Genomic DNA, 57671 nt, shown 5'->3' with positions numbered 1-57671 from the left:
CCGGCATCCGTGTCGGCGCCGAGCCCACGGTCGCCTCCCACAGCGTCCCGGACACCCCGACCGCCGCCACCCTCCTGGCCCTGCTCGCCACCGAGCGCCGCTCCTGGGTCTTCGGCGAACGCCCCACGCCCATCGAGCGCATGTCGATGCTGTCCAACCAGGCCTCCGTGGCCCTGGTCGGCCCGGACGCGCGCCTGCTCTGGTTCTGTCACCCGGAGCCCGACTCGGGCGCCCTGTTCGCCGAGGTGCTCGGAGGCCGCCAGGCCGGGGTCTTCTCGATCGCCCCCGCGCACGGCGGGCTGCCCCTCGGCCAGCGCTACCTGCCCGGAACGATGACCGTGCGCACCCGCTGGTCGCGCCTGGAGGTCACCGACTACCTCACCCACGACACCGAGCCCGGACGCACCGACCTGGTGCGGGTGATCGGCGGCGTCACCCCCGCCACCATCGAGTTCGCCCCCCGCCCCGACTTCGGCCGTGCTCCGATCCGCATCACCGTCGAGCCCGAGGGCCTGCGCGTCCAGGGCGCCGACTTCCCGATGGTGCTGCGCTCCCCCGGCGTGGAGTGGCACATCGACCACGACGGCACCGACGACATCGCCCGGGCCACCGTCCACCCCAGGTCCGAGCGCCCCGTGATCCTGGAGATGCGCTGCGGCACCGACTCCCTGGCCGCAGAGGAGCGGACCGAGTCCGAGCGCCGTGAGCTCGCCGCGCACCACTGGTCGGACTGGCTGGAGACGCTGGAGCTCCCCGCCACCGAGCGCGCCCTGGCCGAGCGTTCCGCGCTGACGCTGCGGGGTCTGTGCACCCCGACCGGCGGGGTCATGGCCGCGGCCACCACCTCGCTGCCCGAGGAGATCGGCGGCGTCCGCAACTGGGACTACCGCTACTGCTGGCTGCGCGACGGTGCCCTGACCGTCCAGTCCCTGGTCACCCTGGGCTCCACCGTCGAGGCCGAGGCCTTCCTGGAATGGGTCCACCGTGTCGTGGACTCCCTGCCCGGCCCGGAGCTCCTGCGTCCGCTGTACTCCCTGCGCGGCACCGACCTGGGCCCCGAGGAGGTCATCGAGTCGCTGTCCGGCTACGCGGGCTCCCGCCCGGTCCGGATCGGCAACCTCGCCGACCGCCAGGTCCAGCTCGACGTGTTCGGCCCCGTGGTCGAACTCATCGCCCACCTGTCCCGGGAGCGCGGCACGCTGGCCGACCGCGACTGGGAGCTGGTCCGCTCCATGGCCGAGGCGGTCGCCCGTCGTTGGCACGAGCCCGACCACGGGATCTGGGAGGAGCGCGACGAACCCCGTCAGCGCGTCTACTCCAAGGTCATGTGCTGGGTCACCCTCGACCGGGCGCTCACCCTTGCGGAGACCTACGGTCGTCGGGCGGAGGCGTCCTGGGCGGGTCTGCGCGCGGAGATCGCCGAGGAGGTGCTGGACAAGGGCTGGAACGAGACCGTGCAGGCCTACACCACCGCCTACGACGGCACCGACCTGGACGCCGCCTCTCTGCACATCGGCCTGTCCGGAATGATCGACCCGACCGACGAGCGCTTCCAGTCCACGGTCACCGCCGTGGAGGCGGAGCTGCGCAGCGGACCGACCGTGTACCGCTACCACCGCGACGACGGTCTGCCCGGCGGCGAGGGCGGGTTCCACCTGTGCACCACCTGGCTGATCGAGGCGTACCTGCTCACGGGCCGCCGCGCGGAGGCCGAGGAGCTGTTCAAGCACCTGGTCGACGCCGCGGGTCCGACCGGTCTCATCCCCGAGGAGTTCGATCCGGTCACCGAGCGGGCGCTGGGCAACCACCCGCAGGCCTACTCGCACCTGGGCCTGATCCGCTGCGCCCGCCTGCTGGACACGCACCTCTGAGCGCCACCCCGCTCGACCGGTAGCGTCGGCACCGACCACGGGGCGTCCCGCACGGGACGCCCCGTCTCCCTTCCCCCAGGAGAAGTCATGTCGACCCCGCGCGCCCGAAGGACCTCCGCTCCGAACAAGGTCCTGGTCACCTTCCTGCTCCTCGCCCTGTCCGTCATCGGCTTCCAGGCGTTCGTGGGGCCGTCGGTCCTCCCGATCGTCCCGGCCGATAGGCCGCACGAGTTCGCCAACGGGCTCGGGGTGAGGCTGCTGAGCATCGCGCACACCCACGAGGACGGAGAGCACCTGGTGACCTGGAGCGTCGAACTCCATAACCCCGGCGACACCGACCTCGTCCTGGACCCGACGACCGCCTGTCGGCACGTCATGCCGCCCGAAGACGTCGGGACGCCCGGATCTCCCATGGAGCACACCGAGAGCGTCGTCGTCCCGGCCGGACAGGTCACTTACTGGTCGGACTCGTGCCCCTCCCCCGACTCGGGCCGCTGGTGGGCGTACACGGTGCGTTTCGACGATCCGACCGAAGAGCACCGCTACCCGCCGCTCACCCTGCTCGGCCGCGCCCACTGAACCCGGACCGGAGATCCGGGGCGTCACCACGGTGGAATGTCCCTGGTGACGAGTAGGGTTCCGGAACCCATCGGACACCTGAGAGGCCCCCGGATGGTCGCCGTCCTCGATCGCCGCGCGCTCAACCGCGCCACCCTGGCACGCCAGTTCCTGCTCGAAAGGGTGGACCGGCCGGTCACCGACCTGGTCTCCCACCTGGCCGGGCTTCAGGCGCAGACCACCCACAGCTGGTACGTCGCCTTCCAGAACCGGCTGATCCGACCGGATCCGGAGGAGGTGGGCCGTCTGCTCACCGACGGCGCGCTCGTGCGCATGTCGCTGATGCGTTCGACCCTGCACCTGGTCACCCCGGAGGACGCCCGCGCGCTGCGCTCCGTCACCCGGGAGGTCATGGCCCGGGATCTGCGGAACAGCCGGCATGGCAGGGCCACCGTCGGGGTGGACCACGCCGCGGTGGTGGCGCGAGGCCGGGAACTGCTGGAGGAACGGCCGCTCACCGCGCGGGAACTGGGAGAACGGCTCGGCGAGGACTGGCCGGACGTTCCCGGTGAGCACCTGGCCTACGTGGTGCGCTGTCTGCTCCCGGTCGTGCAGACACCGCCGCGCGGGGTCTGGGGCGCCTCGGGGCGTCCCCTGCTGGCCCCGGCCGACCGGTGGACCGGGCTCGACATGGAGGTCGAACCCGACCGGGAGGGCCTGGTCCTGCGCCACCTGGCCGCCTTCGGACCGGCGAGCGTGCGCGACGTACAGGCATGGTCCGGGCTGACCCGGTTGAAGGCGGTGGTGGAGGGGATGCGGGACCGGCTCGTGTCCTTCCACGACGAGCGGGGCGTGGAGATGTTCGACCTGCCCGAGGCGCCGCGTCCTGGGTCCGACGTCCCCGCCCCGCCGCGGTTCCTCTACGACTTCGACAATCTGCTGCGCGCCCACGCCGACCGGAGCCGGGTGATCTCCGACGAGGGGCTGCGACGCATCGCCGTACGCAACGGCATGCCCCCGGCCACCGTGCTCGTGGACGGATCCGTGGCCGCCACCTGGAGGGTGCTCCGGGGCACCGCCCCGGTGGTGGAGGTGGCCCCCTTCGCTCCCCTCCCCTCCGGCGAGGCCGAGCGGGTCGCCGAGGAGGGACTCGCGCTCCTCGCCTTCCTCCGGCCGGACCGTGACGACGGCCGGATCGAGTTCGTCACCCCCGACTGACCCGGCGCTTCACCCGTTTTCTACATATGTATCCGGATCACGGGGCCTACACGGGTATGTGACAGGATTCGAGGGTGACTGAAGAGTTCCGCGCCGCGTTCCAACGCGTGCTCGACACCGCCGCCGGCCAGACACCCGACTTCCCCGAGGCCGTGCGCGAAGCCTTCCGGCTGTCCTCCCACGTGCCCACCGAGGAGTTGGAGACGGCCCTGGAGGCGCTGGCCCCGGTGCTGGGCGACTGCGAGCCCTACCCGGGTGTGGCGGCCGACCTCTCGGTCCTCGCCGGAGCACTGGTCGAGTCGGGCGCCCCCGCCGGCCAGGTCGGTCTCGAAGTACTGCGTCAGGTCGGAAGCTACGGACAGGCCGCCGTGGCGTTCCTGCACGCGTGGGAGAAGACCGGCGGAGGCCCCCTTCCCGCCCCCTCCGAGGTGAGCGAGACCGAGGAGAAGAGGGTCGAGGAGGTCCTCGGTGAGAACGCCCCGTTGGCCACCATGGGCTGGTGGACCGTCCAGCGCTACGGCCTGGCCGCCAAGGCCATGCTGTGCGACGCGGGGGTGCGCTCCGCCGTCCGTGCGGACGCCGGGGCGATGAAGGGGCTCGGTCAGATCGTCCAGGCGCTCTCGACGCGACTGAGCGAGTTCGGCGAGATCTCCGAACTGCTGCGGATGGCCGAGGTCAGCCGGGTCCTGGTCCTGGACCGCGCCTCCCGACGAGGGTTCCGGGTGCGCTTCGACGGGGTCGGCGACAACTTCCAGCTCCACACCCTGCTCGCCGACGCCCTGATCGGCAAGGAGGGGATGCGACTCCCGGGATCCCGCCCCGACCCCCGCTGGGTGGCGGCCTCTCTGGACGCCCCGGTCGACCCGCTGGCCGACGTGGTGCGCGGCGAGTGGGACCTGGTCGGCGGGGACGGCACCTGGGTCGGCAACGAGGCCTGCCCCGGCGACATCCCCGAGGTGAACGGCGAGCGGGTCCTGGTCCTGGAGCCCCAGTCGCTGCTGCACTCGTGGCGTGCCGGACGGCGCCACCCGCACATCACCGGAGAGTTCACCGTCCTGTCCGAACTGACCCCGGACGAGGCGGCCTCCTGGTGGACCCGTCTCCATCCGGCCGGGGCGGTCCGTCACCCGCAGGCCCCGCCGATCGAGAACGACGACGCAGGCACGGACCCGGCCCCCCGCCACTTCGGGGAGGCCGCGCACTTCGCCGAGGTGGACCCCGGCCCCTCGTCGGTGCCCTTCCCGGCACTGTCCCCGGAGGCGGATCCCTCCGGCCCCGACGCGGCCGCGCTCGTGGAGCCCGGACCGTCCTCCGCCCTCCCCTTCGACCCCGACCCCGAGCCCTTGGACGAGGACGAGGACGAGGAGTTCCCCGGAGCCGCCCCTTGGGCCGGAGCGCCGGTGACCCGGATCGACGAGGAGGACCTCTTCCCGGTCCCCGACGCGGGCCCCTTCCGCGACCCCGATCCGCTCGGCGGACCGATCGAACCGCCCTCCGACCTCTTCGACGACCGCCCCGAGGCGACGTCCGATCTCTTCTCCCCCGCCCCGGTGGAGAACGAGAACCCGCCGCCCTCGACGTTCTCGGACGAGGGAACGCCCGAGAACGTCGAGACCGAGGGGCCGGCCCCCGGCTCCCGCCTGCTGCCGCCTCTTCCGCCCGGGGTCTCGGACAGCTTCACCTGGGCTCCGCACTGGAAGTGGCCCGCCCCGCCGCGGCGTCCCTGACCCGAACCGCGCCCCACACCACCCGTGAAGAGCGCATATGACAGTTGTCATGCCGATCCCACGCTTCTCTCACACGGAGTCGGTGACCGATGCGACTGTCGTGAGAAGCGCTCCGGCGAGAATCTGGGTACATGATGACGACGACGCCCGCTCCCCGTTCCGACTCCGATAGGTCCGGCGACGACCGGCCCACCCGTGAACAGGCCCTCAAGGCCGCCGAGCAGGCCTGGATGGAGCACGAGCAGGAGCTCGGCCGCGAGGCGCTCCGCTCCCTCAAGCCGTGGAAGGGCAAGGCCCAGCGGCAGGACAAGGTCCTGTTGACGGTGGCGCTCCTGCTCCCCGCGCTGCTCCTCCTCACCCTGCCGCTGCGCCCGTTGTTCATCGCCGACCACCCGCTGGCGCTGGCCCTGATCACCGGAAGCCACGCGGCCGTGGGCGCCGCCTCGGCCTTCATCGGCGTCGGGCAGGGCGGCGCCCTGTGGGTGGTGATCCTGGCGGGTGTCATCGGCAAGATCAAGATCGATTGGATCTTCTGGTGGCTGGGCCGACGTTGGGGGCGCGGCATCGTCAACTTCCTGATCCAGGGGGAGCGCGGGCGCCGTTTCGCCGACCGTCTGGAGACCATGAACCCCTGGGTCATGCGGGCCCTCGTACCGTTGAGCTACCTGCCGGGCGTCCCCGCGGGCATCACCCACGTGATCGCCGGAGCCAACGGGATGCGCCTGCACGTCTACATGCTGCTGAACGCGCTCGGCGCGGCCTTCGTCACCTCCATCGTCGCCCTCGTCGGCCACTCCTCCGGTCAGACCGGCGTGGACGTCGTGCTGCTGATCGACAAGTACGCGCTGTGGATCATGCTCGCGCTCATCTTCGGCATGGCGCTGTACCCGACGTTCACCGCGAGCCGCGATCAGAAGGCCCGTAAGACGGCCGCGCTGGAGAAGGCCGCCACCGAGTACGACGCCGAAACCGCCCGCCTGGAGGCCGAGGGCCGCTCCACGGAGTCCACCATCGCTCCGACCACCCCCACCGACGAAGAGAACCCTCGGTGACCCGGCCGCGACCACGGGTAGCCCACAGGTGGGGCGTACGCGGATAGGCTGGCAGACGGCAATCCGTCACCTTGGGCAACGCCGGCTGCACCTGGTGCGTCACCAACACTCTCAAGGAGATCCCGTCATGGGACAGCAACACTTCGACCTGGTGGTCCTCGGAGCCGGACCCGGCGGCTACGTCGCGGCCATCCGAGGCGCCCAGCTCGGCCTCAAGACCGCGGTCATCGAGGAGAAGTACTGGGGCGGTGTCTGCCTCAACGTCGGCTGCATCCCGTCCAAGGCGCTCCTGCGCAACGCCGAGCTCGCGCACCTGTTCCACAACGACGCCGACACGTTCGGCATCAAGGTGGAGGGCAAGGTCGAGTTCGACTACGGCAAGGCGTTCAGCCGTAGTCGCGAGGTCGCGGACGGCCGGGTCAAGGGCGTTCACTTCCTGATGAAGAAGAACAAGATCGCCGAGCTCGAAGGGCGCGGCACCTTCCTCGACGACCGCACCATCGAGGTACGGGGAGCGGACGGGGAGACCACCACGGTCACCTTCGACAACGTCATCATCGCGGCCGGCTCCTCCACCAAGCTCATCCCGGGCACCTCGCTGTCCGAGCGGGTCGTCACCTACGAGGAGCAGATCCTCGAGGAGAAGCTGCCCGAGAGCATCATCATCGCGGGCGCGGGCGCCATCGGCGTCGAGTTCGCCTACGTGATGAGCAACTACGGGGTCGACGTCACCATCGTGGAGTTCCTCGACCGCGTGGTGCCCATGGAGGACGAGGAGGTCTCCAAGGAGATCGCCCGCGCCTACAAGAAGCTCGGCGTGAAGGTCATGACCTCCACCCGGGTGGAGAAGGTCGAGGACACCGGCTCGGGGGTCGAGGTCTCCGTCACCGGCACCGACGGCGCGCAGCAGGTCCTGAAGGCCGACAAGCTCCTCCAGGCGATCGGGTTCTCCCCCAACGTCGAGGGCTACGGCCTGGAGCGGACCGGTGTGGAGCTCACCGAACGCGGCGCCATCGCCATCGACTCCCGGGGCCGCACCAACGTCCCGCACATCTTCGCGATCGGCGACGTCACCGCCAAGCTCATGCTGGCGCACACCGCCGAGGCCATGGGCATCGTCGCCTCCGAGACCATCGGCGGCGCCGAGACCCAGGAGATCGACTACCGGTTCATCCCGAGGGCGACCTACTGCCAGCCGCAGATCGCCTCCTTCGGCTACACCGAGAACGAGGCCAAGGAGGCGGGCTACGACGTGCAGGTCGCCAAGTTCCCCTTCGTGGCCAACGGCAAGGCGCACGGCCTGGGCGACAGCCGCGGTTTCGTCAAGATCGTCTCGGACGGCAGGTACGGCGAGTTCCTCGGCGCCCACATGGTGGGGCCGGACGTCACCGAGCTGCTGCCCGAGCTGACCCTGGCCCAGCAGTGGGACCTGACCGTGCACGAGGTGGCGCGCAACATCCACGCCCACCCGACGCTCAGCGAAGCGGTCAAGGAGGCCGTGCACGGCCTGGCCGGTCACATGATCAACTTCTGATCCGACGTCGTTCGTCGAGGCCGGTCCCGGGTCGTCCCGGGGCCGGCCCCTTCGTATCGGGCGGGCGATCCTCGGGGCCTCCGGGGGCGGAGAGGTCCGGGCTCCCCGAGGACGCGGGACTTGCTAAGTTTCCCTGTGTCCCCCGCCGTCTCCCCTCACACGAGCACGGCGCACCCCGAACCGAAAGCCACCCATGCGCCTCATCCCGTCCACACCCCTGTCGTGCCTGGGCACGGCCGTCGCCGCGGTCGTCATCGGCGGTGTCGTACTCGTCGGCTGCGACGTGGTCGACCTCGACCTGGACCTGAGTCTGTCCAGTGGGGACGGCGCGGACGCCCCGGACGAGGAGGCGAGCGCCTCCCCGAGCCCCGAAGCGGAGGACGAGGAGGAGCAGGACACCTCGTCCTACGGGCTCCCCGAATCCTGTGAGGCGGCCTCCGCCGCCCAGATCGTCGGAGACCTGGCCCCCGGCCCGGTCCTCAGCGAGGAGAGCGGACCCATCGACGGGTTCGAGGACGCCGAGCAGCTCTCCTGCACCTTCAGCGAGGGCGGCACCGAGCCGGGCACCCCTTCCTTCACCATCGTCTTCACCTCCGGCGCGGACCCGAGCGCCTCCCCGGACCTGGTCCAGGTGCCCGGCGCCGAGGCCGAGATGAACTGGGAGGTGGACGTCGACGTGGACGTCGACACCTACCACACGGAGGAGTCCGACGACCTCGGCGGCGACCTGGAGTACGTGGGCACCGTGGACGGTTCCAGCCGCCACCTGTACCTGGAACTGCCGGGCGACTTCTACGTCACCGCCATCGCCTACTTCGACGACGTCGAGCGGGGCGACCTGGAGCGTGTCGTCTTCCAGGCGGCCGGGCAGATCCGTAACTGACGAAGGGGGCCGGAGTGGACCGGGAGGGGCCCGTACGCGGGGTCGGCGGACTGAGTCGGGCCGAGCTGGAGGCCGGGCGCGACCTCCTGCTGCCCGACGTCCTCTCGGAAGGGCTCCCGGTGGTGTTCTGCGGGCTCAACCCCGGGCTGACCAGCGCGGTCCGGGGGCACCACTTCGCCTCACCCGGCAACCGGTTCTGGCCGGCCCTGGCGCGCTCGGGGTTCACCCCGGGCCGTTACTCCCCCGACCGGGACGGCACTCTTCCGGAGCTGGGGATGGGCTTCACCAACCTCGTGGCCCGGGCCACCCGGGGTGCGGACGAGCTGGAGCCCGAGGAGTTCGTCCGCGGTGCCGAGGAGCTGCGCCGCAAGGTCCTCGAACTGCGTCCGGGGTGGCTGGCCTTCCTGGGGATCACCGGGTACAGGGCGGGGTTCGGTGACCGGCGCGCGAAGGTCGGTCCTCAGGAGACCACGATCGGCGGGACCCGGCTGTGGGTGCTGCCCAACCCGAGCGGACGCAACGCGCACTGGACGCCCGAGGGGCTGGCGGAGGAGTTCGGTCGGCTGCGTGCCGCGGCGGGCCTGCCCGACCGATCCCTCCCCACAGGACGCTCCTAGCCGACCGCCGGGGCGCCGCCCCACAACCCCGTGTCCAGGGCCCGTAGACAGCGCGCGACACGCGCCGCGGGCCCTTCCCCGCCCCGCTCCGGAGCGTCCGAGGCGGCCCAGTCCTCGATCGACAGCCGTACCGCGTCGGTGACGGCCGCCGCGGCCAGTCTCAGCACGATGTCGTCCTCCTCCCGCCCGGTCAGCCGCGCGAGCACGGGCACCAGGAGCACCTCCGATTCCCGGTTGACCCGGTGCCAGACCGCGCGCAGGGAGACGTCGTCCCGTGCCACGCGGACCAGCCCTCGCGCCCTCTCCAGTTCCTCCGTCTCCTCGGCGCTCTCGGGGGTGAGCTCCGCGAGGATCGAGCGTTCCACCGCCTCGGCCGGGTTCCCCCCTGGCTCGAAGGAGCCCAACCGTTCACGCCACCGATCGGCCCCGGTGACCAGCAGAGGGGCGACCGCCTCCTGTTTCGTGCGGAAGTAGCGGTAGAAGGTGCGCGGAGAGACCCCGGAGGCGCGGGCGATGTCCTCCGCCGTGGTGCCGTCGACACCTTGTTCGGTGAACAGCTCCGCGGCCGTACGGGCGATCTCCAGTTGGGTCATGGCCTTGCGTCGCTCGGTGAGCGAGGGCCGGCCCCGTTCTCGTGGGTTCTCGGTGTTCATCACCGCCATGGTAGGCCCACCACCGCCAGGGTGACCTTTCATGCATTTGTGGCACATTGTGCCATCAAGGCATAGTATGCAGTCGTCGCACGTGCGGCCGGACAGAGGGCCCGACCGCCGGAAGAGTGGAGGAAGCCATGAACCGCTTCGAAGGACGACGCGCCCTGGTCACCGGCGCCGGCTCGGGTATCGGCCAGGCCACGGTGCTGCGCCTGCTCGACGAGGGCGGCACCGTCGTCGCCGCCGACGTGAGCGAGACCGGACTGAAGGACACGCTCGCCCGCGCCGGCACCGCCGCCGACCGACTGACCACCCTCGTCATGGACATCGCCGACGAGGACTCCGTCCGCTCCGGGGTGCGCTCCGCCGTCGACACGCTCGGCGGAATGGACGCTCTGGTCAACGCGGCCGGCGTCCTGCGCTCGTCGCACACCGAGAAGACCTCGCTCGAGGACTTCGAACGGATCCTGCGGATCAACCTGGTCGGCACCTTCCTGGTGACCCGCGAGTCCCTACCGGCGCTGCGCGGCGGCCGAGGCCCCGCCGTGGTCAACTTCAGCTCCACCTCCGCCGCCTTCGCCCACCCGTACATGGCGGCCTACGCCGCCAGCAAGGGCGGGATCCAGTCCATGACGCACGCCCTGGCGAGCGAGTACGCCGGGGACGGGATCCGCTTCAACTCCGTCCAGCCCGGCTCCGTCTCCAGCGGCATGACCGACGGCAGCGGGGCCAGCGGACTGAGCCGGGGCCCCGGACTGCCCGAGGACGCCGACATGCGCCTGTTCGCGAAGCTCTCCCCCGCCCTCGGCGACGGCGGTTTCGCCGGGGCCGACCGGGTGGCCTCGATCGTGGCCATGCTCGCCTCCGACGACGCCGCCTTCGTGACCGGGACCGAACTGCGCGTCGACGGCGGCACCCACTTCTGACCGCCCCGGATACACGAGAAGGGGGCCGCCGACACGATGTCGACGGCCCCCCTTTCTCCGTGTGTTCCTAGTACTCGACCGGGATCTCCTCGAACTCGCCGAACGGTCCGGCGCGCAGCGTCAGCTCCTCGACGTCCACCGGGGGCGCCGGGAAGACGGCGACCAGCTCGTGGGTGTTGCCGGGCTGGATCGTGTGCACCTCCTCGGCGAAGCTGCTGTAGCGGTTCTCGCCGAAGTCCATCTGGGCCACGTAACGGACCAGGCCGCTCTCCGGCTCGAACAGCTGGAAGCCGCCCAGGGTGCCCTTGTTGAACTGCTCGGGACCGCCCGCCACCGTCTCGCTGCCGCCCAGCTCGGGGGCGAGCGGCTCATCGGTGGTGTTGGTCATCGCCACGGTGCCGATGACGTAGGCGCCGTCCCGACGGAGCGGGTAGATCTCCAGCCGGATGCCGTCCTTCTCGCCGTCGGCGACCACGGAACCCGGGTCGTCGCTGTAAGGAGCGGGCCAGGTGACGTTGCGCTGGGCCACGCCCAGACCGTCGTCGTCGTACTCCTCGTCCTCGGTGGCCTCGACCGTCGGGTTGAAGACGTAGGAGAACTCCACCCGACGGTTACGGGCGCGGGCCTCCTCGTCGTCGGGGCCGCCCTCGCGGGCGATGGGCTCGCGCTTGCCGCGCCCCTCGACCTCCAGCTTGTAGTCGGTGCCGAGCTCCTCCGCGAGCAGGTCGCGCACGCTCTCGGCGCGCTCCACCGACAGGTTGTCGTTGTAGGAGTCGTTTCCGATGCCGTCGGTGTGACCGACCACGGTGATCGTGGGGTCGTCGGGGTCGACGTTGCGGGCCAGCGTGGTGGCGGCGCGCCGGACCACGTCCGCGGCGTCGGCGGTCAGATCCGAGCGGTCGAACTCGAACATCACGTCGGAGTGCAGGGAGATGATCTCCCGATCCCCGTCACGGGTGGTCGAGGCGATCTCGGAGTCGACGAAGCTCTGCACCCAACCCTCGTCGGCGACCGCGTCCTCGTCGGGCCGACGGTTGGCGAAGGTGAGGTTCTCGCCTCGCGGGGGCGGGTCGTCGAGCGTGAGGTGCTTCGGCCCGTTGGGGTCCTCCGGGTCCTCGCGCTCGTTCTCCACGTCCTGGACCGGGATGCCGGTCATGGCGCCCAGACCGCTGCCGACGAAGGTCACTTGGGACACCTCGTCGGGCAGGCGGGGGAAGTAGCGGGTGTACTCGTTGGTGACCCCGTCGTGCACGGGGTACAGGCCGTCCTCGTTGGGGCTCTCCGAGCCGTACTTGAGGCCCTCGTCGTCGAGGAACTGCCGGTACACGCGGCCGGTCAGGGGGTCGACCAGCGTGTGCGCCATGCTCAGGTTCCGGTTGGGTCCGGAGAAGTCGTCCGGGTAGGAGACCTCGTAGTGCATGACCGTGTAGTCGTCGGTGCGCTCCAGGCCGGTGATGGCGAAACGCATCTCGGCGTCCTGGCCGGTGTCCTGGAAGATGCGTCCCTCACGAACGTAGGGGAACTCCTCCTTGACCTCGGGCGGGCCGGACGCTTCTCCGAAGGTCTCGGACCACCAGTCGGACACGACGGTGCAGCCGCTGAGCAGGAGGCTGCCCGAGACCATGAGCGCGACCACGGTGAGGGGCGTCTTGCGCGCCATGTGGGGGAACTCCGATCATTGAGAGGACGTACCGGAAACATCCTCTTGTACTCGCGGGGTCGAACCGACCATAGTGCCCTGTCACGGGCTTCGGGCACCGGCCTGGCCAGCGACGACCCCTATGGGAGATTCTTCGCCGATACCGCCCGGAAACGGTACCCGTCGTCCCTCTCCGCCCCGTGAAGGGGGGCGCGTCGAAGCCCCGTCCTCCCACGTCGGGCACGTAACGTCATGGGTCGACGACGGAAGGACGTGCGACGGTGAGGGGCCTCGGATGCGTCGGACCACCCTGGCGGGCTGCGGTGTCGTGATCGCCCTCGCTCTGACCGCGTGCTCCGGTGGGACCGAGGCGCCGGACGAGCTCGGGGAGGCCTCGAAGGGCCCCGTCGAGTCCACCGCCTTCGGACCGGACTGCGCCGACCTCCCGAGCGAGGGCCCCGGCAGTCTCGCCTCGATGGCCGAACAGCCCTTCCTCACCGCCGTCGCCGAGAACCCGGGACTGAGCCGCCTCGCCTCCGCCCTGGAACGGAGCGGGTTGGAGCGGGAGTTGGCCGAGATCGACGACATGACGGTGTTCGCACCCGTCGACGACGCCTTCGACATCTACCCCGAGGAACAGGTACGGGAGCTCTTCGACGATGCCGACCTGCTGGCCTACCTGATCGGCCACCACGTGACCCTGGGCGAGTACGGCAGCCGCGATCTGGTCGAGGGTTCCCTCCCCACCTTCGGCGGAGACCGGATCAGCACCGCGGAGAAGGACGGGGAGTACACGATCGAGGGCTACTCCCCGGTGGTCTGCGCGGACGTCCGCACCACCGACGCCACCGTGCACATGGTGGGGATGCTCCTCATCCCCACCTGACCCGACGTAACACGGTCTCGGAACGGCGCCCGCCGAGCACGCTCGAAGAATTCTCGAAAAAGATCGTCCCTTCACCCATCCGGTCCGCGTCCGGCACCGAACCCCCCATGTGACCAACGAGACGAGCGGGGGGCGGGCCCCGCGACACGAAGGGCGACGACGGACCGCCGTCGGGGCGGGCGTCGGCCTGCTCGTCGTCGGAGCCTCGCTCGGCTTCGGCGAACTGGCCGCGGGGCTCTTCCGTGTGACGTCCCCGGTGGTCACGGTCGGCGACGCGCTCGTCGACAACAGCCCCCCTCTCCTCATGGAGTGGGCGATCTCGCTCTTCGGAACCGCCGACAAGGCGGTACTGATCGCCGGAATCCTGTCCGTCCTCGTCCTGGTCGGGGCGGTCCTGGGCATCATGGCGTCGATCCGTCCCGCGGTCGGATACGTGGGGCCGGGGCTGTTCACGGCGGCCGGCCTGGCCGCCGTCGCCCTCCGCCGCTCCGACGACCCCGGGGCGGCCGCGGCCGTCGTCGCCGGAGCGGTGGCGGGGGCCGCGGCGCTCACGCTCCTGCTGCGAGCCGAGCGCCGCCGCTTCGGACCAGAGGGAGGAAGGGAGACCGGGACACCGGCGGACACGGGGGGCGACCCGCTTCCCGCACCCGCTCCGGAGGAGTACCGAGGGCCCGGGAGACGCGGTCTCGTCATCACGGCCGCGGGGGTCCTGGCCGTCTCCGGTTCCGCCGGTGTCCTCGGGCGCCTGTCGGCCTTGGCGGGGGCCGATACCGCCTCCCGTCCCGGGGCGGCCCTGCCGATCCCGGCCCGACCGTTGTCCGACCTGCCTCCCGGCACCGACCTCGGCGTCCCGGGGCTGACCCCCTTCACCACCCCCGAACGGGACTTCTACCGGATCGACACCGCGCTCACCATCCCCAGGGTGGACTCCTCCCGATGGAGACTGCGCGTGCACGGCATGGTCGACCGCCCCTTCGAGATCGACATGGACGAACTCATGACGCGCGACGTGATCGAGGCGGACATCACGTTGGCATGTGTGTCCAACCAGGTCGGCGGGGACCTCATCGGCAACACCCGCTGGCTCGGTTTCCCCCTGGCCGACCTTCTACGCGAGGCCGGTGTCCGATCAGACGCCGACCAGATCCTCAGTACCTCCACCGACGGCTGGACCTGTGGCACTCCCACGGAAGCGGTCATGGACGGTCGCGACGCCCTTCTCGCCGTGGGCATGGGTGGCGCGCCGCTCCCCCACGTCCACGGATATCCCGCCCGGATGGTGGTGCCCGGCCTGTACGGATTCGTCGGCGCGACCAAATGGGTCACCGACATCAAGCTCACCCGCTTCGCCGACGAACGGTCCTACTGGGCACGGCGCGGCTGGGGCGTACAGGCCCCGATCAAGACCATGTCCCGCGTCGACGTACCGGCCCCGCTGGGCCGGGTCGAGGCCGGAGACGTCGTCCTGGCCGGGGTCGCCTGGGCCCAGCACCGCGGGATCGACGCGGTGGAGGTCCGAGTGGACGACGGCGACTGGTGGGAGGCCGAACTCGCCGAGGTGCCCGGCATCGACACCTGGGTCCAATGGATCGCCGAGACCACGGTCGGCCCAGGGGTCCATTCGGTCGAGGTCAGGGCCACCGACTCCACCGGCTACACCCAGACCGCCGAGCGTGTCGACCCGATCCCCGACGGGGCGACGGGCCGACACCGCATCCGCTTCACCGCCGACTGAACCCGACGTCGGCCTCACGAACCCGAGAACACGAACACCCACCGAGGAGAGAACGATGATCAGCAAGAACACGCTCACCGTCGCCGCCGCTGCCGCCGCGATCGCCTTCGGCCTGACCGCCTGCGGGGGGATGGACGGCTCCGCCACCGAGGAGGACACCGAGGCGGGCGGCACCGAGGAGACCACCGACGGAGGCATGGACGAAGGAACGCAGGTCGCGGGTGAGAACTTCGGACCGGGCTGCGCCGCCGTGCCCGAGGACGGCGACGGGAGCTTCGAGGGTATGGCCCAGGACCCGGTCGCCACCGCCGCGTCGAACAACCCGCTCCTGTCCACCCTCGTCACCACCGTGGGAGAGGCCGATCTGGTCGACACCCTCAACACGGCCGAGGACATCACCGTCTTCGCTCCCACCGACGACGCCTTCGCCAAGATCCCCGAGGAGGACCTGAACGCCCTGCTGGACGACAAGGAGCGGCTCACCGAGGTGCTGACCTACCACGTGGTGGAGGGCGAGCAGGCCCCCGAGGCGCTTGAGGACGGCACGTTCACCTCCCTCCAGGGTGAGAACGTCACCACCGAGGGCGCGGGCGAGGAGTTCACGGTCGACGGAGACTCGAAGGTGGTCTGCGGCAACGTCCAGACCTCCAACGCGACCGTCTACATCGTCGACACGGTGCTGATGCCCTCCTGATAGGAGGATGGACCGAACCGGCCCCGGACGGTCCACGCGATGACGCGTGGACCGTCCGGCCCTCCGACCGATCACGACCACGGGCCGGGGCCGAACGTCGCTCCCGTATCCCGCCCGAACCAAGAGCCTCATCCCCGAGACGAGAAGGATCCGGATGGACAGGGCAGTGACCGCGCCGCAGGACGCGGCCCATCCCGCCCCACTCGGGCTGGAGGAGTTGCTGCGCCTCGTGGCGCGCGGCGACGAACAGGCCTTCGGTCGGGTCTACGATCTGATCTCCCCTTCCGTGTACGGCGTGGTGCGCCGGATCCTGCGCGACCCGGCCCAGTCGGAAGAGGTCGTCCAGGAGGTCCTGGTCGAGGTCTGGCGCACCGCCTGCCGTTACGACGAACGGCGTGGCGGTCCGCGTGCCTGGGTGATGACCCTCGCCCATCGCAGGGCGGTGGATCGCGTGCGATCGGAACAGGCCGGTAGGGACCGTGAGGCCCGCGCCGCGGCCACCGACACGAAACGCCCCTACGACGAGGTGGCCGAGGAGGCCACGGGGCGGCTCGAACGGGAACGCGTGCGCCGATGTCTGGAGACCCTGACCGAACTCCAGGAGCAGTCGGTACGTCTGGCCTTCTACGGCGGATACTCCTACCGTGAGGTGGCCGGCCTGCTCTCCGCTCCCTTGGGGACCGTCAAGACGCGCATGCGCGACGGGCTCATCCGGCTGAGGGACTGTCTGGGGGTGGAATGGTGAGAAGGACGCTGAACCAGGACCCGCACACCTTGACGGGTGCCTACGCGTTGAACGCCCTCACTCCGAGTGAGAGCCTGCGCTTCGAGGACCATCTGGCCCACTGCGAGTCCTGTTTTCAGGAGGTGCGCGGCTTCTTCGAGACCTCGGCGCTGTTGGCGTCGGCCACCGCTCGGACCCCGCCCCCCGGGCTGAGGGAGCGGGTACTGGCGGAGGTGGCCGAGACCCGACAGCTGGCCCCCGCCCCCGAACGCCTCCCCGAACCGCGACGACGTGGTCGTTCCCTGTTCCCGACGCTCGCCCTGGCCGCCTGCCTGCTCCTGATCCTCGTCCTGGGCGCGGTCGTCATCGACCAGAGCCGTCAGGTGGACGAACTCCGGGCCGAGGAGCAGCGGATCGCCGCCGTACTCGCCTCTCCGGACTCGATCTCCACCAGGGCCGAACCCATGGAGGGGGTGAGCGTCACCGTCGTGAGTTCCGAGATCCAGGGCGCCCTGGTGTTCAGCGCACACGGCCTGGAGGCCCTCGATGAGGAGGACTACCAGCTCTGGCTGACCAGGGCCGATGGCGGCGTCGTCTCGGCGGGGGTGCTCTCCGTCGACGCCTCCGGATTCGTGTCGCCGGTGCTGGCGGCTCCGAGTGAGGAGGATGAGGGCATCGCGGTCACGATCGAGCCCGAGGGCGGTTCGGAACACCCCACCTCGGAGCCGGTGATGGCGATGCCGGTCGCCGGCTGACCTCTAGAGCCCTCCCCGAACCCGCGGCCCCCGTCCTCCCCGGTGGGGGCCGCGTCCCGCACGTGAGTGTCAGGCGACGACGAGTTCCTCCGGCGGGGGCAGTGAGCGCATGGTGGGGCCGAGGGTGAACAGGGCCGCCAACGCCGATACCGAGGCCATCACCAGGAACACCGGCACCGGGCCCGCGTGGTCGAACACCACCCCGATCCCGACGATGCCGATCGGCTGGGACAGCAGGGACATGAACGTCACCGCCCCCAGGGCCCGCCCCTGGTAGCCGTCCGGGACGGCGGCCGCGACGTAGCCGAAGAAGACCGCGTTGACACCGGGCACCAACGCGAACACCACCGCCACGATGAGGCCGAGGGGGAGCGTTCCCGGGACGGCGACGAGCGCGAGCGCGCAGACCGGCGCCGACCAGGCGGTGATCAGGAAGATCCGGGTGGGGCTCAGCCGCCGCACCACCGGGCCGGCGAGCAGGGAGCCGACCAGCCCGCCCATCCCGGCCAGCGACACGGTCAGACCGACCACCAGGTGGGAGGCGCCGCGCTCGTCCGCGGTGGCGATGAGAGCGAGGAAGACCCCCGCCTGAGCGAAGGCGATGTTGAATCCGACGATCCATCCGATCATCGGGCGGAGTACGGGGTGCCGGGCGAGCAGGACGAAGCCGCTCACCGTCTCGCGCGGGCTCCACGGTTCCCGTTCGGGTTCCCTGGACGCCTGCATGGGTCTGCGGATACGGAGCAGGAGCGCGGCCGACAGCAGGTAGCAGACGGCCTCGGTGACGAACGGGAAGGCCCGCCCCAGGCCGAAGAGAGAACCGGCGATGGGCGCTCCGAGCGCCGTGGTGCTGAAGAAACGGATCTGGTTCTGTGCCGAGGCGTCGGCCATCTGGGAGGCGGGCACGAGCTGTTTGATCGCGGCCACCGCCACGGGGTTGGAGACGCCCATCAGAGCGGAGGAGGCGGCCGCGACTCCGATGACCAGAGGCACCCCGACGTCGTCGCCGCCGAGGAGGAGTCCCGCGAAGGAGACCAACAGTACGAGGCGTCCCAGGTCGCAGAAGAGAAGGATGGCGCGACGGTCGGCCCGGTCCGCGAGGGCCCCGCCGACCACCGCCGTGATCATGGTGGTGGCCACCTGGACGGCGCCGATCACCCCGGCCTGAGAGGCCGATCCGGCCAGGAGGAGGACGAGGAGCGGGTAGGCGACCTCACCGCTCTCCTTGCCCAGCCCCGCGAGGAAGCGGCTGGTCCACAGGGCCTGGAAGTCCTGGTTCCTGATGAGCGGGGTGGTCGCGCCCTCTCCGTCCTCCGGCTGTCCTGGGGACAGGTACGGCTGTGGCCGGTCCGTGGTCATGGCGTGCGGCTTCCCGTGATGTGGCCGTCGGGTACCGGAGAGGGGCTCGGACCCACTGATCGGTCTGCTCCACCCACATCGCCGGTGCCTCGAACGCTGTGGGACCGTCAGGGGCGGAGAACGGGGGCCACGGAGGAGGGGTCGGAGGGCGGGGTGTTCATGTCGTCATTATGCGCACATTGTGGACACTTGCCAGGTTCTCGGACTGTATGACTGACTTTTCCGGGCGAATGGCCACTATCGGCCGCTCAGGCGCACGGAACGACTCCGCGCGCACACGTACCGTCCCCGTCCACCCACCGACGCGTGACGTCACCGGCGATGTGACCCGAGGTCCTTCCCTCGATCCCTCGGATCGCGACGACGGCCGCCCCGAAAGGGCACGCCGACCGTGTTCGGGTGTTCCGACCCGGCGGGGCACCGCGTACCACCGGGTTCCGTATTCTTCGTGTGCCCCTCACGCGACCTTTCGAAGCACGACCCCCGTGTTCCCGAAGCCGAGCGGCACGAAAACCCTTCGCCCTAGCCGCGGAGGGGGAGCGGGTCCAGGGCCGTCCGGGGCTCCTGGGAGGCGCGCGGAGGACGTGCGCTCTCGGCGGCGGCCTCGATGGTCCACGGGGTGCGTTCGACGTAGGCGACGACCAGCGCCACCAGCAGCGATCCCCCGGCGACCAGGACGTAGGAGGCGGTCCACCCACCGGTGAGTTCGCCGAGCAGTCCGAACAGCAGCGGCCCGCCGAGGGCGATGCCGCTCCCCACCCCCTGCACGAAACCGGACAGGGCGGCGGCGCCTCGCGGTGTGGAGCTGCGGGCGTTGATCATGGTCATGGTGACCACGAACAGGCTGGTGCCCAGACCGAGGAAGAGCACCCACAACGGGGCGAACCCCGGCGCCAGGGCCACGCCCAGGTAACCGACGCCGTAGCCGGCCAGACCGAGGGCGACGATCGGGAAGGTGTTGCCCGCGCGCAGTGTGATCGTCGGCGCGACCAGCCCGAACATCAGGCTCGCGCCCACCATCAGGGAGACCAGGCTCCCGGCCGCGGCGGGACTGTGCCCGGCGTCGCTCAACAGGGTGGGCAACCAGGTGAAGAGCGTGAAGACGTTCCAGGTGACCATGCCGAAGAGCAACGCCATCCGCCAGGCCATGCCGATCCGGAGGATCGGTCGGGCCAGGGCCGGACCTCCCGTGGCGGTGGCCGTCCGGCTTCCGGTTCCTCCACGGCCGCGACCGACCCACTGGGCGATCCACAGGAGGGAGGCGATCAGGGCGATGCCCGCCCACGCTCCGAGAGCGATCCGCCAACCGGCGAGCTCGGCCAGCGGGATCGCGACCAGGGGCGGAAAGAGCGCTCCGAGGTGGATCGCGACCATCTGGACGGTGCTCAGGGCGGCGAGACGGTCGGGGAAGTACTGCGCGATCAGCGGCGGCAGCACGACGTTGCCCAGGGCGGCTCCGGTGAGCGCGACACCGGTGAGCGCGAGCAGGGTTCCGGTATCGGGCGCGAAGGCGCGCAGGACCTGGCCCACCCCGGTGAGCAGCATGCTCAGCGCCGCCGTGGCCTCGGGGCCCAGCAGGCGCATGATCGCCGGTGTGATCAGCCCGAAGATCGCGAAGGCGACCAGGGGCAGGGTGCCGAAGACACCGATGACGGTGGCGGCGAAGCCGAACTCGTCGCCCACCGTGGTCAACAGGGGCGACAGGGAGGTGACGACGAGGCGCAGGTTGAGCGCCGCGCAGACGATCGCGACCAGGGCCAGGACCCGGCCCCGGGGTTCAGGGCGCACCGACGGTCGGTCGGTGTCGGCCGCGACAGAGGAAGGTCTCATGGTGACGGACGTCCCTTTGTTGTGCGGTGGTGCGTCATCGCACCGTTGCTGGGCCGACCGGCGGGCGACGGTGCCTGCCAGGTGAGGTTCTCCCCCTGGCGAGCCAAATACGACCTTTTCCCTTAGATGTTATGCACACGCCGGACCAGAAAACAAAGCACCGTATTAAGTACGTGTAAACTCCCCATATGGCTGATCTTGATGAACTTGATGCGGCGATTCTGGCCGAACTCCAGTCGGACGCACGGAAGACCAACCGCGACGTGGCCGCGGCGGTGGGCGCCTCCCCCACCACGACGCTGGATCGGACCCGGGCATTGCGGGAGAAGGGTGTGATCCGCGGCGCACTGTTGGACGTGGACCTAGAGGAGATCGGCCGGCCGGTTCAGGCGCTCGTCACCGTCAGTGTCGAGAAGCCCTCACGCCACAACATCGAGTCCTTCCGCGACTGGGTCGGCTCCCTGCCCGAGACCCTGTCGGTCTTCGTCACCTCGGGCGACGAGGACTTCCTGGTCCACGTGGCCCTCCCCGACAACAACAGCCTGTACTCGTTCATGGTGGACCGTCTCACCGAACGACCCGAGGTCGCCGACGTGCGCGCGTCGATCGTCTACGAACATCTGCGCAACCACCGCGTCACCCCCACCAACACACGGAGGCGTTGACCCCGGTCGATGGGGCTCCGAGCGGCGGGGACTAGCCTTGCGGCGTCCTCGCTCCCGGCTCGAAAGGCCCCATGACCACACCGATCGTCGTCGCGGTCCTGATCGCGGCCCTGTTACACGCCTCCTGGAACGCGATCGCGCACTCCATCACCGACCGTCTCCTGGGGTTCGCCCTCATCGGAGCGGGCGGGATGCTCGCCACCCTGCCGTTCCTGTTCGTGGTCGGCCTGCCGCCGGTCGAGGCCTGGCCGATCCTGTTGGGCTCCCTCCTCACCCATCTGCTCTACCTCGGCCTGTTGATGCTGTCGTACCGGACCGGCGACTTCGGGCAGGTGTATCCGCTGGCCCGGGGGACGGCCCCATGGGTGGTCGCCCTCATCGGGGTGGTGTTCCTCGGTGAGACCCTGCCGCCTCGGGAGTTCATCGGGGTACTGGTGATCTCGGCGGGTCTGATGGTGCTGGTGTTCGCCGGCGGCATGCCGAAGCGGCACCACGTCCCCGCGCTCGCGGCGGCCTTCGCCACCGGCCTGGCCATCGCCTGCTACACCGTGGTGGACGCCTACGGCGTGCGACTGACCCAGAATCCGCTCGGCTACATCACCTGGGTGATGATGCTCCAAGGGCCGGTGTTCCTCCTGGTCGCGATCGCCACCCGACGGCGGAGGCTGGTGGCGCAGCTGCGCCCCATCTGGAAGGTCGGGTTGACGGGCGGCGCCGTCAGCGCCGGCGCCTACGGCCTGGTGCTGTGGGCCCAACTGTCGGGGGCCGTCGCCGGTATCGCCGCCCTGCGGGAGTCCAGCATCGTCTTCGCCGCCCTGATCGGCCTGGTGTTCTTCCGCGAACGCTTCGGTCCGGTGCGGATCCTGGCCGCGGCCGTGGTGGTCGCGGGGGTCCTCCTGCTCGCCCTGTGAACGGACAGGGTGAGTAGAAGTACTCAGAGGCGCGGGCCCGTCGTCGGTGGTCTCACCGGACATGAAGACGCACAGGCACCTCCCCTCCGCCCTCCTCGTGACGGTCGGCGCCGGCCTGCTCCTGACCGGCTGCACGTTCCCGCCCCTCTCCCCCGCTCAGATCGACGGCTCCCCCACGGCCGAGCCGGTCGAGTCCTCCCCCGAGGCCGAGGCGACCTCTTCCGCCACCACCCCCGAGGCGTCCGAAGCCGGAGAGGTGGTGTGGCTGGTACCGCACAGCACCGAGTGGACGACCACCTACGACGCCGATCAGGACCTGTACCGGTCCACGCTGGACGACACCGGCTGCGACATCATGCACAGCCGGACCACCGGGGTGGCACGGGCCGGCGAGGAGGGACACGAGCCGATCGACACCGTGGACCGGCTGCTGACGACCGTCGCCGAGCAGACCGGGGACACCCCGGTCGAGGAGCCCACCGAACCCCTCTCCCTCATGGCGGAATCGGGTGAGACCTTCGATTTCGAGACCAGGCTGGCCACGTTCGACAGCGACGGGGAGAACCGCACCGTCCGCGCGGCGGCGCAGTGGTTCGACGACACCGAGCTCCTGGTCAGCGCCTCATGCCCCTCCGACGAGTGGGAGGAGAACGGCTTTCTCATCACCATGTTCCTGGGCGTGACCTCCATCGACGGGGTCTGAGCCTCCGCCCGCGTCCTCCGGTGACACACCCTCGGATCCACCCGCCCCCGAACCCGGCTCGGGGGCGGCGTAGGGTGTGCCCTGTGACCGAAGTCTCATCACCGCACGAAGTGGGCGAAGCCGCCGAGGTCCGCCGTATCCAGCGCGAACTCGGACTCCCCGGCCTCGTCGACGTGCACACGCACTTCATGCCCGACAACGTCCTGCGCAAGGTCTGGGCCTACTTCGACGCCCTCGGCGAGGGCGTGTGGCCCATCACCTACCGGTTCGACCAGGACGAACGTCTCGCGGTCCTGCGCGACCTGGGGGTGCGACGCTTCACCGCGCTGTCCTACCCCCACCGTCCGGACATGGCCCGATGGCTCAACTCCTGGTCCGCCGGGTTCGCCGCCGACCACCCCGATTGTCTGCGCAGCGCCACCTTCTACCCCGAGCCCGACGCCGCGACCTACGTGGCCGAGGAGATCGCCTCCGGGGCCCGGATCTTCAAGGCGCACCTCCAGGTGGGCGCCTACGACCCCCGCGATCCACTGCTCTCCGACGTGTGGGGTGCCCTCGCCGACTCCGGCACCCCGGTGGTGGTCCACTGCGGTTCGGGCCCGCTGCCCGGCAGGTTCACCGGCCCGGGCCCCTTCTCCGAGGTTCTGCGCGACCATCCCCGCCTGACCGCGATCGTCGCCCACGCCGGGGCTCCGGAGTACTCCGCCTTCCTCGACCTGGTCGAGCGGTACGAGCAGGTACGCCTGGACACCACCATGGCGTTCACGCCCTACACCGAACGCTCGGCCCCCTTCCCCCGCGCCGAACTCCCCCGGCTGCGGGACCTCTCCCACCGGGTCCTGCTGGGGACGGACTTCCCGAACATCCCCTACGCCTACGTCGAGCAGATCCGTTCCCTGATCGCGCTCGATCTGGGGCCCGAACGGTTGCGCGGCGTCCTGCACGACAACGCCGCCGCCCTGTTCGGGATCTGAGACCGGCCCGCCGGCCCGAGAACCATCATCCGTCCACGTTCGCAACGACGTCGTCCAAGGAGAGAGGGCACCGTGGAGCTCACCCTGACCCCCCTGGAGTTCGCCCGCCGCACCCGCAGGCTGTACCCGCAGCGCGAGGCGGTGGTCGACCGGGATCTACGCCTGACCTACGAGCAGTTCTTCGACCGCTGTGACCGCTGGTCGTCCGTCCTCCAGGGCATGGGGGTCGTCAAGGGCGACCGGGTCGCCTACATCGCGCCCAACACCCACGCCCAGCTCGAATCGTTCTACGCGGTGCCCCAGCTGGGCGCGGTGCTCGTCCCCGTCAACTTCCGGCTGACCGGCGAGGACTTCGTCTACATCGTCGAGCACTCCGGCGCCAAGGTGCTGTGCGTGCACGCCGATCAGCTCGACGCCGTGGACTCGGTGAGGGACCGGATGCCGGGGGTGGAGCGCTTCATCGCGTTGGAGGGCGCCCGCGAGGGTTGGGAGGACTACGAGGCGCTGATCGCCGACGCCTCCCCCGGCTTCGAGCGCCCGGAGATCTCGGAGACCGACCTGCTCACCATCAACTACACCTCGGGGACCACGGCCCGCCCCAAGGGGGTGATGATCACCCACCGCAACGCGTACATGAACTCGGTGGGCACCCTGCTGCACCTGCGGATCGAGCTGGGACAGCGCTACCTGTGGACCCTGCCCATGTTCCACGCCAACGGGTGGACCTACACCTGGACGGTGACGGCGGCCGGAGGCACCCACGTGTGCCTGCCCGCCATGGACCCGGCACGCGTGTTCGAACTGATCAGGGAGGAGGAGGTGAGCTGGCTGTGCGCGGCCCCGACCGTGCTCATCATGCTCGCCAACACCCCCGAGAGGGTGCGCGGCGACGTGCCGTCCGGCGTGCACGTGGTCACCGCCGGCGCCTCTCCCGCCGCCGAGACCATCGAGCGTTTGGAGGGCGACTTCGGCTGGACCGTCACCCACGTGTACGGACTCACGGAGACCACGCCCTTCATCACCGTCTGCGAGCGACGGCCCGAACACGAAGGACTGTCCACGCGCGAACGCGGCGCCCTCAAGGCCAGGCAAGGGGTCGAGCTCATCACCTCGGGCGAGCTGCGCGTGGTCGACGACGAAGGCGTCGAGGTGCCCTGGGACGGAAGGACCGTCGGCCAGATCACCGTGCGCGGCAACGTCGTGATGAGCGGCTACTACAACGACCCCGAGGCCACGGAGAAGGCGATGGGCGACGGCTGGTTCCACACCGGTGACGCCGCGGTCACCCACCCGGACGGCTACGTGGAGATCCAGGACCGGATCAAGGACGTGATCATCTCGGGCGGGGAGAACATCTCCTCCGTCGAGGTGGAAGGGGTACTGCTGCGACACCCCGCGGTCCTGGAGGTCGCCATCGTGGGGGTGCCGCACGAACGCTGGGGCGAGACCCCGCGCGCCTCCGTGGTCCTGCGCGAGGGGGAGACCGCCACGGAGAAGGAGATCATCGCCTTCGCCCGCGACAACCTCGCCCACTTCAAGGCGCCCACCCAGGTGGAGTTCGTGGAGAGCCTGCCCAAGACCGCCACCGGAAAGATCCAGAAGTACGTGCTGCGCGGCGGCGCCTCCGCCGTCTCCCGCCAGTAGCGTCGTGGCGCCCGGCGTCGGACGCCGGGCGCCACGCCCTCACATCGGCGACGGGGTGAGCAGCACGAACCCGGCCCCGAACGGGTCGGAGCAGACCGCCAGACGTCCCACGCCCGGAGCGTCCTCCGGCCCCATGAGAACCTGGCCGCCCGCGTCCCGGAGCTCGGCGATCACCGCGTCGCAGTCCATGACGTGGAAGACCGGATGCCAGTCGCCCTTCCCGTCGGTCTGCGGCAGCTGGTCCGGCGTCATCTCCATGGCCCCGCCGAAGTACCGGTCCTCCCCCGTACCGGCCGGACGGATCATCGAGTACCGCTGGGAGCCCTCCAGCTCGATGTCGGTGAACTCCCAGCCGAAGAGGCCACCGTAGAAGTCCTTGGTCCCCTGGGCGGAGGGCGTCCACATCTCGGTCCACATGAGGGCGCCGGGCGCGTCCGTCAACTCCAGGCCGGAGAACGAACGGGGCTGCCAGAGCGAGAGATCTCCCCCCTGGGGATCGGTCAGGTAGGCGGTCCGGCCCAGTTCGAGCACGTCCATGGGCTGGACGTGGACGGTGGCGCCCAGAGCGGTGGCCTCGCGCAGGGTCTCGTCCAGATCCGTGGTGTACCTGTAGATGGACCAGACGATCGGCTGTTCCTCGTCCCTCGTGGGGCTGATCGCCCCCACCAGGGCCCCGTTCAGCCGGAAGTTCACGTACCCGCCGGCCTCCGGACCGGCCGACTCCGCCTCCCAACCGAACAGGCGCCGGTAGAACTCGGCCGTGATCTCGGGATCCGGGCTCGCCACGTCGATCCAACAGGGTGACCCGGGAAGATGGTCGGTGGTGATCATGCTCCGCCTCCAGTGAAGATTCCCCCACGAGTGTGCTTCGCGACGCCGACATTCCGGGGATCCGACCGGCAAAGTCTCGACAATCCCTCGCCCCGGATCAGCCGTGGCCGCCCTCCGGATCCAGGAGCACGAAGCCCGCCGCCGACGGGTCCGAGCACACCGCGGTCAGGCCCACCCCGGGCGCGTACTCCGGACCCATGTGCACCCGGCCTCCCGCGTCCAGGACCGCGCTCGCGGTGGCGTCGCAGTCGGCCACCTGGAAGATCGGATGCCAGTCGGCGGCGCCGTCGGTCCTGGGGAGCTGCTCCGGGGCGACCCCCATGAACCCGCCGAAATAGCGCTCCTCGCCCATGCCGATCGGCCGCAGGGTCGTGTACGCGCTGTCGCCGCCCGGTAGAGGGATGTCGTCGTAGCGCCAGCCGAACAGGCCCCGGTAGAACTCCTTGGCGCCTTGGACGTCGGGGGTCCACATCTCGACCCAGCACAGGGTGTTGGGCCGGTCGACCGCTTGCAGACTGGAGAACGTCCCCGGCTCCCAGAGGGCGAACCAGCCTCCCTGGGGATCCGTCAGGTGTGCCATACGTCCCAGCTCGCGCACGTCGGTGGGCTCCACCTCCAGGGTCGCGCCCAGGTCGCGGGCCCGGTGGACGCTCGTCTCCACGTCGTCGGTGTGGAAGTAGGGCGTCCAGGCCGGTGGTTCGTCGTCGACGATGCGCGGACCGATCCCGCCCACGGCCTCCCCCGTCGACCTCATGACCAGGTAGTCCCCGAAACGCTCCCCCATCGTCTGGGTGCGCCAGCCGAAGACCCTCCCGTAGAAGTCGGCCGAAACGATCGGGGCGTCGGACCCCAACTCGAGCCAGCGGGGCGAGCCGACGACGAAGTCGGTGGTGATCATGTGCTTCCTCCTTCTCGCCTCCCCCACGAGTCTGAGGCGCATGAGCACACCGGAAGGAGATCGACCGGCAAAAACTCGACAATCACCCCATGTGAGAAGTGCGGGATGATCATCGGACGTAACCACCGCCCTTCGAGGAAGGAACCCTCCGTGCACGGACGCCTCCACCATGTGGGACCGGTGATCATCGACGTCGTGATGGAGGTGGACTCCGTGCCCGTGCCCGGCGGGGGCGCGTTCGCGAGCTCGGCCGTAACACTGCCGGGCGGCGGGTTCAACGTGATCGCGGCGGCCGCCCGGACCGGTATGGAGGTCGTCTACGGAGGGGCGCACGGCACAGGGCCGAACGGAGACCTGGTCAGGGCCGCCCTTCGGTACGAAGGGGTGGCGGTGGCGCACCCGCCCAGGCCGGAGGACACCGGTTTCTGCGTCGTCATGGTGGACTCCGACGCCGAACGCACCTTCGTCACGAGGCTCGGGGCCGAGGTGGACCTGCCCTTGGCGGATCTGCGGCGGCTGCGCCCCGCATCGGGCGACTTCGTCTACACGGTCGGGTACTCGCTCCTGCCGGGGGAGCGCGCGGACGAACTGGCGATCTGGCTCGAAGGGCTCGCCGACGGGACGCGACTCGTGCTCGACCCGGCCCCGGTCGCGGGCATGATCCCGACACGGACCCTGGAGCGGGTCATGCCCCGAGTGGAGGTCCTCAGCCTCGGTTCCGACGAGGCCGCGACGCTCTCCGACGAGACGGACGAGGAGAAGGCCGCCGCCCTGCTGGTCGAGCGGATCGCCCCCGGCGGTGTCGTGGTGCTGCGCCGGGGCGCCCGGGGCTGCCTGGTCGCCCGGGAGGAGACCGGGGTCGTCCCGGTTCCGGCGTTCCCGGTGTCCGCCGTGGACACCAACGGCGCCGGCGACGCCCACGTGGGCGTGTTCACGGCGGGACTGTCCCGGGGGACCGATCCGGTCGAGGCCGCCCGCCGCGCCAACGCGGCCGCCGCCCTCGCCGTCACCCACCGAGGCCCGTCGACCTCGCCCCGCGTCGAGGAGCTGGAGGCCTTCCTCGCAAAGCACCGCCGGTAGCGGTTCCCGAAGGACGATTCAGGCCGCTGAGCGGGACGATCCATAGCCTGGATCAAACATAGGAGTACACTTCTATTAACTGTACTTCTATTAATCGCTCAGGGTGGTCGTCATGCGCAAGCCCTCCGAGATGTTCGACCGCGACTACGAGTGGTCGGCGTTGTCCCGGTTCATCACCGACGAACAGCCCGGCGCGACCCTGGGTGTCGTCTCCGGGCGTCGCCGTCAGGGCAAGACCTTCCTTCTGGACGCCGCCTGTCGGGCCGAGGAAGGCTTCTACTTCGGAGCGACCGAGGCAACGGATACCGAGTCGTTGCGCCGAATCAGTGCCGCGCTCACCGCGCATGTCCGTCCCCCCACCCCCTACCACTTCGCCGACTGGTCAGAGGTCGTCGATTCGCTCTTGGCACTCGGAGCGGAGCGGCCGGTACCCGTGGTCATCGACGAATTCCCCTACCTGGTCAAGGCCAATCCGGAGCTCCCCTCCATCATCCAGGAGGCGTTCCGTCCACTGCGTGAACAGCGTGCCTCCTCACGTACCCGGATGCTGCTGTGCGGCTCGGCCCTGTCGTTCATGGGCAGGCTGCTGTCCGGAAACGCTCCCCTTCGAGGGCGCGCCGGCCTGGAACTGGTCGTCCGCCCTCTCGATCATCGACTCGCCGCCGAATTCTGGGACATCACCGACCCCCATCTGGCGATGAAGGTCAACGCGATCGTCGGTGGCACCCCCGCCTACCGTCGTGAGTTCGCCCGTGGCGACTCACCGAGCGGGCCGGAAGACTTCGACGACTGGGTCGTCCGTACCGTCCTCAACCCCGAGACCCCGCTCTTCCGAGAGGCACGCTATCTCTTGGCGGAGGAACCCGATCTGCGCGATACCGCCCTCTATCTCTCGGTTCTGGGAGCCGTGGCCGACGGCAACGCCACTCGCGGTGGCATCGCGAGCCACATGGAACGCAAGGCCACGGACATCGCCCACCCCATCAACGTTCTCGAAGACGCGGGCCTACTGCACAAAGACTCGGACGCCTTTCGGGAGAACCGCCCCACCTATCGCATCTCCGAACCGTTGATCGCCTTCTACCACGCGATCATGCGCCCCGTATGGGACCAGTTGGAACGCCCGGGAAGCGCGTCCCGGGTCTGGCAGGCGAGCCGTCGCCGTTTCGTCAGCAACGTCCTGGGGCCGCACTTCGAGCAGGTCTGTCGTGAGTGGGCCCTGCATCACGCCGATCCTGATCTTCTCGGCGGCCTGCCGGCCCGGGTGGGACACGGAATCGTGCACGACACTCGAGCGCGCACCGGTCATGAGGTGGACGTGGCCATCGTCGGTATCCCCGATGGAAGCCGGAGGCCGCCATTGCTGGGTATCGGTGAGGCCAAGTGGAACGACACCATGGGCGCCGCCCACATCGAGCGTCTCCGACATATCCGTGAACTGATCGCCAGAGGCGGACGTTACGACACCGAGCGAACCCGCCTGTTCTGCTTCAGCGGTGGCGGTTTCAACGACAAGGCCCGCGCCGAGGCGGAGACGTCTCACGACATCCGACTGATCGACCTACCCACCCTGTACGGTCGGGCGTGAGTTCTCACCGGCGTCCGGATCTCCCCGGCGCACGAAACGCTCCGCGCTCCTCAAGAGGCACGTGGGCGAAACGGTCCGAGATGGCGATGTGCCCCTCGGCGGGGCCGAGGGGCACATCGGTTCGTCTCCGCTCCCGTCAGGGCTGCTGCGGCGGGAAGGGCTTGGTCGGAGGCTCCTGCTGCTGCGGGGGCCGCTGAGGCTGAGGCGCCTGCTGGGGGTACTGCCCAGGCGGGGGGAACTGCTGCCGGGGCGGGAAGCCCTGCTGTTGAGGCTGCTGAGGCGGAGGCGCCTGCTGCTGCGGGTACTGCTGCGGCGGGGCGAACCCCTGAGGCCGAACGGGCTGCTGCCCGGCGGCGAACACCTTTTTCGGGAGAAGCGTCACGGTCGCCGCGATGAGCAACAGGAGCCCCGAGATCCCCAGCAGGATCGCGCCCGAACCGGCGGAGGCGTAGGCCTGACCACTCGCGGACGAGCCGCTGCCGAAGCCGTTGATCGTACCGACGAGGCCGAAGAGGATGGCGAGGACGCCCGCGGTGATGACGGCCCACTTCTTACCGGTCATCAGCGACACCACGGAGAAGGCGATCACCGCGATGAACCCGATGAGCATGACGGCCCCCTCGCCGGGGGGCGCCTCCTCCGAGAAGTAGTTGACGCTCACCGAGTAGCCCCGGTAGGACGCGGAGGCGATCGGCATGAAGAGCGAGATGATCCCGATGAGCGCGAGCACGGGGACGGCGAAGCGGACCCAGATCGTCCAGTGCACGGCGCCCGAACCCTCACCGGACCTCTCGCTCACCGTCCGGGCCGCGCTCATGGCGGCGGGCGCGACGGTGTCGGCGAAGTAGGTCTTCGCGCCGTTCGCCAGATCCTTGGCGCCGGAGGCCGCCTGCGAGGATTGCGCCCCGCTCTGCGGCGCTCCCCCCATCGGAGGCGACCCGGGCCGCCCGGGTCCGCCCACAGGAGGCACGGGTCCGTTCCGCGGCCCGCCGACGGGCCCCTGGGGGCCGGTCTGGAGGGGGCCACCGCCCATAGGGGCCTGGGGACCGCTCTGCGGCGGCCCTCCCATCGGCGGGCGAGGGCCGGTCTGCGACGGCGGGGCGGCCTGGGGCGTGTTCTGCCGAATGTGCGCGGCCAGGCCTCCATCACAGTTCGGGTGACGCAGGATCGACGGCCAAAGGTCCGGTCGGACGGCGGCGATCCGCCGTAGGGTCTCGGAGTCGATGCGCGGGTCGGCCAGTTCCTGGGCGGAATACCCGGCGGGATCGCGTGGCCCGGGCGAGTTCATTCGTGCTCCTCGGGGAGGGGGGTGGAGGATGCTCGGCGCATCAGAGCACAAAGTACCAGCGGCCTTTCCGTGGAAACGGCCGCCGCGCGGGGTGATACTCGACTCGAACCGCCCTGCCGTGCCTCGAAAGCGTCGACGCCGAGACGGAACGAGCACCGCTCCGCTTTCCGTCCATGAACAGGACGACCAAGAGCGAAAATCGGCGTCTTCCCGGTTCAGAGGTGGCTCAAGACCCTTGGACACGGAAGGGACGGCCCACCTCGAGAACGCTCCGATTCGACGCTCTCCGAGAACATGAATCAGTGTTTGAAGTGCACGAACAGACGGCCGAAGTTCTTCGAGTCCTTCTCCACACGGTGGTAACGCGCCTTGACGTCCTTACGGTCGAGAAAGCGTAGGACCCGCTTCTTCAACTGGCCCGATCCCTTGCCCGGAATGATCTCGATGGTCTTGGCCTTCTTGCGTTCGGCCTCGTCCATGATGTCGTCGAGTGCCCGATCGATGTCACGTCCCTTATTGAAAATGTCATGCAGGTCGAGCTTGAGTCGCACGTTCGTACCTCCCGGTCCGGTTGGCACGGATGATACGCGCACGGTCCCCGCAGGGCCCGCGCACGCCACCCACCCCGGGGCGAGGCCACAAGGTCTCCACCGAGGCCGTGTCCATCTGTCGCCCGGAACTGTTAGGCATGGGAGGCATTTCACCTCCTGAGAAGAGAGTTCCCTTGGACAACCTCACCGAGTTCGCAGGCCTGCCCGTGGTGGATTTCCCCGAAGAGACGACGGAGGAGGGGTGGCGGCGCGAACTGCGACAGGTCGCGGGCTCTGATGGCGCCCCCGCCGGCGTGGGCTCCGTGGCCTGGCGGCTGCGTGTCGACGGCACTTCGTGGCTGGAGCCGGACGAACGCGCCCGGCACCTCACCCGTTTCCTCTCCGAGGTCGGGGGCGAGCGGGTGTCCGCGATGACCCTCGGTCTCTGGGGCGGCAGGGAGATGGCCGAGCCGGTGGATCTGCTCGTCGAGCACGCCGACGCGTTTCCGAACCTGCGTTCCGTCTTCGTCGGCGACGTCGGCTGGGACGAGTGCGAACTCTCCTGGATCTGCCAGACCGACCTGAGTCCTCTCCTGGAGGCCTTCCCCCACCTGGAGGAGTTGGGCGTGCGGGGCGCCGCGGGCGCCATCAGGACCGGAGAGCTCTCCCTGCACGTGCCCTCGCACGGGTCGCTGCGTTCCCTCACCGTCGAGAGCGGTGGGCTGCCCGGTTCCGCCACCCGGGGGATCGCCTCCTCCGGACTGCCGGCGTTGGAGCGCCTGGAGCTGTGGCTGGGGGTGGAGGACTACGGCGGCGACACCTCACCCGGCGACCTGGCCCCGTTGCTCTCGGGAGAGGGCTTCCCCGAGCTGCGGTATCTGGGCGTGCGCAACGCCGAGAGGCTGGACGAGTGGATCCCGGTCCTGGCCGAGGCGCCCCTCCTGAAGCGGCTCGAGGTACTGGACCTGTCCCTGGGCATCCTCACCGATGAGGGGGGTCGGGTGCTCGTCGAACGGGCCGCGGCCTTCTCCGGGCTGCGCGAACTCGACCTGCACCACCACTACCTGAGCGAGGAGATGGAGGAGCGGGTGCGCGCCGCCTTCGCCGAGAACGGTGTGGAGGTCGACCTGTCGGACCGGTTGGAGCCGGACGACGAGGATCCCGACGAGGGGCCCATGTACTACACCTCGGCCTCCGAATAGAGAGCGGGGGCATCCCGCCCCACTCGTGTGTCGAGGCGGGCCTCGAAGACCGGAGGGTCTCCCGGAGCCCGTTCTCCACCTTCGAAGACACGGACACGCGCCGAGGAACGTCGCCGAGAACGCCGAGGGTGGCAGCATCGGAAGAGTGAAGGTTCCTCGCCGGGGCCGCTCCGCCCGGGTCGATGGTGCTCGCCTTCCACCGATCATCGAGGCCGCCTCGACACGGGGCTCCCGGCGGGGCCTCGCCGACTCGCGGGACGGGTGCGATGGATACCGGACGGATCGAAGCGTTCAGCGACGGCGTGCTCGCCATCGTGATCACGATCATGGTGCTGGGCCTGGTCCAGCCCGAGGCCGCGACCTTCGAGTCGTTCTTCGCCACCACCGGCCTCGGCCTGCTCAGCTATCTGCTGTCGTTCGTGTACGTCGGCATCTACTGGAACAACCACCACCATATGTTCCAGGTCGCCGACCGCGTCGACGGCAGGGTCCTATGGGCCAATCTCGGCCTGCTGTTCTTCATCTCCCTGCTGCCGTTCACCACCTCGTGGATGGACAGTACGAGCTTCGCGCAGGTCCCTGTGATCCTCTACGGCGTCGTTCTTCTACTGATGGCCCTGGCCTACTTCGTCCTCCAGAGCACGATCATCCGGGTCCAGGGGAAGGACTCCCCGCTCAAGAGGGCCATCGGAAGCGATTGGAAGGGCAAGGCCTCGCCCGTCCTGTATCTCGTCGGGATCGTCGCGGCGATCCTGGACCCCGGTGAGGCGGGGGTCGGTATCGGGATCGCGCTCGTCGCCTTCGTGCTCGTCGCCGTCCTCTGGGTGATCCCCGACCGGCGCATCCACCGCTTCTACCGAGAGAGCCCCGAGCGGGACTCATAGTCCGGGCAGCGCCGCTTCGGAACCGACCACCGCGGGTACATCGGCGAATCCGGGACCCGTGCCCTCCCCACTCCCCCGACACCCTTTGGAGGCCCCTTGCCGAAGAGAATCGCCACCTCCGCGGACGGAACCGAGATCCGTGGCTTCGACGAGGGGGCCGGGCCTCCCGTGGTCGTTCTGCACCCTGGCATGGACGACGGCACATCATGGGACCGGGTGAGTACCCGACTCGCCCCGCACTTCCGTGTCGTACGCGTGCACCGCCGCACCTACCGGCCGGACCTGCGCGTCGATCCTCGAAACTCGCTGAAGCGAGAGGTGGAGGACGTCGTGTCCGTGGTCCGGTCGTTGGGCGGACGCGCCGTTCTGGTCGGCCACTCCTCGGGGGCGGTCGTGGCTTTGGAGGCGATGGCGGCCTCACCCTCGTCGTTCGCGGGGGCCGTACTCTACGAACCGCCCGCGCCCCTCGAAGGGCTCCCTCTCGGAGGAGAGGCCCTTCGAAGGGCCGAGTCCGCCGCGGATCGCGGAAGGACGGCCCGCAGCATCGCGATCTTCTTCCGTGAGGTCGTCGGATACCCCGCCCCCTCAGCGTGGCTCTTCGGGGCCGTCGTCGCGGCCGTTCCCGGTCTGCGGCCTCGTGCGCGGCGCCAGCTCGTCGACTGCAAGGCCATCGACCTGGCGGGCGTGCGCGTCGACCGGTACTCCGAGATCGGAGTCCCGATACTTTTCCTGCTGGGCCGGCGCAGCCCGTCCCATCTGCGCCGTCGGAGCGAGGCTCTTCGCGATGCCCTCCCCGGAGCCCACATCGTGGAGTTGCCCGGGCAAGGGCACCTCGCCAACCGGCTCAGGCCGGGGTGGGCCGCCGAGGCGATCGCCCGGTTCCACGAGGCCTTGGGCGAACCCCGTCGGACCAGGGCGAGCGAGAGCTGATCGGGCGCGGGGGCTTCCGCCCCTCCGGGCCCGGTCAGAGCCGCAGTTCGAAGGCCATCCGATCCGTGCCGGGGCCGTCGTACCCCTCGTGCGGCCCCGTCACGGCGAACCCGATCGAACGGTGGAAGGCGATCGACCGCTCGTTGACGGGAGAGGTGACCGCCCGGACGACGGTTCGTCCGTCGTCCCTCGCGGCGTCGAGGAACAGCCGGTACATCTCCCGGCCCAGCCCCGACCGACGCTGCTCCGGAGCCACACCGGAGAAGTGCACGTAGGCCTCGTCCCCCTTCGTCGGGCTGGGGAACCCCACCAGGAAGCCGAGCAGCTCCCCGCCCTTCTCGGCGATCAGGATCGTCGTGTGGAAGTGGTCCAGGAACAGCCGGGGCAGGATGTGCGCCACCGGTCTCCCCCACCACTCGTCACAGACCGCGACGATCCGCCCGTAGTCCTCGGGCACCGCGTTCCTGATCAGGACCCCTTCGGGCCCCTCGCTCTCCCAGTCACCGCTCCACGCGTTCATCAGGTGAAGACCTCCTCGAAGGGTCGCCCTACCCCCGGATCGCGGTCCAACACCGCGAACACGACCCGTTCGAAGATCCCGTCGAACTCTCCGTGGAGCCCCCTCCCGAACGCTCCGGCGACATCGGCCGGGTCGTTGCCGAACACCCCGCATCCCCAGGCCCCCAGGATCAGGCGCGAGGCCCCGTGGTGGGCCGCCACGGCGAGCACCGCGCGGGCCCGGGACTCCAGCGCGGGCGACACGGAATCCGCCTGCTCGGGCTGGTTGCGCTCCACCATCCTTCGGTTGGGCGCGGCCGAGGTGAGCATGTCGACCGGCACCGCCTCGGGCAGCCAGTCTCCCCGGGCGTCGCGGTAGACGGGCACGCTCGGCGACCAGATCACCCGGTCGCTGTACAGAAGACTCCGTTCGGCCCGATGGTGAGCGTAGAAGTCCGGACACCGGATCAGCGAGTCGTACAGGGCGCTGGATCGGGCCAGACTCTCCTCCTGGGCCCGCGCGCCGTTGGCCACACCGCCGCCGGGGTTGCGCGCGGAGGCGAAGTTGAGCGCCGCGACACGGCCGCCGGTCTCGACGGTCAGTCTTCGCGCGGCCGCGAGGGTGTCCTCTCCGGTCACCTCGTACCGGGTCTCGAACCGCGGTTCGGGCAGCGGAAGCGAAGCGATCTCCTCGGGCGTGTGCAGACGGGTGCCGGACCGCATCTCGGTCAGCGGCGCGGTCAGGTCCACCTCCCGCCCCTCCACCGGGTAGGAGCCCCTCTCGTAGGCCTCCCTGGTCTGTCGCCACACCTCACGCAAGCGTTGGGACACCGTCGCTCCTCTCATCGGCCCCCGACGCTAACGAACCGGCCCCACCGCCCCCAAGCGATTTTCACCGCGCCCGGGGCGGGAGGTCAGGGTCTGGTGGTGACGAAGATGGCGGTACCGGGGAGGACACGGCCGCGGACCGGCCCCCAGCCGCCCCACACCTGATCGTTGTCCTCGGGCCACTCGGGTTCGACCATGTCGCGCACGACCAGGCCGGCCGCCACGAGACCGCGGATCCAGTCGCCCACCGTGTGATGGTGTTCGGCGTACAGGGCCCGACCGTGCTCGTCCTCCTCGACGTAGGCTCGGCGGTCGAAGTAGGACTGGCGCAGGGTCATCCCGTGCTCGGTCGGATCGTCGGGGAAGCACCACCGGATCGGGTGGGTCACCGAGAACACGAAGCGACCGCCGGGCTTCAGGACCCGGGCCGTCTCGGCGAGCGCCGCCTCGGCCGCGGGCACGAACGGGAACGCCCCGAAGGCGGAGAAGGCCACGTCGAAGGAGGCGTCGGCGAACGGCAGCCTCTGGACGTCGGCCTGGACCGTGGGCACCCGCAGTCCGGTCTGTTCGTCGATCCGACGGGAGTGCTGAAGCTGCCGTAGGGACACGTCGAAGGCGACGACCTCGCCCACGCCCTGGTCGCGAAGCCAACGGGAGCACTGCCCGGCCCCGCAGCCGATCTCCAGGATCCGGGCCCCGGCGACGTCGCCGAGCAGCCGGGCACGGGCCTCGTCGACGCCCTCCGGCGACCAGACGAACCCGACGTCGCGCAGGAAGTCGCCGTGCTCGAACTGGTAGGCGTCGGCGGCCCCGTCCCACCAGCGGCGTCCCGCTCTGGCGCTCTCCTCGGTCGTCATCGAACGCCGTTCCACCCCGCCGGGCGTCGGGTACTCCGGCTCCTCGTTCACGCTGTCGTGCACACCGCTCCTACGTCCGGGTCCGAGGGACCTGTTCCTCTTCGTCGACGCCGGAGGTCTCCCCGGCGGGTCCCCCACCAGTGTCGCCGTTCGTGAGCGCGCCGTCGCCCTCGGAGTCCTCTTGTCGGGCATCGCGCAGCTCACGGCGGATGAGCACGATCCACCCGATGACGGCGACGACGCTGAACACCCACCATTGGACGGCGTAGGAGGCGCTCATCCCGCTGTCCTCTTCGCGCAGTTCGACGTACTCGGGGACGAACTCGGGCGCCGGGTCCTGGCCGGTGAGCTCCATGTAGCCGTCGTAGATCGGGTACGGCAGCTCGTCGGAGAGCTCCGCCACGTCGACGATCATGATCTGCCCCTCGGGCAGTCCGTCGCGGCCGTGCAGGCCGGTGTTCTCCTCGGTCTCGCCGATCTGGAGGCGCCCGGTCAACTCGACGGTTCCTTCGGGCACCTCGGGGATCTCGGGGGTGTCCTGTGCTGTCTCCCCTCGTTCGATCCAGCCCCGGTTGACGAGCAGGCCGGTGCCGTCCTCGGTGATCAGAGGGGTGAGGACGTGGAATCCGACCCCCTGGGAGCCGTCCCGGTTGCGCAGCAGGAGCTGGTGGTCGGTGTCCCAGGTTCCGGTGGCCTCGATCGTGCGCCAGCGGTCGTCGCGGGAGACCGGTTCGTCCACGGAGGCGATCTCGTCCACCGAGACGGGTTCGGCGGCGAGGTTGCCCCGCTGGAGGTCGACGGCCGAAGCGCGTTGACCGGCCCGGTCGAGCTGCCAGAAGCCCAGCCAGATGAAGGCGGGCACGAGCAGTACGACCAGCGCGTGGAAGGCCAGCATGCGACGGGAGAACAGGACTTTGAGCACGTCTTCGAGGTTATGAGACGGCTCCGACCGCACCACACCGCCCCCGTGTCGGGGAGGTGTCGATGCGGCCGGAGCGGTGTTCCCCTGGTCGGGGTCGTTTCCGAGGCGCGGGAGCCTAGATCTCCTCGGCGGCGGCCCGACGCTTGCGGCGGGCGAAGTAGAGACCGGCGCCACCGGCGCCGATGGCGGCCAGGGCGGCGGCGACGAGACCGCTCAGGGCACCGCCGGTGACGGCGAGCTCGGAGCCACCGGCCTGGTCGACGGGGGCGGGCTTGTCGTCGGAGGTGCCGGAGGAGGTCTCCTCTTCCTGCTTCTCCTCCTCCTTCTCCGTCTCCTTCTCCTCGCCCTTCTCCTGCTCGGTCTCCTCTTCGGTCTCCGTCTCCTCTTCGGTCTCGGTCTCTTCCTCGGTCTCCGTCTCCTCCTGCTCCTCTTCCTCCTCGGGCTTCTCGCGCTCGTCGGAGATCTTGGTGACACAGGCGGCCTCGGCCATGCCGAGGACGGAGACGGCGTTGCCGCAGATCTGGACGGCGGCGGAGACCGGGACCGAGACCTGGTTGCCGGAGGCGATGCCACCGGAACCGTCGGTGGAGGCGCTGTTGGCCGGGTTCCCCGTGTTCTCCGGGGTGGCCTGGATGATGTTGATGATGGTGGTGCACTCGGCGCTGGCCCCGCCCAGGACGGCGACGGAGTTGCCGCAGATGTCGATGGCGGCGCCGACCGGAACGTTGAGCTGGTTGCCGGAGGCGATGCCACCGGAACCGTCGGTGTCGAGGGTGGAGGGGGTCTTCTCCGACTCTTCCTGGAGGGCCTCGACGACGGAGACGCAGTCGGCCTCGGAGACACCGGCCACGGCGACGGAGTCACCGCACATGTCCAGGGCCGCGTCGACCGGGACGACGATCTGGTTGCCGGAGGCGGCGCCTCCGGAACCGTCGGTGGAGGCGCTCTGGCCGCTGGTCTCGTAGAGGACCTCGGACACCTTGGTGCACTGGGCCTGCGAGATGCCGAGGACCGCGATCGAGTTACCGCACAGGTCGGCCTCGACGTCCACGGGGACGACGATCTGGTTGCCGCTTCCCACACCGCCGGCACCGCTGGTCGTGGCGTCGGCGAAGGCGGCGCTGAGCGGCGCGATCACCAGACCCGCGGTCAAAGCGGTGGCGAAGGAGTAACGGAACGTGTTGCGCATGGTGCGGCTGGACCTTTCTGAAGACTGCCAGAGGACGCGCCGAGCGGAGCGCGAGGTCCGTGCGCCCGATTCCCGGCGGTCTCTGTACGGCCGCGTGGACGGGTCGCACGGTGGGCGGGCCCGTCCGCGACGGAGTCGGGACGGCGGGGTGGCCCGCGTATACGTGCATGGGTGACGGTTCGGCCCTTTCGGAGTTCGTTCCATGGACGACCGCCAACGGACCGAAACGTTAGAGCAGAGCGGGCGAGCGCGCAGGCCGTTTCAGGAATCGCCCACCACGCACATCATCACCATATGCTCATGCTCCACTACGAACGGGCATACTCGCAGGCCCGAGGGTTGCATAGAGCTACTACACGTCGCATTACAGTGACTCTGTGTAACGACTCGGGGTGAAAAAATTTCGGGAGTTCATCGAAAAGAAGACTACGAAAGGACTTCGTAGATTCGTTTTCCCCACCCCAGTAGAGCGCCTCATTCCTTGCGTCCATAATCGTCTTGAAAAAGACAGAAGTCCGAAGAGAGAAAATTGACCGATTCGCCCCTTCATGGCACAAGGGCCCCCTCCGAACCTTTGCCCACCAGAACCCCGGAACACCACGGAAAGAACAATGAATTCGCTGGTCAGAAGCGTTTATCCTGACGTTGGACCTGTCCGCTCCCGACACTTTCCCCTGCCCCGAGAGGAGAGTCCGACCGTCTCCGGCACCCGGGACACGAGGCGACGACGGGGCCGAAGATCACCGCAGGCATCCGACCCCACGGACGACCGGGCTCCACGGCCGCGTGCTCCACCGACGGCCATGCCCTCCGTCCCCCTCTTGGAGCACGCATGAACCTCGAACAGCCACGACCGCGCCGGCTCCTCACCATGAGCGCCGCTCTCTCGGCCCTGGTCCTCGCCGCCGCCTGCTCGACGAACGAGCCCCCCGAACCACTCGAACGGGGCTCCGTCGACGAAGAGGAGGCCACCGCGGCCCCGCAGTCCTCCCACGAACCCGCCACAGAGCCCTTCACCATCGCCTTCGGCGGGGACGTGATGTTCGAGGGCATCCTCCGCCCCCGTCTCGCCGACCCCGCGACCGCGCTCGGCCCCGTCTCCGAACACCTCTCGGCGGCCGACCTGGCCATGGTCAACCTGGAGACCGCCGTCACCGAGGGCGGGGTCCCCGTACCCGGTAAGGAGTTCGTCTTCCGCGCGCCGTCGAGCGCGTTGGAGGCCCTGGACGCCGCCGGCGTGGACGTGGCCACCGTCGCCAACAACCACGGCATGGACTACGGAGAGTCGGGCCTGCTCGACACCCTCGACCACGGGGACGGGTCTCCGGTCGCCCTGGTGGGCGCCGGCCGTGACATCGACGAGGCCTACACACCGCACGTCGCCGAGGTGAACGGACAGACCGTCGCCCTGTTCGGCGCCACGGACGTCATGGACGACCACCTCATCCCCGAGTGGACCGCGGGAGAGGGCTCACCGGGGCTGGCCTCCACCAAGGGCGAGATGAGGGAGCGGATGCTGGAGGCGGTCTCCGAGGCCGCCGACGAGCACGACAACGTGGTGGTCTTCCTGCACTGGGGGTTGGAGGGCGCGCACTGCCCGCTTCCGCACGCCCCCTCACTGGCCGACGAGCTCTTCGAGGCGGGGGCCGCCGCCGTCGTCGGCGGTCATGCCCACGTGCTCTCCCCGGGAGGGTTCCAGGGGGAGGGATACGCCCACTACGGCCTGAGCAATTTCGTGTTCTACAACTTCAGCGGCCCGACCGCCGAGACCGGCGTGCTCACACTGACCTTCCACGAGGGCCGGGTCCTGGAGTCCGACTGGACCCCCGCCCGGATCCAGGAGGGTGTCCCGATCCCCTACGAGGGGGTCGACGCCGAACGGGCCGAACGGACCTGGACCGATATGCGCGTCCAGTGCGACCTGCCCCTGAGCGACTCCCCCGTCTGACACGACGGGCGGGCCCGGGACGGCTCGTCCCGGGCCCGCCCGTTCAACTGACGTGCACCACGGGCCTGCGTTCGGCGTCGGGCTCGTTCTCCCGAAGGATCTCCCGGGTGAACCCGGCGGTGCCTCCGTTGCCCAGCATCAGGAAGCGGAAGAAGGCCCGCACCGGCGACCGTTCGGACCAGGCGAAGTAACAGTGCGGGATCGTGCCGGTGGCGTCGCGCAGGCACAGCAGGACGGCCGCCAGGGCGTTGGGGACCGCCGGGCTGCTCACCCTCAGCACACGATGCCCGTGGATCCAGGTACCGCTCACACCGAGCGTCCCCTCGAAGTCCGAGGGGTGGTGGACCCGTACCTCGACGAACAGGGGCGGCACACGCAGCGACACCGGGTTGAGTCGGCGCTGCTCGGCCTCGGTGGCCGCGTACTCGTCCGCCTCGCCCGAACGCGGCCGATTCGCGAAGAGGAAGAGGCGTCCGTGACGCGCGGCCTCACGGACGAACCGCAGGGCGGTCGCGTCCAGATCCACCGAGTGCGCGCGCAGTTCGGTGCTGCGCAGAGCCCGGGAGATCAGGGAGACCGCGATGATCGCCACCACGAACAGCAGGGCGATGGCCAACCCGTCCGGCCTGGTGACGATGTTGTCCACCAGCGCGAACCCGAACACGAAGGTCAGGACCGCGAACCCGAGCGTGGCCCACCTCGCCCTCTTGCGGTGCACGATGACGGTCACCGCCACCGCCGCGGTCACCAGCATCGCCAGGATGCCGGTCGCGTAGGCGCCGGACTGGGCGTCCACCCCGGCGCCGAAGACGATCGTGATCACCATCGTCAGGGCCGTGTAGACCAGGACCACCGGTCGGACGGCGGTCCCCCAGGCCGGGGCCATCCCGTAGTGGGGCAGGTAGCGCGGAACGATGTTGATGAGTCCGGCCATCGCCGAGGCGCCCGCGAACCAGAGGATGAGGATCGTGGAGACGTCGTAGACGGTACCGAACCCCTGCCCGAGCAGGTCGTGCGCCAGGTAGGCCATGACGCGGTCGGCCGCCGGGCCGCCGGCCACCACGTCCTGGCGGGGGACCAGTACCCCGCTGACGAAGGTCGTCGCCAGCAGGTAGACGCTCATGATCACCGCCGCGGTGGTGAGGAGCCTGCGGGTGCTCGCGATCCGCGCCCGTAGCCGCTCCTCGGCGGTCTCCCCCTCCGCGCGCACCAGAGGCATCATGCTCACGCCGGTCTCGAACCCGGACAGCCCCAGGACCAGAAGCGGGAAGGCGAGCAGCACGACGGTGGTGGTCGACCAGAGACCGCCGTCCAACAGGCCGCCCTCCCACTGGGACAGGAGCCGCGGGTCGGCGGCGATGTGACCCAACGCCGCCACCACGACCACCAGGTTCAACGCGAGGAACAGCACGACCAGAGGGATCGCCAACCTCACGGCCTCCTTGAACCCCGCCAGGAACACCGCCCCCAGCAGGGCGAGGAGAACCAGGGTGACCGGCACCGGGTGCTCGGCCATCATCGCGGGCGTGTAGGGGTTGGCCGCCAGGTGGGCGGTGGCGTCGGCCGTGGACAGGGTGATGGTGATGATCCAGGAGGTCGCCACGAACCCGAGCAGACACAGGACCAGGAACTTGCCCCGCCACTCCGGCAACAGGTGCGCCAGCATCGCCACCGACCCCTGACCGTGCGGGCTGCGCTCGGCCACACGCCGATAGATCGGCAACATGCCGAACAGCGTCAGCAACACGATCAGCAGGGTGGCGATCGGGGAGAGGGCTCCGGCCGTGAGGATGGCGATGCTGGGGAGGTAGCTCAGCGTGGAGAAGTAGTCCACCCCGGTCAGGCACATGACCTTCCACCAGGCGTGCTGTCGCTCCGCCCGCGGGCGAGAGCCCGCGCCGCCCACGTCGTCGACCTGGTGCGCCGTCATCCACCGGGCCACCGGGGCCGACCACCGTCCGAGTCTGCGCCCCCGGCAGGGGACCTCCCAGTGGTAACCGTCCCGCGCGGCGTCCTGCTTCAACACGTCTCCCCCGACCGAACGTCCTCGCCCAAGTCTGCGTGGCCGAACGGTCGAAGGAGGGCAGGTCGTGGGCGTGTCGGTCCTTCCGGAGCGACCGGGAGGACCTCAGAGCGTCCCGGTCCTCTCCATCAGGGGCGCGATCCCGTCGAGGAGCCTTCGCATTCCGGGCTCGAACATCCCGTCGACGTCGGGTGGGCCGGACACACCGAACATGGTGGGATAGGCGCCCTGATCGGCGAGTCGATGAAGATCCGGCCCCCGGTGACACCACCACTGCGCGGCGTCCATGCCGATCTCGTGTTCCTCCAAGGCCACCCGGGTGGCCTGCAAGGCCATGCCGGAGGTGTAGGCGGACACGATGGTGAGGATCTCCAAGGCCTCGTCGGGCGTGTTGCCCTGAGCGACGATCACCCTCATCATCCACTCGGCGTTCCTCATGAGCCCGGGAGAGACGACACCGCCCGCCATCACGGTCAGCCGCGCCGCCCAGGGATGTCTGCGGTAGATCTCCCACTCGCCGAGCAGGGCCACCTCGAGCGCTCGCCGCCAATCATCGGGCGGGGGCTCGGGAAGAGCGTCGACCGTGTAGAGGTGGTCGACCATCTCCGTCAGCAGTTCTCCCTTGCTCGCGACGTGCCGGTACAGGGCCATGGTGCTGACCCGCAGCTCGGTCGAGACCCGACGCATGGACAGGCCTTCGATGCCCTCGTCGTCGGCGATGGCGATGGCGGCCCGCACGATGCCCTCGCGGGTCAGGTGCGGTTCGGGGTGGGGCCGACGTTCCGCGCCCGGGGTGGTACGCGATCGTCCCCTCGATCCTCCGTCTTCGGACGTCTCGGCCACGGGTCCGGCGGGGTCGGCGGGCACAGGGTCCGTCGTGGGTGCTCTTCGAACGACCGTCCCCACTCCGCGCACGGCCTCGACCCGCCCCTCTCGACGCAGGACGGTGAGCGCCTTGGTGGCGGTGGCCATGGCGACCCCCCATCGTCGGGTGATCTCCCTGGTCGAGGGCACCCGGTCCCCCGGTCGCAGCTCCCCCGTGTCGATACACGAGCGGATGTCGGCGACGATCCGCGCGTAGGGCGCGAGTCCCGATTCCGTGTCCTCGTTCATCGTCCTCCTCTCGGATCACACGACGAGAACCTCAAGTGTACTAGTGCACCACCCCTTGAAGAGCGTCGCGACACATGCGCCCCCTCCCCGCTCCACACCTGGACATCCCCAGAGAGCACTAGTGCACTTGCGAGGTTATTCCCGATTTTACAAAGGATTTCTATGAAGGGTGTTTCTTGTTTATTGTGTACGCACGAGGTACACCACCCACTGGCACCGCGTTCATCGACCCTGATCGCGTACACCGTTCCACCCACCCTCACCCACGACCGCCCGGAGTCCGCCATGTCCCAGACGTCCGCGTCCGTGCCCCGCGCACCGGACACCACGAACCGCCCGCTCCCCGCGGCCGACCGATCGCTCGCTCCGGACCTGGCGCGCGGGATCATGCTCCTGCTCATCGCGCTCGCCCACGCGCACCTGTTCACCGTGTTCATCGGCGGCGACGAGACCGCCCCCACCGTCCTCGACCGGATCGCCACCGGCGGCACCATCGTTTTCGTGGACCTGCGCGCGTACCCGATGTTCGCGGCGCTGTTCGGCTACGGCCTCGCCCAGATCCACCACCGTCGGACCGAACAGGGACACGAGTGGCGTCCGACCCGGGCCCTCCTACGTCGACGCGGCCTCTGGCTGATCGTCTTCGGGGTCGCCCACGCCGCGCTGCTCTTCTTCGGGGACATCCTGGCCGTCTACGGCATCGTGGCCCTGCTCTTCGTCGGGGTGCTGCGTCTCCGCGACCGGACCCTGGTGATCCTGGCGTCGCTCTGGCTGCCCTTGGCCGCGGCCGCCCACGCCCTGCTCGCCGCCGACGAGGCCATGAACGGCCAGGGGACGCCCCTGATGCCCGACGGGTTCGTGGACGAGCTCCTCTTCCGCCTGTCCTTCTACCCGTTCCTCATCGTGCTGATGTTCCTCAGCACCGTCGTGCCGTTCCTGATCGGGGTCCTCGCGGCCCGGCACCGGGTCCTGGAGAAGCCTCGTGAACACCTGCGCCTACTGCGCGCCGCCGCCTTCGTCGGCATCCCCCTGGCCGTCCTGGGCGGGGTCCCCCTGGCACTGACCAAGACCGGTGTGTGGACCGACGCCACACCACTGGACCTCCTCCTCATCACCCCGCTGCACCAGGTGACCGGTTACGCCGGAGGTCTGGGCTACGCGGCGCTCATCGCCCTGATCGCGGTCCACCTGAACGACCGGCGAGGGCGGGTGACCGACGCCCTGTCCGCCCTGGGGCAACGCTCCATGACCTTCTACCTGGCGCAGTCGGTGGTGTGGGCGGTGCTGTTCTCCTCCTACGCGCTCCACGTGCAGCTCACCTCCTCCGCCCTCGGCGTCGCCATCGCCGTGGCCGTATGGGGGGCCACCGTGCTACTGGCCGACCTCATGCGTCGTGGCGACCGACGCGGACCGGCCGAGACCGCCCTGCGCCGGCTCACCTACGGCCCCACCCGATAGGGGTCTCCGGGCCCGGGGGACCCCCGGGCCCGGAGCCGCTCAGGCCACCCCGTGCCGCTCGACCACCCCGTCGATCTCGGCCTGGAGGGCGTGTCGATGGGCCGTTCCGAGATAGGAGGCCTCGACCCCGTTACGGAGCAGCCGCACCAGCCCCTCGGCGCCCACAAGATCGTGGGCGAGCAGGTACTCGCCGGTCAGGTCGCTGCCGAACATCGTCGGGTCGTCACTGTTGAGCGTCACCGCCAGCCCCGCGTCGAGCATCGCGGGCAGGGGATGATCCTCGATCCGCTCCACCGCCCGGGTCCGGAGGTTGGAGGTGGGACTGACGTCCACCGGGATCCGCTCATCGACGAGGCGGGCCACCAGCTCCGGATCCCTCATGCTGTCGATCCCGTGCCCGATCCGCTCGGCGCGCAGCAGGTCCAGAGCCTCACGGACCCGTACCGGCCCACCGTGCTCCCCGGCGTGCGGCAGACTCGCCAGACCCGCCGCCCGGGCCCGCGCGAACACCTCGGTGTAGGGCTCCATCGGGGACTCGATCCCGCCCACCCCGAAACCCACCACGCTCGGCGGACCGTCCCGCAGCACGGCCTCCACCGTCGCCTCGGCCGCCTCCGGCCCGAAGTCGGAGGGGAAGTCGGGGATCCAGCGCAGCCGGATCCCGTGCTCACGCTCGGCCCTGATCCTGGCCTGCTCGATCCCGTCGAAGACGACCTTGGCCGGGACCCCGCGCATCAAGTGGGTGTACAGACTGACGTGGACCTCGGCGTAGCGGACGTTCTGCGCCGCCAGGCGCTCGGCGACGACCGAGGCCAACAGGGAGAAGTCGGCCTCCTCCCGCAGAGTGCGCACCGAGGCCAGGTACACCTCCACGAAATGCGGGAAGTCGGTGAAGACGTACCACTCCCTGAGTTTCTCCAGTGTGTCCGGCAGTTCGGTGACCTCGTGGCGCGCGGCCAGTTCGAAGAGGGTCTCGGCGGGCATCGAGCCCTCCAGGTGGACGTGGAGCTCCACCTTGGGCAGTTCGCGGACGAACGATTCGATGTCGTGGGCGGTCGCATGGCTGTTCATGGCGTGAGCGTACGCACGCGGAGACCGATTCCCGACCCCTCGCGGCTCGACCTCACACCGATCCGTCAGAAAGCCCCCACCAGGGCGGAGAGAGAAGGGCCGGTGGTCCGGGCGGACCGGACCACCGGCCCGGCTTCAGACCGACGGGGTCCCCCCGTTCACCCTCCTGGGCACACCGAGCGGGTTGGCGTCCCGCAACTCGGCCGGTAGCAGGGCCTCCGGCACCGCCTGATAGGTGACCGGACGCAGGAACCGACGGATCGCGGTCGAGCCCACCGAGGTGTGGGTCGAGGCCGTCGTCGCCGGGTAGGGGCCGCCGTGGGTCATCGCGTGCGTGACCGCCACCCCGGTCGGCCAACCGTTCCAGATCACCCGACCCGCCACCGAGGCGCCCAAGGCCAACAGCGCCGGGGCCATCGGATCGTCCTCCTCGCCATGGACGGTCACCGTCAACTGGCCGTGCAGGACACCGCCCACCTCCAGAAGACGCCGCTCGTCCGGGTAGGAGACCACGAGCGTGGCCGGGCCGAAACACTCGTTCAGCAACTCCTCGGAGTGCTCCAACAGGGAGTCCAGGTCCGTGCTCAACAGGCTCGGCGTCCACCCCTCCTCGGTCCGCACGCCCTGGACCAGGACCTTCGTGGCGGGATGGGCGGCCAACGCGTCCAACCCTCGGGCGAACCCGTCGGCCACCCGGTCGTTGAGCAGCGGAGCCGCCGCGCGCGCCTCGAAGTCGGCCACCAGGGACCCCGTCTCGGCCCCCTCCGGCAGGAAGACGACCCCCGGCTTGGTACAGAACTGACCCGACCCCGACGTGGCCGAAGCGGCGTACTCCTCCAGGATCCGCGCACCGCGCCCGGCCATCGCCGCCCGGGTCACGAAGACGGGGTTGACGCTGCCGAGCTCCCCGTAGAACGGGATCGGATCGGGGCGCGAGACCGCCAGATCGTACAGGGCACGGCCGCCGGGGATGGAACCGGTGAAGCCGACCGCGCGCGTATTCGGGTGGAGCACCGCGGAGCGCCCCGCCTCGAACCCGCTCACCAGGGCGAACACACCCTCGGGTGCCCCCGCCTCGGCGAGGGCCTCCACGACGATGTCCGTGGTGAGCCGGGCCAGTTCCGGATGGCCGGGGTGGGCCTTGACCACGACGGGACAGCCGGCCGCCAGGGCGGAGGCGCTGTCACCCCCGGCGGTGGAAAAGGCGAAGGGGAAGTTGCTCGCCCCGAACACCACCACGGGGCCCAGGGGCACGAGCAACCGGCGCACGTCGGGGCGGGGCGTCCCCCACTCCGGATCGGCCGGATCGACCATGACCTCCAGGTACCCGCCGTCCTCCAGCACGTCGGCGAACAGGCGCAGCTGGAAGGTGGTGCGGCCCAGCTCGCTCCGACAACGTGTCTCGGGATAGTGCGCCTCGGCCATGGCCACGGGGACCAGCCGATCGGCCGCGCCGTCCAAGGCGTCGGCCACCGAACGCAACATCCGGGCCCGGTCGGCGGGTGCGGTCGACGCGAGGAGCGGCGCCGCCTCGGCCGCGCGTCGCAGGACGGAGTCGAGTTCCTCCATCGTCGTCTCGGACGTCTCATCGGTCATGCCGGAACCTCCAGGGGGTGGGTACGACGACGCGGTACGGCACCACGATGCCACGGGCATCGAAGAAGCGCACGGGGGCGAACGTTCGGTGAGCGACGATGCGGTCACACACCGCGACGCCCTGGAGAAACCCGACAAAAGAGGGCGGTGGATACCTCTCCAACCGGTTTCACCTGCACGAACACCGACCAAGAGAGAAGACGACCATGCTTTCCGGAGGCCGCTCGAACGAAACTCGAATTTCCCGGAACCAGGTGATTCCGGAAAGGCATCATAGGTGGTGTGACGACGAATTCCCGAAGCTCAGCACCCCCCCGCGCGCGACGGTCCCCCGAGTCGGAGAAGGGGACCTCCACACGGCGCGAGAGCCGTGGACCAGACAGAGTCGCCCACGACGATCTCGCGTTCGCGCAAGCCCCTCTACGCAGGCTGCCGGCACAGCAACGCAGCATGGTCCGCGTGCAGCGCATGCTCGACTGCTGCGCCGAACTCCTCGACGAGGTCGGCTACGACAACCTGTCCACCACGCGGATCGCGGAACGGGCCGGCGTGGCCATCGGTTCCGTCTACCAGTTCTTCCCGGACAAGAAGGCGATCACCCAGGCCTTGGGCCTGCGCTTTCTCGACCAGTTCGGCACCAGGGTCACCGAACGCCTCGCCGACGTCTCCTTCACCCACTGGACCGTCGCCGTCGACGCGATCATCGACGAGTACATCGACATGCACCGGAACGTCCCGGGCTTTCGCAGCCTGCACTTCGGCGACATCGTCGACCAACGGCTGCTCAACGGAGGCAGCGACAACAACCGGGTCATCTCGGAGCGACTGCGCAAGATCATCGTCTCCTCCGCGGAGATCTCGGACGACGAGGGACTCGACCGCGCCATCCACGTCTCCGTGGAGGCCGCCGACGCCGTCCTCAAACTGGCCTTCCGCGGCAACCCCGAAGGGGACCCCGACCTGATCCACGAGGCCAAGCGCCTGGTCAGCGGCTACCTGTCCCAGTTCTCCGAGCAGGAGGGGAGCGACCATCCGTGGTAGACCAGGCGAGAACCCTCGCGGCGCCCCGCACCGGCACCGCCGCGGGCGTCCCCTACCTCGTCCTGCCCCCGGCCGCCCCCACCGAGGCCCCGGCGCCCCTCGTCATCGGACTGCACGCCTTCGAACCGCCCCGGAGCGAGGCCGCCCTCGCCGGGACGGTCCCCATGGCCTCGTTACCGGCCTGGCGGGTCTACCTGGGTCTGCCCCTGTTCGGAGCACGCCTGCCCCCCGGCGGCGTGGCCGAGGTCAACGGGCTCGGTGAACGCGACTACCTCACCGAACTCTTCGGCCCCGTGGTCGAGCGGGCCGCCGCCGAACTGGGCGAGGTCGAGAAAGAGCTCCGGTCCGCCCTTCCCGTGACCGACGCCCCCACAGGCCTGGTCGGCGTGGGCGCCGGAGCCACCGCGGTCCTTCTCGCCCTGGCCGAGAGACGGATGCCGGTGGGCGCCGCCGCCGTGATCAACCCGATCGTCGATCCGGCCCTCTTGATGGCCGCACGCGAACGACGCACCGGTGTCCCCTACCCATGGACACCGCGGGCCCGGGGCGCCCACGAACGGCTGCACCTGATCGCACGGGCCGAGGAGCTCTCCCCGGGCTCCACGCCCCTGCTCGTGATCAACGGCGGCCGGGACGAGGTCGCCCCGCCCCGTTCGGGCCGGGCCCTCCACGATCGGCTCGCCCATCAGGACGGAGAACATGCGCTCCGTCACATCGTCGTACCGGACCTGGCGCATTCGATCGGCCCCGAACCGGGCCTCGAACCCGGACCGATCACTCCGGCGGGGGTCCTCACCGACCGGGCGCTGACAGAATGGTTCCATAGGAACCTGACCGTTTCCTCCCAGGTCCGCACGGACCCCGGAGGATGAGCGCTCCCCCTCGGTGTCCGGGCGAACCCGGAAGGGCCGGGGTCACCGCGCGTTCACCCAAGGGACCTCGCCGCCTTCTCTCTCAGGTCGGTCGCCGGTCGCCGACGCGACAGGCGGCGCGTGTTCCATGGGATCATCCAGTGGCGACCGCGCCCAGCGGTCCCACCTGATCCGTTCATCCTTCAGGAGGGCGAACCACGTGACGGAACCGGCACCGGTCTTTGCCAGCGGGGTCGACAACGAACGGTTGAACGCGCAACTGCGCTTCATCCTGGAAGTGGACAAACTCAAGCGCGTCCTACGGCAGAACCTGCTGGTGGACGGCTCCCGCCGGGAGAACTCCGCCGAACACTCCTGGCATCTGGCCCTCTCCGCCCGTACCTTCGCCGAGTACGCGCCCGAGGGCACCGACATCGAACGCGTCACCGAGATGCTCCTCATCCACGACATCGTGGAGATCGACGCCGGCGACACCTTCGTCTACGACCAGCGCGACTCCGAGTCCCAGGCCGAGCGCGAGCGCGCCGCCGCCGACCGACTCTTCCCGCTGCTCCCCGAGGACCAGGCCCTGCGTGCCCGCGAACTGTGGGACGAGTTCGAGGCCAGGACCACCCCCGAGGCACGCTTCGCCCGGGCGATCGACCGCCTCTCCCCCATGCTCGCCAACTGGCACAACGAGGGAGGCACCTGGGTGCGCTTCGGGATCACCCGCGCCGAGGTCATGGCGAAGGTGAAGCTCATCACGGAGGGCTCCGAGGCGCTCGGCGCGTACGCGACCGCCTTGATCGACGACGCCACCCGACGCGGCTACCTCGGCGCCTGAACCCGGCGGCGGACCTCGGTCAGACCCGGCCCATGAGGAGCTGGATCGCGGCGGTCAGCCCCACCAGCACCAGGCACACCCGCAACGCCGTGGGGCTGAGCCTGCGCCCGAAGTGGGCGCCCAGATAACCCCCGATGATCGTCCCGGCCATGATCAACCCGACCACCGCCCACGCGGGCGAGGCCAGCACGATGTAGAACACGGCGGCCGTGCTGTTGGCGATGGTGGTGAGCGCGTTCTTCAGGGCGTTGAGCCGCTGGAGATCCTCGTCCAGGGTCGCGCCCAGGAGACTGATCAGCAGGATCCCCTGCGCGGCGGCGAAGTACCCGCCGTAGGTGCCCGTGACATAGGCGCCCACCGGCATCCAGGGGCCGCCGTCCTTGGAGGCGGGCCTACGCGACCTGGCCCACCTGGTGATCCGGGGTTGGAGCACGATCAGGACACAGGCGGCGCCGATCATGAACGGCACCACCGCCTCGAAGACCCCCGGCGGCAGATAGATGAGCAACATCGCGCCGGTGATCGCGCCGATGAAGGACATGCCGCCGAACCGGATCAGCCGGGAACGCTGTCCGACCAGCTCCCGCCGATAGGCGATGGTCCCGCTGAGCGAACCGGGAGCGAGGCCGATGCTGTTGGAGACGGTCGCGGTGATGGGCGGATAGCCGAGCGCCAGCAGCACGGGAAAGGTGAACAGGGTCCCCGACCCCGCGATCGCGTTGATACCGCCAGCGGCGATCCCCGCGAGAAGGATGGCCGCGGCCTCCCAGAGTTCCATCGCGTCGCTTTCCGTTCAGCCGCTACCCCGACCGTCGAGGGCCCGAACAGACTACGAGACACGATCATCCGGTGATCGGCTCGGGGGCGCGTTGTCGGAGCCGGACGCACGAGGGCCCGCCGTGCGGAACACGGCGGGCCCTCGACGTTCTCGTCCGGGTCAGGTCGGAAGCCTGACGACCTCGCTCTGGATGCGTTCGAAGGCGCTGCTCACGCCCTGAAGGGCCTGGCCCATCTCGGCCGGGACGATCCACACCTTGTTGGCGTCGCCCTTGGCGATCTCCGGAAGCTTCTGGAGGTACTGGTAGGCCAGCACGTCCGGGTCGACCCGGCTGGTGTGCAGGGCCTTGAAGACCATGTGGATGGCGTCGGCCTCACCACGGGCCCGCAGGGTCTGGGCGTCGGCGTCCGCCTTGGCGGTGAGCATCTGCGCCTCGGCGTTACCCTTGGCCCTCAGCACGGAGGAGGAACGCTCACCCTCGGCCCGCAGCACCGCGGCCTGCTTCTCGCCCTCGGCACTGAGGAGCTGCGCGCGCTTCTCCCGATCGGCGCGCATCTGCATCTCCATCGCCTCCTGCACGGAGGACGGCGGCTCGATGCCCTTGAGCTCGATACGGCTGATCTCGATGCCCCAGTCCCGCGTCGCCTCGTCCAGGACGGACTTGAGCTCGCGGTTGATCTGGTCACGCGAGGTGAGCGTGCCCTCCAGGTTCATGCCACCGATGACGTTGCGCAGGGTGGCCAGGGTGAGCTGTTCGACGGCCTGGATGAAGTTGGCGACCTCATAGGTGGCCCGGTAGGCGTCGGCGACCCTTATATACACGGCGGAGTCGACCTCGACCGCGAGGTTGTCCTCGGTGATGGCCGACTGCGGCGGGAAGCTGACCACCTGGACACGGCGGTCGATCCGCTCTCGAACCTGGTCGACCCCGGGGATCACGATGTTGAAACCGGAGCTGAGCGTGCGGTGGAACTTACCGAAACGCTCGACCACGTCCTCCATCGAGTGCGGGACGATACGCACGCTGCGCCAGAAAATGATGAGAAGGACGGCGACGAAGAGTGCGACGATGATGATGGAGGTCATATTTACCGGCCCCCTCCGGCGTCGGACCGGGTGGCGTTGTTCAGTGGCGGCATCTGCGGCGGCTCCGGATCTCCTGACGGGGGTGACAGGCAGCATGGGAGCGGACCCGCTCCAGCGATCCGCGTCGGGCGCGCCGAAATAGAGCGATCCGCTCACTGAACGTCGACGCTACCCCATACCCATCCGGGTCGACCACATCCGGACGGAAATAGGATTTACGGACAATAATTTTCTGTCATAAATGCATCCCCAATCACTTTCGTCACATGAGTACCGCCCCGGTACCAGAGGTACACGGAGCGGAACACGAGACGAACGGGGAATCAGATAGCCCGGGCCGTCCAACGATCACCATCACGCTCGATCTTCAACGGAAGCCCGAAAGTCTCACTCAGGTACTCGGCGGTCATCACCTCACCCAGAGGACCCGCCTTCACCACACGCCCCTCACGAAGCAGCAGACCGTGGGTGAAGCCCGGGGGGATCTCCTCCACGTGATGAGAGACCACCACCAGCGCCGGAGCCACATCGCTCATCGCCAGCTTGCCCATCCGGCGCACCAGGTCCTCACGCCCGCCCAGGTCCAACCCGGCCGCCGGCTCGTCGAGGAGCAGCAACTCCGGATCGGACATCAGCGCACGGGCGATCAGGACCCGTTTGCGCTCCCCCTCGGAGAGCGTGTGGAAGGAACGATCCGCCAGATCGCCGACGCCCCAGTGCCCCAGCAGGGCCCGGGCACGGCCGTAGTCGGGGACCCCGTACTCCTCCCGGAAACGGCCCAGATAGCCGTAGGCGGCGCTGAGGACCAGATCGAGGACCGGGGTGTCCTCCTCGATCCGCGAGGACACCGAGGCACCCGCGTAACCGATCAGCGGACGCAGCTCGAACACGTCGACCCCGCCGAGCCGCTCCCCCAGGATCTCCACACCGCCCGCGGTGGGATACGTCTGGCTGGAGGCCACGTTCAACAGAGTGGTCTTCCCCGCGCCGTTGGGGCCCAGGATCACCCAGCGCTCCCCCTCCAGCACCGACCAGTCCACGCCGTCCAGCAGGTGGCCCCCGCCACGTCGTACCGTGACCCCGTTCAGGCCCAGAACACGCCCGTCCATCATCCTCCTTCGCTCACGTCCCACGCCGGTGCACGGGCCGCCCTACCCTGAAGCAATGCAATCAACGTCCGCACCGCTCGTCGCCTGGGGCAACGCCTGGCTGTCGGGACACGTCGGGTTGGACGACGCCGTCGACGCCGTCGAACGCAGGGGCGGCCCCAACCTGATCGGGACAGTACCCCCGGGAGACCTGCCCTTCGACAGCGACGTACCGCTGCGCGGCGCGCTGGTACGCCTTCGTGGTCTGGGGTTGTCCGCGTTCCGGTTGGCACTGCCCACCTGGGGTGACCCTTGCGGCCTGGTCGGCCCGGCCGAGCTCAACCAGGCCGCCATCGAGGCTCAGGAGGGGGTACTGGTGCAGTTGTCCGACCGACAGGTGGGACTCGTACCCTCCGCCGACCGGCGTGGTTCATCCTATGTCGGTGTCTCCTGGACCCCATATCCGGCGAACAACGTCACACCCCGAGTGCCCGATCTGCCCGAAGCGGAACGTCGACTGAAACTCACCCTCATGGAGACCGCCGAACGCCTCCAGGGAGTGGACGACATCGCCTCCTTCGGGCCGGCCGTCCACCGGGCCCTGGACGACCTCGGCGACATGGGAACCCCGCCACTCGCCCACGGGTACCCGCCCCGGGCCCATCGGGTCGCCGCCCAGGCCGAACGACTGGCCCGCGTGCTGCGGCTCGCCGAACCCGGCCGGGGGCGCGGCGTGAGCGCGCACCAGATGGGCCTGAGAGACGCCGCCCTACGTGAACTGGACGCGAGCGTGCGTCGCGCCCTCATCGCCGCCCACGCCGCCATCGCGCTCCCCTGAGAGCGCTCCCGACCGGCGACCCGCCCCCGCGTCCCTCGTGAGCCGGAAGAAGGGTCTGGCCCCCGAGGGCACCGGGTGGGACCCTGGTATCGAGCGCGGGGAGTCTCCGGGATGAACCAGGGGCGACACCTGATCCCGAACCACGCCCCCACGTCGATACTTGGGTGTGAGACCTTTCATGGTCGACCCACCGAGGAGGAGAGCCGTCATCATGCAACCCGAGCACATCCGAGCTTCCGACGCGGACCGGGACCAGGTTGCCGAACGGCTCCGGGAGGCCCTGGCCGAGGGGCGCCTCACCCCCGTCGAACACGAGGAACGACTGGACACCCTCTACCGGGCCAAGACCATCGGCGAACTCGCGCCCATCGTGTCCGATCTGCCCTCGCCCGGCGCCCCCGGACCCGTACCGGGATACGGCGGCACGGACCGCTCCGACGGCCCCGACGGCATGGAGATCCTCGGCAGTGACGCCCGTGACCTGGCCGGACAGAGCAAGGGGTCGGAGAACCTCGTGGCGGTGTTCGGCGGAGCCGAGCGCCGTGGCCGCTGGCTGGTCGAACCGCGCACCAACGTGTCGGTGCTCTGCGGCGGGGTCGAACTGGACCTGCGCGAGGCGGTGCTGAGCCGCCACGAGGTGACCATCCAGCTCGCGGTGATCATGGGCGGGGTCGACATCACCGTGCCGCACGGCGTCCGGGTGATCAACAACACGTCGGCGATTCTGGGGGGTGCCGATCTGCACGGAACGGACCAGGTCACCGACCCGAACGCCCCCGTCGTACATCTGACCGGATCCTGCATGCTGGGCGGGGTCGACGTCAAGGCCAAGAAGTCGAAGAAGAAGCGCAAGGACCGTCGCGAGAAGTGACCCACGCCTCCCGATCGACCGTCCACATGCTGGACTAGCTGGGCAAACTCCGCCCCCTCGACATCATTCGCACACCGCGGCCGAGTACCGTGGAGTATGCCATGAGTGATGAATCCACGTTGTTGGTAACGATGACCGGGCACGACCGCCCGGGCATCAGCGCACGTCTTCTGAGCACGCTCTCCGTCTTTCCGGTGACCATCGTCGACCTGGAGCAGGTCGTCCTCGGTGGCCGCCTCGTCCTGGGCGCCGTTCTCGAAGTGGACGAACGGGTCGCCCCGGGGGTGAGTCACCGGCGGGTCTACGAAGAGGTCCGCTCGGCCCTCGACAAGACCGCGATCGACCTCGAGATGGACGTCGAGTACGCGGACGGCAACGGGCGTGTCAACGCCTCCGGAGAGGAACGGCTGCACGTCACCGTGCTGGCCTCTCCACTGCGACCGGGGGCTCTCGGCGCCATCGCCTCGTGCGTGGCCCGCTCCGGCGCGAACATCGACCGGATCGAACGACTCTCCGCCTACCCGGTGACCTCCGTCGAGATGGAGATCTCCGGCGGCAACGCCGACCAGCTCCGGGCCGAACTGGCCATGGAGTCCGCCACCCAGGGTGTGGACGTCGCCGTTCAGGCCGGTGGCCTGCACCGGCGTAGCAAGCACCTGGTGATCATGGACGTGGACTCCACCCTGATCCAGGGCGAGGTCATCGAACTCCTGGCCGCGCACGCCGGCTGCGAGGACGAGGTCGCCAAGGTCACCGAGGAGGCCATGCGCGGCGAGTTGGACTTCGAGGAGTCCCTCCGCCGACGGGTGGCCCTCCTGAAGGGACTGGACGCCTCCGCCATCGAGAAGGTCCGCGACGAGATCCGGTTGACGCCGGGAGCCCGCACCCTCGTGCGCACCCTCAAGCACCTGGGTTACGAGTGCGGGATCGTCAGCGGGGGCTTCACCCAGATCACCGACGTCCTGGTGGAACGTCTCGGGCTGGACTACTCCGCGGCCAACACCCTGGAGGTCGTCGACGGCGTCCTGACCGGTGAACTGGTCGGCCCCATCATCGACCGCAAGGGCAAGGCCATCACGCTCCGGGACTTCGCCGAACAGGCCGGGGTCCCACTGAACCAGACCGTCGCCATCGGCGATGGAGCCAACGACCTGGACATGCTCCAGACCGCGGGTCTGGGCGTGGCCTTCAACGCCAAACCGGTGGTCCGCGAGCAGGCGGACACCTCCGTGAACGTGCCCTACCTGGACACGATCGCCTTCATCCTGGGCATCACCCGCGAGGAGATCGAAGCGGCCGACCTGCACGGCTGAGAACCGCCCCGGCAGGGGCGGGAGCCCGACCGACCACCCAGGCCTCTGGAGAGGGACAGCCTCTTCCAGGGGCCTTCGTCCATCCGGAGAACACGGTCATCCAGGGAACACGGTGCCGTCGAATCGACCTTCGGGCACAAAAAAAGGGGGGGGCACCCCAAGGCACCCCCCAACACACAAAAAAGAAAGGGACACCCCCACAACAGGGGCGCCCCTTCCTCCAAGAAAAACCGTGGCAGCGACCTACTCTCCCACCCCACCACAGGGCAGTACCATCAGCGCAAAGAGACTTAACGACCGGGTTCGGAATGAGACCGGGTGTGACCCTCCAGCAATAACCACCACGGAAACCAACCCCCACACCCCAGACCACCCACCAGGCAACCAGGACACGGGGAAAAATCCGTGAAAAATGTGCGCGAACATCCAATTATCTGCAGCGGACAAGCCCTCGGCCTATTAGTACCGGTCAGCTCCACCCCTCACAAGGCTTCCACACCCGGCCTATCAACCCCGTCGTCTACAGGGAGCCTTACCCTCTCAAAGGAGGCAGGAGACCTCATCTCGAAGCAGGCTTCCCGCTTAGATGCTTTCAGCGGTTATCCCTCCCGAACGTAGCCAACCAGCCATGCCCTTGGCAGGACAACTGGCACACCAGAGGTTCGTCCG

Annotated in this window: 52 protein-coding genes and 2 rRNA genes (1 of these 54 running past the window's edge); 32 read left to right on the top strand and 22 right to left on the bottom strand. The window is 69.6% G+C overall.

Going from position 1 to position 57671, the window contains the following annotated elements:
• The 8 genes from TR33_RS24875 to TR33_RS24840 form a co-directional block, all read left to right on the top strand.
• Positions 1-1871, top strand: the 3' portion of a protein-coding gene (locus tag TR33_RS24875; RefSeq protein ID WP_017532996.1) for a trehalase-like domain-containing protein. The gene continues 508 nt to the left of window position 1, outside the view; the window shows 1871 of its 2379 coding nt (coding positions 509-2379); its start codon lies beyond the left edge, outside the window; the stop codon is at positions 1869-1871.
• 87 nt (positions 1872-1958) lie between these two features.
• Positions 1959-2450, top strand: a complete 492-nt coding sequence (locus tag TR33_RS24870) for a hypothetical protein (protein ID WP_017532995.1) — start codon at positions 1959-1961, stop codon at positions 2448-2450.
• 36 nt (positions 2451-2486) lie between these two features.
• The gene (locus TR33_RS24865) at positions 2487-3647 is read left to right on the top strand and encodes a winged helix DNA-binding domain-containing protein (RefSeq protein WP_084570332.1); all 1161 of its coding nucleotides are present in this window, start codon (positions 2487-2489) and stop codon (positions 3645-3647) included.
• Between the two features lie 74 nt (positions 3648-3721).
• Positions 3722-5374 carry a hypothetical protein gene (locus tag TR33_RS24860; RefSeq protein ID WP_042285846.1) on the top strand — a complete coding sequence of 551 codons (1653 nt, stop codon included), beginning with the start codon at positions 3722-3724 and terminating at the stop codon, positions 5372-5374.
• Positions 5375-5505: 131 nt separating this feature from the next.
• A complete protein-coding gene (locus TR33_RS24855) occupies positions 5506-6426 on the top strand; it encodes a DedA family protein (protein ID WP_017532992.1) in 921 nt (306 codons plus the stop codon).
• Positions 6427-6553: 127 nt separating this feature from the next.
• A complete protein-coding gene (gene lpdA / locus TR33_RS24850; RefSeq protein WP_014909882.1) occupies positions 6554-7960 on the top strand; it encodes a dihydrolipoyl dehydrogenase in 1407 nt (468 codons plus the stop codon).
• A gap of 193 nt (positions 7961-8153) precedes the next feature.
• Complete coding sequence (locus TR33_RS24845) at positions 8154-8843, top strand: hypothetical protein (protein ID WP_042285844.1); 690 nt, start codon at positions 8154-8156, stop codon at positions 8841-8843.
• A gap of 14 nt (positions 8844-8857) precedes the next feature.
• Positions 8858-9460, top strand: a complete 603-nt coding sequence (locus TR33_RS24840) for a mismatch-specific DNA-glycosylase (RefSeq protein ID WP_017532990.1) — start codon at positions 8858-8860, stop codon at positions 9458-9460.
• Here TR33_RS24840 and TR33_RS24835 read toward each other — a convergent pair.
• Positions 9457-10113: a TetR/AcrR family transcriptional regulator gene (locus tag TR33_RS24835; protein WP_234305959.1), complete on the bottom strand. Its 657-nt coding sequence runs from the start codon at positions 10111-10113 to the stop codon at positions 9457-9459. The genes TR33_RS24840 and TR33_RS24835 overlap by 4 nt on opposite strands.
• Before the next feature lie 137 nt (positions 10114-10250).
• Here TR33_RS24835 and TR33_RS24830 point away from each other — a divergent pair, with 137 nt between their 5' ends.
• Positions 10251-11039 (top strand): SDR family NAD(P)-dependent oxidoreductase, encoded by a 789-nt coding sequence (locus TR33_RS24830; RefSeq protein WP_042285840.1) that lies wholly within the window; start codon positions 10251-10253, stop codon positions 11037-11039.
• A 67-nt stretch (positions 11040-11106) separates the two neighbouring features.
• On the opposite strand, the gene TR33_RS24825 is transcribed toward TR33_RS24830, so the two are convergent.
• Positions 11107-12699: an OmpA family protein gene (locus TR33_RS24825; RefSeq protein WP_017532987.1), complete on the bottom strand. Its 1593-nt coding sequence runs from the start codon at positions 12697-12699 to the stop codon at positions 11107-11109.
• A gap of 274 nt (positions 12700-12973) precedes the next feature.
• Here TR33_RS24825 and TR33_RS24820 point away from each other — a divergent pair, with 274 nt between their 5' ends.
• From TR33_RS24820 to TR33_RS24800, 5 genes are all read left to right on the top strand, one after another.
• Complete coding sequence (locus TR33_RS24820; RefSeq protein WP_042285836.1) at positions 12974-13564, top strand: fasciclin domain-containing protein; 591 nt, start codon at positions 12974-12976, stop codon at positions 13562-13564.
• A 109-nt stretch (positions 13565-13673) separates the two neighbouring features.
• Positions 13674-15299, top strand: a complete 1626-nt coding sequence (locus TR33_RS24815; RefSeq protein WP_042285833.1) for a molybdopterin-dependent oxidoreductase — start codon at positions 13674-13676, stop codon at positions 15297-15299.
• Between the two features lie 55 nt (positions 15300-15354).
• A complete protein-coding gene (locus TR33_RS24810) occupies positions 15355-15993 on the top strand; it encodes a fasciclin domain-containing protein (RefSeq protein ID WP_042285829.1) in 639 nt (212 codons plus the stop codon).
• 154 nt (positions 15994-16147) lie between these two features.
• Positions 16148-16738: an ECF RNA polymerase sigma factor SigK gene (sigK, locus tag TR33_RS24805; protein WP_084570331.1), complete on the top strand. Its 591-nt coding sequence runs from the start codon at positions 16148-16150 to the stop codon at positions 16736-16738.
• Positions 16732-17472 carry an anti-sigma factor gene (locus tag TR33_RS24800; protein WP_042285826.1) on the top strand — a complete coding sequence of 247 codons (741 nt, stop codon included), beginning with the start codon at positions 16732-16734 and terminating at the stop codon, positions 17470-17472. The genes sigK and TR33_RS24800 overlap by 7 nt, the downstream gene beginning before the upstream one ends.
• 69 nt (positions 17473-17541) lie before the next feature.
• On the opposite strand, the gene TR33_RS24795 is transcribed toward TR33_RS24800, so the two are convergent.
• Complete coding sequence (locus TR33_RS24795; protein ID WP_017532985.1) at positions 17542-18831, bottom strand: MFS transporter; 1290 nt, start codon at positions 18829-18831, stop codon at positions 17542-17544.
• 522 nt (positions 18832-19353) lie between these two features.
• A complete protein-coding gene (locus tag TR33_RS24790) occupies positions 19354-20661 on the bottom strand; it encodes an MFS transporter (RefSeq protein ID WP_042285824.1) in 1308 nt (435 codons plus the stop codon).
• A gap of 188 nt (positions 20662-20849) precedes the next feature.
• On the opposite strand from TR33_RS24790, the gene TR33_RS24785 reads away from it, so the two are divergent.
• The 5 genes from TR33_RS24785 to TR33_RS24765 all read left to right on the top strand — a co-directional run bounded on the left by TR33_RS24785 (position 20850) and on the right by TR33_RS24765 (position 25558).
• The gene (locus tag TR33_RS24785) at positions 20850-21326 is read left to right on the top strand and encodes an Lrp/AsnC family transcriptional regulator (protein WP_014910270.1); all 477 of its coding nucleotides are present in this window, start codon (positions 20850-20852) and stop codon (positions 21324-21326) included.
• Positions 21327-21397: 71 nt separating this feature from the next.
• A complete protein-coding gene (locus tag TR33_RS24780) occupies positions 21398-22237 on the top strand; it encodes an EamA family transporter (RefSeq protein ID WP_017532984.1) in 840 nt (279 codons plus the stop codon).
• Between the two features lie 61 nt (positions 22238-22298).
• Complete coding sequence (locus TR33_RS24775; RefSeq protein ID WP_017532983.1) at positions 22299-22940, top strand: hypothetical protein; 642 nt, start codon at positions 22299-22301, stop codon at positions 22938-22940.
• Between the two features lie 83 nt (positions 22941-23023).
• Positions 23024-23914: an amidohydrolase family protein gene (locus TR33_RS24770; RefSeq protein WP_017532982.1), complete on the top strand. Its 891-nt coding sequence runs from the start codon at positions 23024-23026 to the stop codon at positions 23912-23914.
• Positions 23915-23986: 72 nt separating this feature from the next.
• Complete coding sequence (locus TR33_RS24765) at positions 23987-25558, top strand: long-chain-fatty-acid--CoA ligase (RefSeq protein ID WP_042285822.1); 1572 nt, start codon at positions 23987-23989, stop codon at positions 25556-25558.
• A 39-nt stretch (positions 25559-25597) separates the two neighbouring features.
• On the opposite strand, the gene TR33_RS24760 is transcribed toward TR33_RS24765, so the two are convergent.
• Positions 25598-26389, bottom strand: coding sequence for a VOC family protein (locus TR33_RS24760; RefSeq protein ID WP_042285820.1), 792 nt, complete (start codon positions 26387-26389; stop codon positions 25598-25600).
• Between the two features lie 97 nt (positions 26390-26486).
• A complete protein-coding gene (locus TR33_RS24755; RefSeq protein ID WP_042285818.1) occupies positions 26487-27287 on the bottom strand; it encodes a VOC family protein in 801 nt (266 codons plus the stop codon).
• 150 nt (positions 27288-27437) lie between these two features.
• On the opposite strand from TR33_RS24755, the gene TR33_RS24750 reads away from it, so the two are divergent.
• Both TR33_RS24750 and TR33_RS24745 read left to right on the top strand, forming a co-directional pair.
• The gene (locus tag TR33_RS24750) at positions 27438-28367 is read left to right on the top strand and encodes a PfkB family carbohydrate kinase (RefSeq protein ID WP_042285869.1); all 930 of its coding nucleotides are present in this window, start codon (positions 27438-27440) and stop codon (positions 28365-28367) included.
• 112 nt (positions 28368-28479) lie between these two features.
• Complete coding sequence (locus TR33_RS24745) at positions 28480-29955, top strand: ATPase (RefSeq protein ID WP_017532977.1); 1476 nt, start codon at positions 28480-28482, stop codon at positions 29953-29955.
• 136 nt (positions 29956-30091) lie between these two features.
• On the opposite strand, the gene TR33_RS26775 is transcribed toward TR33_RS24745, so the two are convergent.
• Together TR33_RS26775 and TR33_RS24735 are read right to left on the bottom strand one after the other, a co-directional pair.
• Positions 30092-31243 (bottom strand): DUF308 domain-containing protein, encoded by a 1152-nt coding sequence (locus TR33_RS26775; protein ID WP_159068820.1) that lies wholly within the window; start codon positions 31241-31243, stop codon positions 30092-30094.
• 299 nt (positions 31244-31542) lie between these two features.
• Entirely contained in the window at positions 31543-31794 is a 252-nt protein-coding gene (locus tag TR33_RS24735) for a Smr/MutS family protein (RefSeq protein ID WP_014912425.1), read from the bottom strand.
• Positions 31795-31967: 173 nt separating this feature from the next.
• On the opposite strand from TR33_RS24735, the gene TR33_RS24730 reads away from it, so the two are divergent.
• The 3 genes from TR33_RS24730 to TR33_RS24720 all read left to right on the top strand — a co-directional run bounded on the left by TR33_RS24730 (position 31968) and on the right by TR33_RS24720 (position 34789).
• On the top strand, positions 31968-32975 hold the full coding sequence (locus TR33_RS24730) for an STM4015 family protein (protein WP_042285815.1): 1008 nt from the start codon (positions 31968-31970) through the stop codon (positions 32973-32975).
• A 266-nt stretch (positions 32976-33241) separates the two neighbouring features.
• Entirely contained in the window at positions 33242-33859 is a 618-nt protein-coding gene (locus tag TR33_RS24725; protein WP_042285813.1) for a TMEM175 family protein, read from the top strand.
• Positions 33860-34027: 168 nt separating this feature from the next.
• Positions 34028-34789: an alpha/beta fold hydrolase gene (locus tag TR33_RS24720; RefSeq protein WP_267880676.1), complete on the top strand. Its 762-nt coding sequence runs from the start codon at positions 34028-34030 to the stop codon at positions 34787-34789.
• Positions 34790-34823: 34 nt separating this feature from the next.
• On the opposite strand, the gene TR33_RS24715 is transcribed toward TR33_RS24720, so the two are convergent.
• The 5 genes from TR33_RS24715 to TR33_RS24695 all read right to left on the bottom strand — a co-directional run bounded on the left by TR33_RS24715 (position 34824) and on the right by TR33_RS24695 (position 39083).
• On the bottom strand, positions 34824-35309 hold the full coding sequence (locus TR33_RS24715; protein WP_042285810.1) for a GNAT family N-acetyltransferase: 486 nt from the start codon (positions 35307-35309) through the stop codon (positions 34824-34826).
• Positions 35309-36118: a TIGR02452 family protein gene (locus tag TR33_RS24710; RefSeq protein ID WP_042285807.1), complete on the bottom strand. Its 810-nt coding sequence runs from the start codon at positions 36116-36118 to the stop codon at positions 35309-35311. Before TR33_RS24710 ends, TR33_RS24715 begins: the two co-directional genes overlap by 1 nt.
• 83 nt (positions 36119-36201) lie before the next feature.
• Complete coding sequence (locus tag TR33_RS24705; RefSeq protein ID WP_014909176.1) at positions 36202-37035, bottom strand: class I SAM-dependent methyltransferase; 834 nt, start codon at positions 37033-37035, stop codon at positions 36202-36204.
• Between the two features lie 7 nt (positions 37036-37042).
• Positions 37043-37894: an SURF1 family cytochrome oxidase biogenesis protein gene (locus TR33_RS24700; protein WP_199806192.1), complete on the bottom strand. Its 852-nt coding sequence runs from the start codon at positions 37892-37894 to the stop codon at positions 37043-37045.
• A gap of 115 nt (positions 37895-38009) precedes the next feature.
• Positions 38010-39083, bottom strand: a complete 1074-nt coding sequence (locus tag TR33_RS24695; RefSeq protein WP_042285803.1) for a chaplin family protein — start codon at positions 39081-39083, stop codon at positions 38010-38012.
• An 832-nt stretch (positions 39084-39915) separates the two neighbouring features.
• Here TR33_RS24695 and TR33_RS24690 point away from each other — a divergent pair.
• Positions 39916-41031, top strand: a complete 1116-nt coding sequence (locus tag TR33_RS24690) for a CapA family protein (RefSeq protein WP_042285801.1) — start codon at positions 39916-39918, stop codon at positions 41029-41031.
• Between the two features lie 43 nt (positions 41032-41074).
• On the opposite strand, the gene TR33_RS24685 is transcribed toward TR33_RS24690, so the two are convergent.
• Both TR33_RS24685 and TR33_RS24680 read right to left on the bottom strand, forming a co-directional pair.
• On the bottom strand, positions 41075-43057 hold the full coding sequence (locus TR33_RS24685; RefSeq protein ID WP_017532970.1) for an APC family permease: 1983 nt from the start codon (positions 43055-43057) through the stop codon (positions 41075-41077).
• A 102-nt stretch (positions 43058-43159) separates the two neighbouring features.
• Positions 43160-44167 carry a TetR/AcrR family transcriptional regulator C-terminal domain-containing protein gene (locus TR33_RS24680; RefSeq protein ID WP_042285799.1) on the bottom strand — a complete coding sequence of 336 codons (1008 nt, stop codon included), beginning with the start codon at positions 44165-44167 and terminating at the stop codon, positions 43160-43162.
• Between the two features lie 285 nt (positions 44168-44452).
• On the opposite strand from TR33_RS24680, the gene TR33_RS24675 reads away from it, so the two are divergent.
• Positions 44453-45625 carry a DUF418 domain-containing protein gene (locus tag TR33_RS24675; RefSeq protein ID WP_234305957.1) on the top strand — a complete coding sequence of 391 codons (1173 nt, stop codon included), beginning with the start codon at positions 44453-44455 and terminating at the stop codon, positions 45623-45625.
• A 39-nt stretch (positions 45626-45664) separates the two neighbouring features.
• Here the strand turns inward: TR33_RS24675 and add are convergent, their stop codons facing one another.
• Both add and TR33_RS24665 read right to left on the bottom strand, forming a co-directional pair.
• The gene (gene add, locus TR33_RS24670) at positions 45665-46696 is read right to left on the bottom strand and encodes an adenosine deaminase (protein WP_042285795.1); all 1032 of its coding nucleotides are present in this window, start codon (positions 46694-46696) and stop codon (positions 45665-45667) included.
• 135 nt (positions 46697-46831) lie between these two features.
• Positions 46832-48292, bottom strand: a complete 1461-nt coding sequence (locus TR33_RS24665; protein WP_042285793.1) for an aldehyde dehydrogenase (NADP(+)) — start codon at positions 48290-48292, stop codon at positions 46832-46834.
• Positions 48293-48742: 450 nt separating this feature from the next.
• Between TR33_RS24665 and TR33_RS24660 the strand changes: the two genes are divergently transcribed.
• The 3 genes from TR33_RS24660 to TR33_RS24650 all read left to right on the top strand — a co-directional run bounded on the left by TR33_RS24660 (position 48743) and on the right by TR33_RS24650 (position 51028).
• Entirely contained in the window at positions 48743-49333 is a 591-nt protein-coding gene (locus TR33_RS24660) for a TetR/AcrR family transcriptional regulator (protein ID WP_017532965.1), read from the top strand.
• On the top strand, positions 49327-50205 hold the full coding sequence (locus tag TR33_RS24655; RefSeq protein WP_042285791.1) for an alpha/beta hydrolase family protein: 879 nt from the start codon (positions 49327-49329) through the stop codon (positions 50203-50205). The genes TR33_RS24660 and TR33_RS24655 overlap by 7 nt, the downstream gene beginning before the upstream one ends.
• Positions 50206-50404: 199 nt before the next feature.
• Positions 50405-51028: an HD domain-containing protein gene (locus TR33_RS24650; protein ID WP_014912646.1), complete on the top strand. Its 624-nt coding sequence runs from the start codon at positions 50405-50407 to the stop codon at positions 51026-51028.
• A 19-nt stretch (positions 51029-51047) separates the two neighbouring features.
• Here TR33_RS24650 and TR33_RS24645 read toward each other — a convergent pair whose 3' ends face one another.
• From TR33_RS24645 to TR33_RS24635, 3 genes are all read right to left on the bottom strand, one after another.
• The gene (locus TR33_RS24645; protein ID WP_014911264.1) at positions 51048-51806 is read right to left on the bottom strand and encodes a sulfite exporter TauE/SafE family protein; all 759 of its coding nucleotides are present in this window, start codon (positions 51804-51806) and stop codon (positions 51048-51050) included.
• Between the two features lie 159 nt (positions 51807-51965).
• On the bottom strand, positions 51966-52892 hold the full coding sequence (locus TR33_RS24640) for an SPFH domain-containing protein (protein ID WP_014913130.1): 927 nt from the start codon (positions 52890-52892) through the stop codon (positions 51966-51968).
• A 323-nt stretch (positions 52893-53215) separates the two neighbouring features.
• Positions 53216-54001 (bottom strand): ABC transporter ATP-binding protein, encoded by a 786-nt coding sequence (locus TR33_RS24635; RefSeq protein WP_014911100.1) that lies wholly within the window; start codon positions 53999-54001, stop codon positions 53216-53218.
• A gap of 55 nt (positions 54002-54056) precedes the next feature.
• Between TR33_RS24635 and TR33_RS24630 the strand changes: the two genes are divergently transcribed.
• The 3 genes from TR33_RS24630 (at position 54057) to serB (ending at position 57002) form a co-directional block, all read left to right on the top strand.
• A complete protein-coding gene (locus TR33_RS24630) occupies positions 54057-54818 on the top strand; it encodes an Rv1486c family protein (protein WP_017532963.1) in 762 nt (253 codons plus the stop codon).
• 211 nt (positions 54819-55029) lie between these two features.
• Positions 55030-55689, top strand: a complete 660-nt coding sequence (locus TR33_RS24625; RefSeq protein WP_014908908.1) for a DUF1707 SHOCT-like domain-containing protein — start codon at positions 55030-55032, stop codon at positions 55687-55689.
• 101 nt (positions 55690-55790) lie between these two features.
• Positions 55791-57002, top strand: a complete 1212-nt coding sequence (gene serB / locus TR33_RS24620) for a phosphoserine phosphatase SerB (protein WP_014912366.1) — start codon at positions 55791-55793, stop codon at positions 57000-57002.
• A 230-nt stretch (positions 57003-57232) separates the two neighbouring features.
• Here the strand turns inward: serB and rrf are convergent.
• A 5S ribosomal RNA gene (gene rrf / locus TR33_RS24615) occupies positions 57233-57348 on the bottom strand.
• Between the two features lie 93 nt (positions 57349-57441).
• Positions 57442-57671 (bottom strand): 23S ribosomal RNA (locus TR33_RS24610); the annotation flags it as partial.

The sequence above is a fragment of the Nocardiopsis alba genome (assembly GCF_000710955.1).
GTDB classification, from domain to species: Bacteria; Actinomycetota; Actinomycetes; order Streptosporangiales; family Streptosporangiaceae; genus Nocardiopsis; species Nocardiopsis alba.
This window is presented reverse-complemented; position numbering and strand designations above follow the sequence as displayed.

Coding starts and splice junctions, on each gene's coding strand:
- TR33_RS24625 (WP_014908908.1), top strand. CDS start 55,030: ATGCAACCCGAGCACATCCGAGCTTCCGACGCGGACCGGGACCAGGTT.
- TR33_RS24800 (WP_042285826.1), top strand. CDS start 16,732: ATGGTGAGAAGGACGCTGAACCAGGACCCGCACACCTTGACGGGTGCC.
- TR33_RS24790 (WP_042285824.1), bottom strand. CDS start 20,661: ATGAGACCTTCCTCTGTCGCGGCCGACACCGACCGACCGTCGGTGCGC.
- sigK (WP_084570331.1), top strand. CDS start 16,148: ATGGACAGGGCAGTGACCGCGCCGCAGGACGCGGCCCATCCCGCCCCA.
- TR33_RS24835 (WP_234305959.1), bottom strand. CDS start 10,113: ATGAACACCGAGAACCCACGAGAACGGGGCCGGCCCTCGCTCACCGAG.
- TR33_RS24830 (WP_042285840.1), top strand. CDS start 10,251: ATGAACCGCTTCGAAGGACGACGCGCCCTGGTCACCGGCGCCGGCTCG.
- TR33_RS24680 (WP_042285799.1), bottom strand. CDS start 44,167: ATGAACGAGGACACGGAATCGGGACTCGCGCCCTACGCGCGGATCGTC.
- TR33_RS24810 (WP_042285829.1), top strand. CDS start 15,355: ATGATCAGCAAGAACACGCTCACCGTCGCCGCCGCTGCCGCCGCGATC.
- add (WP_042285795.1), bottom strand. CDS start 46,696: ATGAACAGCCATGCGACCGCCCACGACATCGAATCGTTCGTCCGCGAA.
- TR33_RS24855 (WP_017532992.1), top strand. CDS start 5,506: ATGATGACGACGACGCCCGCTCCCCGTTCCGACTCCGATAGGTCCGGC.
- TR33_RS24785 (WP_014910270.1), top strand. CDS start 20,850: ATGGCTGATCTTGATGAACTTGATGCGGCGATTCTGGCCGAACTCCAG.
- serB (WP_014912366.1), top strand. CDS start 55,791: ATGAGTGATGAATCCACGTTGTTGGTAACGATGACCGGGCACGACCGC.
- TR33_RS24635 (WP_014911100.1), bottom strand. CDS start 54,001: ATGGACGGGCGTGTTCTGGGCCTGAACGGGGTCACGGTACGACGTGGC.
- TR33_RS24640 (WP_014913130.1), bottom strand. CDS start 52,892: ATGACCTCCATCATCATCGTCGCACTCTTCGTCGCCGTCCTTCTCATC.
- TR33_RS24755 (WP_042285818.1), bottom strand. CDS start 27,287: ATGATCACCACCGACTTCGTCGTCGGCTCGCCCCGCTGGCTCGAGTTG.
- TR33_RS24715 (WP_042285810.1), bottom strand. CDS start 35,309: ATGAACGCGTGGAGCGGTGACTGGGAGAGCGAGGGGCCCGAAGGGGTC.
- TR33_RS24690 (WP_042285801.1), top strand. CDS start 39,916: ATGAACCTCGAACAGCCACGACCGCGCCGGCTCCTCACCATGAGCGCC.
- TR33_RS24745 (WP_017532977.1), top strand. CDS start 28,480: ATGCGCAAGCCCTCCGAGATGTTCGACCGCGACTACGAGTGGTCGGCG.
- TR33_RS24725 (WP_042285813.1), top strand. CDS start 33,242: ATGGATACCGGACGGATCGAAGCGTTCAGCGACGGCGTGCTCGCCATC.
- TR33_RS24845 (WP_042285844.1), top strand. CDS start 8,154: ATGCGCCTCATCCCGTCCACACCCCTGTCGTGCCTGGGCACGGCCGTC.
- TR33_RS24695 (WP_042285803.1), bottom strand. CDS start 39,083: ATGCGCAACACGTTCCGTTACTCCTTCGCCACCGCTTTGACCGCGGGT.
- TR33_RS24825 (WP_017532987.1), bottom strand. CDS start 12,699: ATGGCGCGCAAGACGCCCCTCACCGTGGTCGCGCTCATGGTCTCGGGC.
- TR33_RS24865 (WP_084570332.1), top strand. CDS start 2,487: ATGTCCCTGGTGACGAGTAGGGTTCCGGAACCCATCGGACACCTGAGA.
- TR33_RS24660 (WP_017532965.1), top strand. CDS start 48,743: ATGGTCCGCGTGCAGCGCATGCTCGACTGCTGCGCCGAACTCCTCGAC.
- TR33_RS24820 (WP_042285836.1), top strand. CDS start 12,974: ATGCGTCGGACCACCCTGGCGGGCTGCGGTGTCGTGATCGCCCTCGCT.
- TR33_RS24665 (WP_042285793.1), bottom strand. CDS start 48,292: ATGACCGATGAGACGTCCGAGACGACGATGGAGGAACTCGACTCCGTC.
- TR33_RS24645 (WP_014911264.1), bottom strand. CDS start 51,806: ATGGAACTCTGGGAGGCCGCGGCCATCCTTCTCGCGGGGATCGCCGCT.
- TR33_RS26775 (WP_159068820.1), bottom strand. CDS start 31,243: ATGAACTCGCCCGGGCCACGCGATCCCGCCGGGTATTCCGCCCAGGAA.
- TR33_RS24795 (WP_017532985.1), bottom strand. CDS start 18,831: ATGACCACGGACCGGCCACAGCCGTACCTGTCCCCAGGACAGCCGGAG.
- TR33_RS24630 (WP_017532963.1), top strand. CDS start 54,057: ATGCAATCAACGTCCGCACCGCTCGTCGCCTGGGGCAACGCCTGGCTG.
- lpdA (WP_014909882.1), top strand. CDS start 6,554: ATGGGACAGCAACACTTCGACCTGGTGGTCCTCGGAGCCGGACCCGGC.
- TR33_RS24775 (WP_017532983.1), top strand. CDS start 22,299: ATGAAGACGCACAGGCACCTCCCCTCCGCCCTCCTCGTGACGGTCGGC.
- TR33_RS24760 (WP_042285820.1), bottom strand. CDS start 26,389: ATGATCACCACCGACCATCTTCCCGGGTCACCCTGTTGGATCGACGTG.
- TR33_RS24780 (WP_017532984.1), top strand. CDS start 21,398: ATGACCACACCGATCGTCGTCGCGGTCCTGATCGCGGCCCTGTTACAC.
- TR33_RS24675 (WP_234305957.1), top strand. CDS start 44,453: ATGTCCCAGACGTCCGCGTCCGTGCCCCGCGCACCGGACACCACGAAC.
- TR33_RS24870 (WP_017532995.1), top strand. CDS start 1,959: ATGTCGACCCCGCGCGCCCGAAGGACCTCCGCTCCGAACAAGGTCCTG.